This window comes from Devosia sp., assembly GCF_014860165.1.
Classification (GTDB): domain Bacteria; phylum Pseudomonadota; class Alphaproteobacteria; order Rhizobiales; family Devosiaceae; genus Devosia.
Genome location: NZ_JACZKG010000052.1, coordinates 1 through 52,876, shown reverse-complemented (window position 1 = coordinate 52,876; position 52,876 = coordinate 1). Strand labels below are relative to the sequence as shown.

General features: G+C 64.5%; 67 protein-coding genes (1 of these 67 cut by a window edge). 35 read left to right on the top strand and 32 right to left on the bottom strand.

Annotated features, from left to right (window positions below):
- Window positions 1–424: the 3' portion of a hypothetical protein gene (locus tag IH615_RS13025; protein ID WP_291362303.1), read on the top strand. The gene continues 65 nt to the left of window position 1, outside the view; the window shows 424 of its 489 coding nt (coding positions 66–489); its start codon lies off the left edge, out of view; the stop codon is at window positions 422–424.
- Between the two features lie 76 nt (window positions 425–500).
- Here IH615_RS13025 and hslU read toward each other — a convergent pair whose 3' ends face one another.
- From hslU to hslV, 3 genes are read right to left on the bottom strand one after another with little or no spacing between them, the layout of a single operon-like run.
- Window positions 501–1,811, bottom strand: coding sequence for an ATP-dependent protease ATPase subunit HslU (gene hslU, locus IH615_RS13020; protein ID WP_291362302.1), 1,311 nt, complete (start codon window positions 1,809–1,811; stop codon window positions 501–503).
- Window positions 1,804–2,331: a GNAT family protein gene (locus tag IH615_RS13015; protein ID WP_291362301.1), complete on the bottom strand. Its 528-nt coding sequence runs from the start codon at window positions 2,329–2,331 to the stop codon at window positions 1,804–1,806. The genes hslU and IH615_RS13015 overlap by 8 nt, the downstream gene beginning before the upstream one ends.
- A complete protein-coding gene (gene hslV, locus IH615_RS13010) occupies window positions 2,328–2,888 on the bottom strand; it encodes an ATP-dependent protease subunit HslV (RefSeq protein ID WP_291362300.1) in 561 nt (186 codons plus the stop codon). Before hslV ends, IH615_RS13015 begins: the two co-directional genes overlap by 4 nt.
- Window positions 2,889–3,323: 435 nt before the next feature.
- Here hslV and hisB point away from each other — a divergent pair, with 435 nt between their 5' ends.
- The 9 genes from hisB to coaA all read left to right on the top strand — a co-directional run bounded on the left by hisB (window position 3,324) and on the right by coaA (window position 8,952).
- On the top strand, window positions 3,324–3,911 hold the full coding sequence (gene hisB, locus IH615_RS13005; protein ID WP_291362299.1) for an imidazoleglycerol-phosphate dehydratase HisB: 588 nt from the start codon (window positions 3,324–3,326) through the stop codon (window positions 3,909–3,911).
- A 136-nt stretch (window positions 3,912–4,047) separates the two neighbouring features.
- Window positions 4,048–4,395, top strand: a complete 348-nt coding sequence (locus IH615_RS13000) for a DUF2628 domain-containing protein (RefSeq protein WP_291362298.1) — start codon at window positions 4,048–4,050, stop codon at window positions 4,393–4,395.
- Window positions 4,392–5,039: an imidazole glycerol phosphate synthase subunit HisH gene (gene hisH, locus IH615_RS12995; RefSeq protein ID WP_291362297.1), complete on the top strand. Its 648-nt coding sequence runs from the start codon at window positions 4,392–4,394 to the stop codon at window positions 5,037–5,039. Before IH615_RS13000 ends, hisH begins: the two co-directional genes overlap by 4 nt.
- Window positions 5,036–5,767: a 1-(5-phosphoribosyl)-5-[(5-phosphoribosylamino)methylideneamino]imidazole-4-carboxamide isomerase gene (hisA, locus tag IH615_RS12990; protein ID WP_291362296.1), complete on the top strand. Its 732-nt coding sequence runs from the start codon at window positions 5,036–5,038 to the stop codon at window positions 5,765–5,767. Before hisH ends, hisA begins: the two co-directional genes overlap by 4 nt.
- A gap of 426 nt (window positions 5,768–6,193) precedes the next feature.
- Window positions 6,194–6,493: a hypothetical protein gene (locus IH615_RS12985; protein ID WP_291362295.1), complete on the top strand. Its 300-nt coding sequence runs from the start codon at window positions 6,194–6,196 to the stop codon at window positions 6,491–6,493.
- 17 nt (window positions 6,494–6,510) lie between these two features.
- Complete coding sequence (locus IH615_RS12980; RefSeq protein WP_291362294.1) at window positions 6,511–6,717, top strand: hypothetical protein; 207 nt, start codon at window positions 6,511–6,513, stop codon at window positions 6,715–6,717.
- Window positions 6,714–7,511: an imidazole glycerol phosphate synthase subunit HisF gene (gene hisF / locus IH615_RS12975; protein ID WP_291362293.1), complete on the top strand. Its 798-nt coding sequence runs from the start codon at window positions 6,714–6,716 to the stop codon at window positions 7,509–7,511. Before IH615_RS12980 ends, hisF begins: the two co-directional genes overlap by 4 nt.
- Window positions 7,512–7,684: 173 nt before the next feature.
- Entirely contained in the window at window positions 7,685–8,002 is a 318-nt protein-coding gene (locus tag IH615_RS12970; protein ID WP_291362292.1) for a phosphoribosyl-ATP diphosphatase, read from the top strand.
- Complete coding sequence (coaA, locus tag IH615_RS12965; RefSeq protein ID WP_291362291.1) at window positions 8,002–8,952, top strand: type I pantothenate kinase; 951 nt, start codon at window positions 8,002–8,004, stop codon at window positions 8,950–8,952. Before IH615_RS12970 ends, coaA begins: the two co-directional genes overlap by 1 nt.
- Before the next feature lie 38 nt (window positions 8,953–8,990).
- Here coaA and IH615_RS12960 read toward each other — a convergent pair whose 3' ends face one another.
- Window positions 8,991–9,341, bottom strand: a complete 351-nt coding sequence (locus IH615_RS12960) for a VOC family protein (RefSeq protein WP_291362290.1) — start codon at window positions 9,339–9,341, stop codon at window positions 8,991–8,993.
- 119 nt (window positions 9,342–9,460) lie between these two features.
- Between IH615_RS12960 and dapB the strand changes: the two genes are divergently transcribed.
- Both dapB and IH615_RS12950 read left to right on the top strand, forming a co-directional pair.
- The gene (gene dapB / locus IH615_RS12955) at window positions 9,461–10,291 is read left to right on the top strand and encodes a 4-hydroxy-tetrahydrodipicolinate reductase (protein ID WP_291362289.1); all 831 of its coding nucleotides are present in this window, start codon (window positions 9,461–9,463) and stop codon (window positions 10,289–10,291) included.
- Window positions 10,292–10,341: 50 nt separating this feature from the next.
- Complete coding sequence (locus IH615_RS12950) at window positions 10,342–10,956, top strand: 2,3-bisphosphoglycerate-dependent phosphoglycerate mutase (RefSeq protein WP_291362288.1); 615 nt, start codon at window positions 10,342–10,344, stop codon at window positions 10,954–10,956.
- Between the two features lie 173 nt (window positions 10,957–11,129).
- Here the strand turns inward: IH615_RS12950 and IH615_RS12945 are convergent, their stop codons facing one another.
- On the bottom strand, window positions 11,130–11,999 hold the full coding sequence (locus IH615_RS12945) for a bifunctional helix-turn-helix domain-containing protein/methylated-DNA--[protein]-cysteine S-methyltransferase (RefSeq protein ID WP_291362287.1): 870 nt from the start codon (window positions 11,997–11,999) through the stop codon (window positions 11,130–11,132).
- A 71-nt stretch (window positions 12,000–12,070) separates the two neighbouring features.
- Complete coding sequence (locus IH615_RS12940) at window positions 12,071–12,556, bottom strand: DUF2244 domain-containing protein (RefSeq protein ID WP_291362286.1); 486 nt, start codon at window positions 12,554–12,556, stop codon at window positions 12,071–12,073.
- Between the two features lie 48 nt (window positions 12,557–12,604).
- Here IH615_RS12940 and nth point away from each other — a divergent pair, with 48 nt between their 5' ends.
- Window positions 12,605–13,279, top strand: a complete 675-nt coding sequence (gene nth / locus IH615_RS12935) for an endonuclease III (protein WP_291362285.1) — start codon at window positions 12,605–12,607, stop codon at window positions 13,277–13,279.
- Here nth and IH615_RS12930 read toward each other — a convergent pair.
- Window positions 13,276–13,731 carry a DUF2214 family protein gene (locus IH615_RS12930; protein ID WP_291362284.1) on the bottom strand — a complete coding sequence of 152 codons (456 nt, stop codon included), beginning with the start codon at window positions 13,729–13,731 and terminating at the stop codon, window positions 13,276–13,278. The genes nth and IH615_RS12930 overlap by 4 nt on opposite strands.
- A 60-nt stretch (window positions 13,732–13,791) precedes the next feature.
- Here IH615_RS12930 and IH615_RS12925 point away from each other — a divergent pair, with 60 nt between their 5' ends.
- Window positions 13,792–14,355 (top strand): TetR/AcrR family transcriptional regulator, encoded by a 564-nt coding sequence (locus IH615_RS12925; RefSeq protein WP_291362283.1) that lies wholly within the window; start codon window positions 13,792–13,794, stop codon window positions 14,353–14,355.
- A 94-nt stretch (window positions 14,356–14,449) separates the two neighbouring features.
- Window positions 14,450–15,454: an adenosine kinase gene (locus tag IH615_RS12920; RefSeq protein WP_291362282.1), complete on the top strand. Its 1,005-nt coding sequence runs from the start codon at window positions 14,450–14,452 to the stop codon at window positions 15,452–15,454.
- A gap of 3 nt (window positions 15,455–15,457) precedes the next feature.
- Here the strand turns inward: IH615_RS12920 and IH615_RS12915 are convergent, their stop codons facing one another.
- The 4 genes from IH615_RS12915 to IH615_RS12900 are packed head-to-tail and all read right to left on the bottom strand — an operon-like array spanning window position 15,458 to window position 18,142.
- A complete protein-coding gene (locus IH615_RS12915) occupies window positions 15,458–16,225 on the bottom strand; it encodes a TIM barrel protein (protein ID WP_291362281.1) in 768 nt (255 codons plus the stop codon).
- Complete coding sequence (gene pyrF, locus IH615_RS12910; protein WP_291362280.1) at window positions 16,222–16,920, bottom strand: orotidine-5'-phosphate decarboxylase; 699 nt, start codon at window positions 16,918–16,920, stop codon at window positions 16,222–16,224. The genes IH615_RS12915 and pyrF overlap by 4 nt, the downstream gene beginning before the upstream one ends.
- Window positions 16,921–16,953: 33 nt before the next feature.
- Window positions 16,954–17,589 (bottom strand): histidine phosphatase family protein, encoded by a 636-nt coding sequence (locus tag IH615_RS12905; protein ID WP_291362279.1) that lies wholly within the window; start codon window positions 17,587–17,589, stop codon window positions 16,954–16,956.
- 7 nt (window positions 17,590–17,596) lie between these two features.
- Entirely contained in the window at window positions 17,597–18,142 is a 546-nt protein-coding gene (locus IH615_RS12900; protein WP_291362278.1) for an NADPH-dependent FMN reductase, read from the bottom strand.
- 133 nt (window positions 18,143–18,275) lie between these two features.
- On the opposite strand from IH615_RS12900, the gene IH615_RS12895 reads away from it, so the two are divergent.
- The gene (locus tag IH615_RS12895) at window positions 18,276–18,680 is read left to right on the top strand and encodes a VOC family protein (RefSeq protein WP_291362277.1); all 405 of its coding nucleotides are present in this window, start codon (window positions 18,276–18,278) and stop codon (window positions 18,678–18,680) included.
- 32 nt (window positions 18,681–18,712) lie between these two features.
- Here the strand turns inward: IH615_RS12895 and IH615_RS12890 are convergent, their stop codons facing one another.
- The 8 genes from IH615_RS12890 to IH615_RS12855 form a co-directional block, all read right to left on the bottom strand.
- Complete coding sequence (locus IH615_RS12890; RefSeq protein ID WP_291362276.1) at window positions 18,713–19,588, bottom strand: glycosyltransferase family 8 protein; 876 nt, start codon at window positions 19,586–19,588, stop codon at window positions 18,713–18,715.
- Window positions 19,588–20,721 (bottom strand): molecular chaperone DnaJ, encoded by a 1,134-nt coding sequence (gene dnaJ, locus IH615_RS12885; protein WP_291362275.1) that lies wholly within the window; start codon window positions 20,719–20,721, stop codon window positions 19,588–19,590. The genes IH615_RS12890 and dnaJ overlap by 1 nt, the downstream gene beginning before the upstream one ends.
- A gap of 184 nt (window positions 20,722–20,905) precedes the next feature.
- Window positions 20,906–21,967, bottom strand: coding sequence for an alpha/beta hydrolase (locus IH615_RS12880; RefSeq protein WP_291362274.1), 1,062 nt, complete (start codon window positions 21,965–21,967; stop codon window positions 20,906–20,908).
- A gap of 173 nt (window positions 21,968–22,140) precedes the next feature.
- The gene (locus IH615_RS12875; protein WP_291362273.1) at window positions 22,141–22,596 is read right to left on the bottom strand and encodes a hypothetical protein; all 456 of its coding nucleotides are present in this window, start codon (window positions 22,594–22,596) and stop codon (window positions 22,141–22,143) included.
- Between the two features lie 189 nt (window positions 22,597–22,785).
- Entirely contained in the window at window positions 22,786–24,696 is a 1,911-nt protein-coding gene (dnaK, locus tag IH615_RS12870) for a molecular chaperone DnaK (protein WP_291362272.1), read from the bottom strand.
- A gap of 173 nt (window positions 24,697–24,869) precedes the next feature.
- Window positions 24,870–25,169, bottom strand: a complete 300-nt coding sequence (locus IH615_RS12865) for a hypothetical protein (RefSeq protein WP_291362271.1) — start codon at window positions 25,167–25,169, stop codon at window positions 24,870–24,872.
- Between the two features lie 14 nt (window positions 25,170–25,183).
- Window positions 25,184–25,516, bottom strand: a complete 333-nt coding sequence (locus IH615_RS12860) for a hypothetical protein (protein ID WP_291362270.1) — start codon at window positions 25,514–25,516, stop codon at window positions 25,184–25,186.
- 88 nt (window positions 25,517–25,604) lie between these two features.
- The gene (locus IH615_RS12855) at window positions 25,605–25,937 is read right to left on the bottom strand and encodes a hypothetical protein (RefSeq protein ID WP_291362269.1); all 333 of its coding nucleotides are present in this window, start codon (window positions 25,935–25,937) and stop codon (window positions 25,605–25,607) included.
- A 136-nt stretch (window positions 25,938–26,073) separates the two neighbouring features.
- Here IH615_RS12855 and pabB point away from each other — a divergent pair, with 136 nt between their 5' ends.
- From pabB to IH615_RS12840, 3 genes are read left to right on the top strand one after another with little or no spacing between them, the layout of a single operon-like run.
- Window positions 26,074–27,864, top strand: coding sequence for an aminodeoxychorismate synthase component I (gene pabB / locus IH615_RS12850; RefSeq protein ID WP_291362268.1), 1,791 nt, complete (start codon window positions 26,074–26,076; stop codon window positions 27,862–27,864).
- A complete protein-coding gene (gene pncA / locus IH615_RS12845) occupies window positions 27,861–28,496 on the top strand; it encodes a bifunctional nicotinamidase/pyrazinamidase (protein ID WP_291362267.1) in 636 nt (211 codons plus the stop codon). Before pabB ends, pncA begins: the two co-directional genes overlap by 4 nt.
- A complete protein-coding gene (locus IH615_RS12840) occupies window positions 28,493–29,077 on the top strand; it encodes a hypothetical protein (RefSeq protein ID WP_291362266.1) in 585 nt (194 codons plus the stop codon). Before pncA ends, IH615_RS12840 begins: the two co-directional genes overlap by 4 nt.
- Window positions 29,078–29,149: 72 nt before the next feature.
- On the opposite strand, the gene grpE is transcribed toward IH615_RS12840, so the two are convergent.
- The 3 genes from grpE to hrcA all read right to left on the bottom strand — a co-directional run bounded on the left by grpE (window position 29,150) and on the right by hrcA (window position 31,329).
- Window positions 29,150–29,731 (bottom strand): nucleotide exchange factor GrpE, encoded by a 582-nt coding sequence (grpE, locus tag IH615_RS12835; protein ID WP_291362265.1) that lies wholly within the window; start codon window positions 29,729–29,731, stop codon window positions 29,150–29,152.
- Between the two features lie 93 nt (window positions 29,732–29,824).
- Entirely contained in the window at window positions 29,825–30,259 is a 435-nt protein-coding gene (locus IH615_RS12830) for a hypothetical protein (RefSeq protein ID WP_291362264.1), read from the bottom strand.
- Window positions 30,256–31,329, bottom strand: a complete 1,074-nt coding sequence (gene hrcA, locus IH615_RS12825) for a heat-inducible transcriptional repressor HrcA (RefSeq protein ID WP_291362263.1) — start codon at window positions 31,327–31,329, stop codon at window positions 30,256–30,258. Before hrcA ends, IH615_RS12830 begins: the two co-directional genes overlap by 4 nt.
- Window positions 31,330–31,467: 138 nt before the next feature.
- Here hrcA and rph point away from each other — a divergent pair, with 138 nt between their 5' ends.
- From rph to hemW, 4 genes are read left to right on the top strand one after another with little or no spacing between them, the layout of a single operon-like run.
- Window positions 31,468–32,184: a ribonuclease PH gene (gene rph / locus IH615_RS12820; RefSeq protein WP_291362262.1), complete on the top strand. Its 717-nt coding sequence runs from the start codon at window positions 31,468–31,470 to the stop codon at window positions 32,182–32,184.
- On the top strand, window positions 32,181–32,327 hold the full coding sequence (locus IH615_RS12815; protein WP_291362261.1) for a hypothetical protein: 147 nt from the start codon (window positions 32,181–32,183) through the stop codon (window positions 32,325–32,327). Before rph ends, IH615_RS12815 begins: the two co-directional genes overlap by 4 nt.
- Entirely contained in the window at window positions 32,324–32,968 is a 645-nt protein-coding gene (locus IH615_RS12810) for a non-canonical purine NTP pyrophosphatase (RefSeq protein WP_291362260.1), read from the top strand. Before IH615_RS12815 ends, IH615_RS12810 begins: the two co-directional genes overlap by 4 nt.
- A 10-nt stretch (window positions 32,969–32,978) precedes the next feature.
- Window positions 32,979–34,115 carry a radical SAM family heme chaperone HemW gene (gene hemW / locus IH615_RS12805; RefSeq protein WP_291362336.1) on the top strand — a complete coding sequence of 379 codons (1,137 nt, stop codon included), beginning with the start codon at window positions 32,979–32,981 and terminating at the stop codon, window positions 34,113–34,115.
- A 4-nt stretch (window positions 34,116–34,119) separates the two neighbouring features.
- On the opposite strand, the gene IH615_RS12800 is transcribed toward hemW, so the two are convergent.
- Window positions 34,120–35,349, bottom strand: coding sequence for a penicillin-binding protein activator (locus IH615_RS12800; protein WP_291362259.1), 1,230 nt, complete (start codon window positions 35,347–35,349; stop codon window positions 34,120–34,122).
- 83 nt (window positions 35,350–35,432) lie between these two features.
- On the opposite strand from IH615_RS12800, the gene rsmI reads away from it, so the two are divergent.
- Window positions 35,433–36,320 (top strand): 16S rRNA (cytidine(1402)-2'-O)-methyltransferase, encoded by an 888-nt coding sequence (rsmI, locus tag IH615_RS12795; protein ID WP_291362258.1) that lies wholly within the window; start codon window positions 35,433–35,435, stop codon window positions 36,318–36,320.
- Window positions 36,289–36,672, top strand: a complete 384-nt coding sequence (locus IH615_RS12790; RefSeq protein ID WP_291362257.1) for a YraN family protein — start codon at window positions 36,289–36,291, stop codon at window positions 36,670–36,672. Before rsmI ends, IH615_RS12790 begins: the two co-directional genes overlap by 32 nt.
- Here IH615_RS12790 and IH615_RS12785 read toward each other — a convergent pair.
- On the bottom strand, window positions 36,669–37,778 hold the full coding sequence (locus IH615_RS12785; protein WP_291362256.1) for an endonuclease/exonuclease/phosphatase family protein: 1,110 nt from the start codon (window positions 37,776–37,778) through the stop codon (window positions 36,669–36,671). The genes IH615_RS12790 and IH615_RS12785 overlap by 4 nt on opposite strands.
- A 236-nt stretch (window positions 37,779–38,014) precedes the next feature.
- On the opposite strand from IH615_RS12785, the gene gshB reads away from it, so the two are divergent.
- Entirely contained in the window at window positions 38,015–38,965 is a 951-nt protein-coding gene (gshB, locus tag IH615_RS12780; RefSeq protein WP_291362255.1) for a glutathione synthase, read from the top strand.
- Window positions 38,965–39,348: a hypothetical protein gene (locus IH615_RS12775; protein ID WP_291362254.1), complete on the top strand. Its 384-nt coding sequence runs from the start codon at window positions 38,965–38,967 to the stop codon at window positions 39,346–39,348. Before gshB ends, IH615_RS12775 begins: the two co-directional genes overlap by 1 nt.
- A 17-nt stretch (window positions 39,349–39,365) precedes the next feature.
- On the opposite strand, the gene IH615_RS12770 is transcribed toward IH615_RS12775, so the two are convergent.
- Entirely contained in the window at window positions 39,366–40,076 is a 711-nt protein-coding gene (locus tag IH615_RS12770) for an HAD family hydrolase (RefSeq protein WP_291362253.1), read from the bottom strand.
- A 111-nt stretch (window positions 40,077–40,187) separates the two neighbouring features.
- Here IH615_RS12770 and IH615_RS12765 point away from each other — a divergent pair, with 111 nt between their 5' ends.
- A complete protein-coding gene (locus tag IH615_RS12765; protein ID WP_291362252.1) occupies window positions 40,188–40,826 on the top strand; it encodes a MarC family protein in 639 nt (212 codons plus the stop codon).
- A gap of 288 nt (window positions 40,827–41,114) precedes the next feature.
- On the opposite strand, the gene IH615_RS12760 is transcribed toward IH615_RS12765, so the two are convergent.
- Window positions 41,115–41,237 carry a hypothetical protein gene (locus tag IH615_RS12760; protein WP_275693105.1) on the bottom strand — a complete coding sequence of 41 codons (123 nt, stop codon included), beginning with the start codon at window positions 41,235–41,237 and terminating at the stop codon, window positions 41,115–41,117.
- Between the two features lie 86 nt (window positions 41,238–41,323).
- Window positions 41,324–42,163, bottom strand: coding sequence for a GH25 family lysozyme (locus IH615_RS12755; RefSeq protein WP_291362251.1), 840 nt, complete (start codon window positions 42,161–42,163; stop codon window positions 41,324–41,326).
- Window positions 42,164–42,342: 179 nt separating this feature from the next.
- On the opposite strand from IH615_RS12755, the gene IH615_RS12750 reads away from it, so the two are divergent.
- From IH615_RS12750 to IH615_RS12740, 3 genes are read left to right on the top strand one after another with little or no spacing between them, the layout of a single operon-like run.
- Window positions 42,343–43,866, top strand: coding sequence for a YifB family Mg chelatase-like AAA ATPase (locus tag IH615_RS12750; RefSeq protein ID WP_291362250.1), 1,524 nt, complete (start codon window positions 42,343–42,345; stop codon window positions 43,864–43,866).
- Window positions 43,866–44,318 (top strand): NUDIX domain-containing protein, encoded by a 453-nt coding sequence (locus IH615_RS12745; protein WP_291362249.1) that lies wholly within the window; start codon window positions 43,866–43,868, stop codon window positions 44,316–44,318. The genes IH615_RS12750 and IH615_RS12745 overlap by 1 nt, the downstream gene beginning before the upstream one ends.
- A gap of 12 nt (window positions 44,319–44,330) precedes the next feature.
- Window positions 44,331–44,549: a DUF6500 family protein gene (locus IH615_RS12740; RefSeq protein ID WP_291362248.1), complete on the top strand. Its 219-nt coding sequence runs from the start codon at window positions 44,331–44,333 to the stop codon at window positions 44,547–44,549.
- Between the two features lie 61 nt (window positions 44,550–44,610).
- On the opposite strand, the gene cfa is transcribed toward IH615_RS12740, so the two are convergent.
- Window positions 44,611–45,729 carry a cyclopropane fatty acyl phospholipid synthase gene (gene cfa, locus IH615_RS12735; RefSeq protein WP_291362247.1) on the bottom strand — a complete coding sequence of 373 codons (1,119 nt, stop codon included), beginning with the start codon at window positions 45,727–45,729 and terminating at the stop codon, window positions 44,611–44,613.
- 136 nt (window positions 45,730–45,865) lie between these two features.
- On the opposite strand from cfa, the gene IH615_RS12730 reads away from it, so the two are divergent.
- On the top strand, window positions 45,866–46,504 hold the full coding sequence (locus IH615_RS12730) for a DUF1294 domain-containing protein (RefSeq protein ID WP_291362246.1): 639 nt from the start codon (window positions 45,866–45,868) through the stop codon (window positions 46,502–46,504).
- Between the two features lie 144 nt (window positions 46,505–46,648).
- Here the strand turns inward: IH615_RS12730 and aceA are convergent, their stop codons facing one another.
- Window positions 46,649–47,932: an isocitrate lyase gene (aceA, locus tag IH615_RS12725; RefSeq protein WP_291362245.1), complete on the bottom strand. Its 1,284-nt coding sequence runs from the start codon at window positions 47,930–47,932 to the stop codon at window positions 46,649–46,651.
- 261 nt (window positions 47,933–48,193) lie between these two features.
- A complete protein-coding gene (locus IH615_RS12720; RefSeq protein WP_291362244.1) occupies window positions 48,194–48,421 on the bottom strand; it encodes a hypothetical protein in 228 nt (75 codons plus the stop codon).
- 153 nt (window positions 48,422–48,574) lie between these two features.
- Here IH615_RS12720 and IH615_RS12715 point away from each other — a divergent pair, with 153 nt between their 5' ends.
- From IH615_RS12715 to IH615_RS12705, 3 genes are all read left to right on the top strand, one after another.
- Window positions 48,575–49,984, top strand: coding sequence for an XRE family transcriptional regulator (locus IH615_RS12715; RefSeq protein ID WP_291362243.1), 1,410 nt, complete (start codon window positions 48,575–48,577; stop codon window positions 49,982–49,984).
- A gap of 76 nt (window positions 49,985–50,060) precedes the next feature.
- Window positions 50,061–50,420 carry a VOC family protein gene (locus IH615_RS12710; RefSeq protein ID WP_291362242.1) on the top strand — a complete coding sequence of 120 codons (360 nt, stop codon included), beginning with the start codon at window positions 50,061–50,063 and terminating at the stop codon, window positions 50,418–50,420.
- On the top strand, window positions 50,420–50,689 hold the full coding sequence (locus IH615_RS12705; protein WP_291362335.1) for a metalloregulator ArsR/SmtB family transcription factor: 270 nt from the start codon (window positions 50,420–50,422) through the stop codon (window positions 50,687–50,689). The genes IH615_RS12710 and IH615_RS12705 overlap by 1 nt, the downstream gene beginning before the upstream one ends.
- A gap of 2 nt (window positions 50,690–50,691) precedes the next feature.
- Here IH615_RS12705 and IH615_RS12700 read toward each other — a convergent pair whose 3' ends face one another.
- Window positions 50,692–51,411, bottom strand: a complete 720-nt coding sequence (locus IH615_RS12700; protein WP_291362241.1) for a YafY family protein — start codon at window positions 51,409–51,411, stop codon at window positions 50,692–50,694.
- A gap of 213 nt (window positions 51,412–51,624) precedes the next feature.
- Complete coding sequence (locus IH615_RS12695) at window positions 51,625–52,743, bottom strand: epoxide hydrolase family protein (protein WP_291362240.1); 1,119 nt, start codon at window positions 52,741–52,743, stop codon at window positions 51,625–51,627.
- Between the last annotated feature and the right edge of the window lie 133 nt (window positions 52,744–52,876).

The window sequence follows — 52,876 nt, the reverse complement described above, 5'->3', positions numbered from 1 at the left end:
GACGCCGAGCGCCATCCGGGCCCTGCTGGAGGGGCAGGACGCGACCGCGGTGGTGCGATCGCTCGATGAAAGCGTCTGGAACGGATTTCTGGCCCATGTCGAGGCCGGTGATCGCGGCTGGATCGACCTCGTGCCGCTGCTGGCTCCCGGTACGGATGCCGGCACGTCGGAAAGCCTCACCATCAGCCTCTCTCGCGCGCTCAAATCCAATCCGGCCGGCGTGCTGAATGTGCTGGCTGCCGATCACTATAGTGCCGCCGATATCTGCGGGGATAACGACATAGAGGTGTCGCTCTTCGAGGCGGTAGCGTTCATCGACGAGGCGCTGGTCAAGGTCGCCGCGGTGATGGACCCGGCGCTGAGCGAAGCGCGTAACGAATGCCTCTATGCGCTGACCGATGCGCGGATTTCGGCGCTGATCTGAGGCTCTCACCCCGGCCTTCCGCTGAACGCGTCAGGCCGTCCCTCTCCCTCAGGGGGAGAGGGGAAGACACCAGACCCTACAGCACGAACTTGCTCAGGTCCTGATCGGCCGCCAGCACGCCCACCTTCTCGGCAACGAAGGCCGCGTCGATGGTGATGGTCTGGCCCTGCTTGTCGGGCGCTTCGAAGCTGATGTCTTCCACCAGCCGCTCCATCACCGTCTGCAGGCGCCTTGCGCCAATATTCTCGACCGAATTGTTGACCTTGACCGCCGCGTCGGCAATGGCCTCGATCGCGTCCTTGGTGAAGTCCAGCGTCACCCCCTCGGTGCCCATCAGCGCCACATATTGCTTGATCAGGCTGTTGTCGGTGTCGCTGAGGATGCGGATGAAATCCTCGCGCGTCAGGGCCTTGAGCTCCACCCGGATCGGCAGGCGGCCCTGCAGTTCCGGCAGCAGGTCGCTGGGCTTGCTCACATGGAATGCGCCCGAGGCGATGAACAGGATATGGTCGGTGCTGACAGGGCCATATTTGGTCGACACCGTGGTGCCTTCGATCAGCGGCAGGAGATCGCGCTGCACGCCCTCGCGCGATGGACCGCCCGATACGCCGCCCTCGCGATGGGCCACCTTGTCGATCTCATCGATGAAGACGATGCCGTGGTTTTCCACCAGCTCGATGGCTTCGCTCTTGAGCTGGTCCTGGTCGAGCAGCTTGTCGGCCTCTTCGGCGATCAGCGGCTCATAGGCGTCCTTGACCTTGATCTTGCGCTTGACCCCGCGCCCGCCCATGGCGGACTTGAACATGTCGCTGAGATTGATCATGCCGATGCCGCCATTGGGCATGCCGGGGATCTCGAAGCCCCCGGTATTGGGCGCCGGCTGCATTTCGATTTCGATCTCGCTGTCGTCAAGCTCGTTGGCCCGCAGCTTTTTCCGGAAACTATCGCGGGTCGAGGGCGCGGCCGAATTGCCCACCAGGGCGTCGAGCACACGGTTCTCGGCATTGGCATGGGCCTGCGCCTGCACGTCGGCACGGCGCTTGTCGCGCAACACGGCAATGCCGGCTTCCACCAGGTCCCGGATGATCTGCTCGACGTCGCGGCCGACATAGCCCACCTCAGTGAACTTGGTGGCTTCCACCTTGATGAACGGGGCCTGGGCCAGGCGCGCCAGGCGGCGCGAAATCTCGGTCTTGCCGACGCCGGTTGGCCCGATCATCAGAATATTCTTGGGCGTGATCTCGCGGCGCAGCTCGGGCGAAAGCTGCTGCCGGCGCCAGCGGTTGCGCAGGGCCACGGCCACGGCGCGCTTGGCGTCATGCTGGCCGACAATATTGCGATCGAGCTCGCTCACGATCTCGCGTGGGGAAAAGTTGGTTTCAGACATTCTCGTTCGTCTTTCCTGGTGCCTCGTCGAGGAAGCGCACCATCATGTGTTCGTCGATATAGCGACCGTTCACTTGGAGGCAGCGGGGATCGGTGCCGTAGGTCTTGAACCCCGCCTTTTCATAGAGCCGGATAGCGGGCGCATTGTGGGCACCCACCATCAGGTGGAGCTGGATGACATGGGCCCGGGCATGCTCGGCAACCGCTTCCAACATGGCTAGCGCTGCACCAGTGCCGCGCATGGCCTGGGTTACATAGACCTGCATCACCCAGCCCCGATGGCGCTCCCGCTCGCCATCATCGATGGCGAAGGCGGCGATGCCGGCCAATTCTCCGGCATCGGTGATGACGCCGAAATAGGTCAGGCTGGTCAGCTGGGTGACCAGCGTCGCATCCGACCGTGCCGAGAACGCCTCGGGCGACGTGCCATAGGATTCGGGGTGATTGACCAGCGCTTCGAGCCTGATGGCGCGATAGGCGGTAACATCGGCACCCGTCAGCTGGCGGATCGAATAGCTCACGCGTCCAGCTCGATGGTTTCGAGCGTCACATTGCCATTGGTGTAGACGCAGACCTGCTCGGCAATCTTCATGGCGCGCCGCGCGATGTCCTCGGCGTCGAGTTCGGTCGCATCGGCCAGCGCCAACGCGGCGCTGAGCGCGTAATTGCCGCCCGAGCCGATGGCGGTGACGCCATGGTCGGGGGTCAGCACGTCGCCGGTGCCGGTCAGCACCAGCGTCTCGCGCTTGTCTGCCACGATCATCATGGCTTCGAGCTTGCGCAGATAGCGATCGGTGCGCCAGTCCTTGGCCAGCTCGACCGCGGCGCGCATCAGTTGATCAGGATATTGCTCGAGCCGGGCTTCGAGGCGTTCGAACAGCGTGAAGGCATCGGCGGTGGACCCGGCAAAGCCGCCGATCACCTTGCCACCGGCCAGGCGTCGCACCTTCTTGGCGCCGTGCTTCATCACGGTCTGGCCCATGGAAACCTGGCCATCGCCAGCCACCACGACCTTGTTGCCCTTGCGCACGGAAACGATCGTCGTCCCGTGCCAGCCGGGAAATGCACTGTCACTCATTTGGGGAGGTACTCCAGAACTGTTGGCTGATATTTAGGAGCGTCGCCAAGGAATGCAATGCGTGCCGAAGCGCCGGTCGGCCTGCGGGCCTCCGGATGTGCTGCCGTGATGGCGAGGCTTTGCCCCGAGCGGGCAGACCGCAAAATGAAAGAGGCAAAGCCTCGCCGTCACGCCGGGATTTGAGACGGGTCCGGGCCAGGTACGCTGTATCGCAAGCGCAGCTGCCGAGTTCCCCCCGCCGGGCCGGACGACTCCGACCCCACCGGCATTCCCGCACACGACCGTTCGTCGCGACCGCGCAGTGTTGTGCGGGAACGGGGCCAGTATGAACCGGGATGGCAGGGCGTGGATAAGTTTGCGATCAGGGGACCGCAACCCAATCTTCACGTCATCATGCCTATCTGCTAGAGAGCCGCCGTATTCCCGGAGACCGCCATGCGCAGCGCCAGCATTTCCCGCAAGACCAACGAGACCGAGATTTCCGTCTCGGTGAACCTCGACGGCACGGGCGCGCATGCCATGGCGACCGGCATCGGCTTTCTCGATCACATGCTCGACCAGCTCAGCCGCCACTCGCTCATCGACATGGATATTGCCTGCAAGGGCGACCTGCATATCGATTTCCACCACACGGCGGAAGATGTGGGCATCGCGCTGGGCCAGGCCATTGCCAAGGCGCTGGGCGATAAGCGCGGCATCCGCCGCTACGCCTCGGCCGACCTGCCCATGGACGGCACGCTGACCCGCGCTGCGCTGGACGTTTCGGGCCGTCCGTTCCTGGTGTTCCGGGCCGAATTCTCGCGCGACAAGGTCGGCGAGATGGATACCGAGCTGTTCCGCGAATTCTTCCAGGCCTTCACCATGAATGCCGGGATTACCCTCCATATCGAGAACTTCTACACCGACAACAACCATCACCTGGCCGAGTCCATGTTCAAGGCGGTGGCACGGGCCCTGCGCGAGGCGGTGGAGATCGACCCGCGCGTGGGCGACCGGGTGCCGAGCACCAAGGGCACGCTCTAGGCTTTTGTTTTCCGGCCTTTTGCACTAATTCACCCACAACCACGGTGTCACCCCGGCGAAGGCCGGGGTCCATCCTGACATATCGAGATGGATTCCGGCCTCCGCCGGAATGACATCGCGCACTTTGGAGCGTCCGGTGACCCTCTACGCCATTTTCGATCCCAAGCCCGGCAAGACCGACCTGCCCGCTGCGATTCCGGAGACATTCTCCTGGTTTGCCGCCCTGCTGCCGCCGTTGTTCCTGTTGGCGCATGGGCTCTGGCTGGAGCTGGTCGCCTGGGTCTTGGCCGTGCTGGCGCTCGTCGTGCTGTCCGGTTTCATCGGGGACGATGCGGCCGTGCTGCTCTATGCCCTGGGCGCCGCCTGGCTGGGCTTTGCTGCACCCGGCCTCCGCCGCCACGCCCTCGCCTGGCGCGGCTGGACCCACCGCGGCGAGCGCGTCGCTGTCAGCACCGACATGGCGCAACTGGAGGCGATCCGATGAGTCTCGTCACCATCATCGACTATGGCGCTGGCAACCTGCATTCGGCCCAGAAGGCCTTCGAGCGCATGGCGACGCCGCTCGGGATCACGGTGGAAGTCACCGCCGACCCCGAACGCGTCCGCATGGCCGACCGCATCATGCTGCCCGGCGTCGGCGCCTTTGCCGACTGCAAGGCGGGCCTCGACGCCGTGCCCGGCATGGTCGAGGTGCTGGAGGAACGCGTCATCCGTTCTGGCGTGCCCTTCCTGGGCGTCTGCGTCGGCATGCAGCTGATGGCGTCTGAGGGCCGCGAGAAGGTGGTGACACCGGGCCTGGGCTGGATCCCCGGCGCGGTCGAAAGGATCAGGCCATCCGATCCTGCGCTCAAGATCCCGCATATGGGCTGGAACACCATTTCGGTGACAAGGCCGCATCCGCTCTTTGCCGGCATCCCCGATGGCCCGGACGGACAGCATGCCTATTTCGTGCACTCCTATCACCTGGTGACAGAGAGCCCGGATACGCTGCTGGCAACGACCGACTATGGCGGGCAGGTCACCGCCTGTGTCGGCCGCGATAATCTGTTCGGCACCCAGTTCCACCCGGAAAAGAGCCAGGCGCTGGGATTGCAGCTGATCGAGAACTTCCTGAGGTGGACGCCGTGATTCTCTTCCCCGCCATCGACCTCAAGGACGGCCAATGCGTGCGCCTCAAGCTGGGCGACATGGACCAGGCGACCGTGTTCAACGACGATCCGGCGGCGCAGGCGAAGAGCTTCGAGGATCAGGGCTTTGAGTATCTCCATGTCGTCGACCTCAACGGCGCCTTTGCCGGCGAGAGCGTCAATGGCGCGGCGGTGGAGGCCATCCTCAAGACGGTGAAGTTCCCGGTGCAGCTGGGCGGTGGCATCCGCACGCTTGCCCATATCGAGAGCTGGCTGGACAAGGGCCTTGCGCGCGTCATCTTGGGCACCGTGGCGGTGCGCGATCCTGATCTGGTGAAGGAAGCCGCCCGCAAGTGGCCCGGCCAGGTGGCCGTCGGCACCGACGCAAAGGGCGGCATGGTGGCGGTTGAGGGCTGGGCCGAGACGTCGGAACTATCAATCATCGAACTGGCCAAGCGCTTCGAAGGCGCTGGGGTGGCGGCCATCATCTATACCGATATCGACCGCGACGGCATACTCGCTGGCATCAACTGGCCCTCGACGCTGGAGCTGGCGCGCTCGACTTCCATCCCGGTCATCGCCTCGGGCGGTCTCGCCTCGATGGCCGATATCGAGCGCATGGTGCAACCGGACTACCAGATCCTCGAAGGGGCCATTTCCGGCCGCGCCCTCTATGACGGCCGCATTGATTCACGTGAAGCACTGGCCATGCTGAGGGCCGCTGCGTGATGGAGCGGGCCGACGGATTTCCGATGCGAAGGTATCGCATTGCGCTTGTGGCGATTGCGATATTCGCCTTCTTCCCGATAGTGCCGACGGCCCTAGCCGTTACTTTGGCTAGCGTGAATGGCTGCAAGTTGCATGAGGGGTTCACCAACCCTTGTGTTATTGCAGGGTCGGATTGGGGAAGTGCGCTTTACCAAATGGGCATGACGTTCTGGTATCTGGTCGGTACTGTTCCCTTGGCCCTGGCGCTGTTTGTCTGCTGCATGATCGTGCTGGGAGTGCATCGGGGTAGCTGGCCAAATCGGACGAACCAGCCATGAAGACCCCGCGTCAAGTAATGATCGAGAAGGTCACCTGGTGGTGGTATCTCGTCCCCATCATCCCCATCTTGGCTGTTGAAGCACTGGCCATGCTGAAGGCCGCTGCGTGATGACCCACGACGAACCAAGTTCTGTGCGCCTCAAATTTGTTGTCGGGATCGCTCTGGTTTTCGCGGCATTGGCGGTTCTCGGCGCGATTGTTCCAGAATTCCTCAGATTATACGTCTGCCCGGAATGGAACCTAAAATCGAATCCCGTCTGCGTCGTCATGGGTGCCGATGTGGGCTCGCTAATGAGTTTGGGTACCCTCTCGTACATTCTCCTATTTGGGGTGGCGATGATTATCGGCCTTATCGCCTCGGTCGTGCTGCCAATACTGATAGTCCATGAGATGGTGCGCAAGAAGTGAGGGCGCCGCGCCACATCATGATCGAGAAGGTCACCTGGTGGTGGTATCTCGTCCCCATCATTCCCATCTTGGCGGTGGGGTATGCGGCCCTCATCAATGTTCTGCCATCATGGGCACTGCTCGTCGCCGTCTTTGCCTTTTTCATGTGGCTGTTCTCGCTGCTCTTCACCGTCTTCCGCACGGTGATGCAGCGGTTCAAGGCCAATAAGGAACCCCGTCAATGACGCTCAAGACCCGCCTCATTCCCTGCCTCGACGTGATGGGTGGTCGCGTGGTGAAGGGCGTGCAATTCGTCGACCTGCGCGATGCGGGCGACCCCGTCGAAGCCGCCATGGCCTATGATGCGGCGGGGGCCGATGAGCTGACCTTTCTCGACATCACCGCCAGCCACGAGGGCCGCGACACCATTTTCGACGTGGTGGCGCGCACGGCCGATCACTGCTTCATGCCGGTGACCGTTGGTGGCGGGGTGCGCAGCATCGAGGATATCCGCAAGCTCCTCCTGGCCGGCGCCGACAAGGTGGCGATCAATTCGGCGGCTGTGAACGACCCCGATTTCATTTCCCGTGCCGCCGACAAGTTCGGCAACCAGTGCATCGTCGTTTCCGTCGATGCCAAGCAGCGGCTCAGCGAGCGCGTCGGTGGCGACAATCGCTCCGAGTGGGAGATCTTCACCCATGGCGGCCGCAAGCCGACGGGCCTCGACGCGGTGGAATTCGCGGTTCGCATGGTCGAACGCGGCGCCGGCGAATTGCTGGTGACCTCGATGGACCGCGATGGCACCAAGTCCGGCTTCGACCTCAAGCTGACCCGCGCCATTGCCGATGCCGTGGAAGTGCCGGTCATCGCCTCCGGCGGCGTCGGCAAGCTGCAGGACCTGGTCGATGGCGTGATCGAGGGCCATGCCAGCGCCGTGCTGGCGGCCTCGATCTTCCACTTCGGCACCTTCACCATTCCCCAGGCCAAGCAATATCTGCGCGACCATGGTGTCGCCGTGCGCATGGACCGGGCGGCTTAGGTCGTAGTGACGCGACGACGAAAGTTTGCTCTAAGCCTTCAAAACCCACCGCGTCACCCCGGCGAAGGCCGGGGTCCATGTCCGTAACGATGGCGCCCACCGCGTTGATGGTTCGATACATGGATTCCGGCCTTCGCCGGAATGACTCCCGGTATCTACGGGAGACTGTGCCTATGACCCTCGACGACCTCGAAGCCCGCATCGCCCTGCGCGCGGCCGCCTCGCCCGATGAAAGCTACACGGCAAAACTCATCGCCCGCGGCATGGAAAAATGCGCGCAGAAATTGGGCGAGGAAGCCACGGAAGCCGTGATCGCGGCAGTGACGGGCAATCGCGCCGAGCTGGTCAAGGAGAGCGCTGATCTGCTCTATCACCTGCTGGTGGTGCTGCGCGCCGCCGATCTGCCGCTGGTCGAGGTGATGGCTGAGCTCGATAGCCGCACCGCCCAGTCGGGCCTTGCCGAAAAGGCTTCGCGCGGGGCAGAAGCCTGATGGCGCGGCGTTCATCAGTCCTGGCGCCCTATCACCATTTCACCAAGGCCCAGTGGAGCGCCCTGCGCGCCGACGAGCCGATGACGCTCAATGCCGCCGATATCAAGCGGCTGCGCACGCTCAGCGATCCGATCTCGCTGCATGAGGCCGAGGAGGTCTATCTGCCGCTGACGCGCCTCCTGAGCTTTTATGTCGAGGCCGTGCAGGGCCTGCACAATGTCTCGACCCGCTTCCTCGAGACGCCCGACCAGAAGGTGCCCTTCATCATCGGCGTTGCCGGTTCGGTCGCGGTGGGCAAGTCGACCACCGCCCGTATCCTCCAGGCGCTGCTGCAGCGCTGGCCGTCGAGCCCCAAGGTCGATCTCGTGACCACGGATGGCTTTCTCTATCCGAACGCGATCCTGGCCGAACGTGGCATCATGGAGCGCAAGGGTTTTCCGGAAAGCTACGACCGGCCGCGCTTCGTCAAGTTCCTCTCCGATATCAAGTCGGGCAAGGCTAATGTGCAGGCCCCGGTCTATTCGCACCTGGTCTATGACGTCGTGCCGGGGAGCGAAGTCACCATCGACCGCCCGGATATCCTTGTTGTCGAGGGGCTCAATATCCTCCAGCCGGGGGAATTGCCCAGGGATGGCAAGCCCATCGTCTTCGCCTCGGATTTCATCGATTTCTCGGTCTATATCGACGCCGACAATGACGATCTGGAAGCCTGGTTCATGGAGCGCTTCTTCCGCCTGCGCGAGACCGCCTTCAAGGACCCGACCTCGTTCTTCAGGCGCTTCGCCGAGATGAGCCGGGACGAGGCCGGCGAATTCGGGCGCATGGTCTGGCGCACGATCAACCTGCCCAACCTGCTGGAAAACGTCCTGCCGACCCGCGGCCGCGCCGACCTGGTACTCAAGAAGGGCAAGAACCACCTGATCGAGACGGTGCAGTTGCGGCGGGTGTGAGCCTCTTCACCTTTCCCCCAAAGGGAGAGGTAAGAAGTTCAATACGTCCCGGGTTGCGGCTGGCTGAGGACGATCTGGTTCCCGTCCTTATCGCGGAACTTCGCCGTCTTGAAGAAGCCACCCATGGCCTTGGACACGGGCGTGAGCCCCAGCAGGGCCAGCCGACCCAGCTCCTCGCCGAGATCGTCCACCACCAGCGTCAGCACCGAGGCCCCGGCCCGGTCGGCATCGGTATGCACCTGCACCCAGGCACCACCCGGCAGCTTCCATTCGGCCTGGTCGTTCATCGGCCGCGCATCGGCAGGTCGACCAAACAGCCGCTCGTAGAAGTCGAGAGCCTCGGCAATGTCCTCCACCGCGATTCCGGCCAGCGCGTTGGTGATGGTCAAATCAGCATCCTTGGGTTCTGCTCCAAGCTCAACTCTAGCATGGTGACCACAATGGGGCACCGCTGTTGGCGTTTTGCCATGGCGCTGCTATAGGCGAAGCCGAAGAGGTGGAGAGCGGTATGGCGGAGATCAAGGTCGTGGTGGCGGGTGCCGGCGGGCGCATGGGTGCGGCCAATATCCGCGCCGTGGCCGCGCTTGGAGGCCTCGACCTGCATGGCGCGGTGGCGCGGCTGCACGGTGCCGTCGACCGCCCCGGCACCCCCGCCATTGGTCAGGATGCGGGTCTCTATGCCGGCATCGGCGCCTTGGGCATCATCATCACCGACGATATCGACGCGGCGCTTGATGGTGCCGATGCCATCATCGATTTTACCGCCCCGCAGGCCAGTGTCGACCTTGCCGGCAAGGCTGCCGAGCGGGGCCTCATCCATGTCATCGGCACCACTGGCTGCTCGGAGGCCGATGACGCAGCCATTGCCCAGGCCGCGCAGAATGGCGCGCGCATCGTCAAGTCGGGCAATTTCTCGCTCGGCGTCAATGTGCTGGCCAGCCTCGTGCGCAAGGCTGCGGCCATGCTGCCCGAATACGATATCGAAATCCTGGAAATGCACCACAGCCGCAAGGTCGATGCCCCCTCGGGCACGGCGCTGCTGCTCGGCGAGGCCGCTGCCAGGGGCCGCGACATTGCCCTGAGGGATCATTCCGTGCGGGTGCGCGACGGCCATACCGGCCCGCGCGAGCCGGGCACGATCGGCTTTGCCACCCTGCGTGGCGGTACCGTGGTCGGCGACCACTCGGTGATCCTGGCCGGACCCGCCGAGCGCATCGAGCTCAATCACCGGGCCGAGGACCGCTCCATGTTTGCCGGCGGCGCCGCGCGCGCCGCGCTCTGGGCCGCCGGCAAGCCGGCCGGCCTCTACACCATGGCCGACGTCCTCGGCCTCGACTGACCCAGCGCCGCCAGCAAGGCGCAACCAGACCAACCAGCAAGGATGCTTTGATGACCGGTACCCTGATCCTCGTGCGCCACGGCCAGAGCGAGTGGAACCTCCAGAACCTGTTCACGGGCTGGCGCAACCCGAACCTGACCGAGCAGGGGATCGAGGAAGCCCGCGCCACCGGCAAGGCCCTCAAGGCCAAGGGCATTGTCCCCGATCTCTACTACACCTCTGCCCTGCGCCGCGCCCAGCACACGCTCGACCTGATGCTCGAGGAAATGGGCATCGACAATGTTACCATCATCAGGAACGTTGCTCTCAACGAGCGCGACTATGGCGACCTCAGCGGCCTCAACAAGGATGATGCCCGCGCAAAATGGGGCGAGGAACAAGTGCTTATCTGGCGCCGCAGCTATGACGTGCCGCCCCCGGGCGGCGAAAGCCTCAAGGATACCGCGGCGCGCACCCTGCCCTATTACGAGGCCGAAATCGTGCCGCAGCTCAAGGCTGGCAAGACCGTGCTGGTCGCCGCCCATGGCAATTCGCTGCGCGCCATGGTGATGGCCATCGAGAACCTGACGCCCGAACAGATCCTGAAGCGCGAAATCGCTACCGGCCAGCCGACGGTTTACCGGATCGGACCGGATGGGAAGCTGGTGGAGCGGTTGGAGCTTTAGGCTGCGGCCTGGGAGACCACGTGCGTCCCCCCACACTCACGTCACCCTCGGGTTTGACCCGAGGGCACTGTACTTACAGGACGTTCAGCTAACTGAAGAGCCCTCGGGTCAAGCCCGAGGGTGACGCCCGGTGGGTGTAGGAGCGTGTGCGACTAGCCGCGATTCACGTGAAACTAATGCGCCGCCGAGATCACCCCGGCTTCCCAGCCCAGGATGGCGCGCTTGCGCGGCACGCCCCAGTGATAGCCGGTAAGCGCGCCTGACGTGCCCACCACCCGGTGGCAGGGGACGACGAAGGAAATCGGGTTCTTGCCCACGGCGGCGCCCACGGCGCGCGCCGCGGTGGGCCGGCCAATATGGTTGGCAACGCTCTGATAGGTCGTGGCCTTGCCGCAGGGAATCTTGAGCAGCGTCTCCCAGACCTTCACCTCGAAATCGGTACCGATCAGTACGACCCTCACCGGATGCTCGGGTGACCAGCGCGCCGGATCGAAGGCCTGGGCAATCAGCGGCGCGACGCGCGCGTCGTCCCTGACAAAGCGTGCATTGGGCCAGCGGTTGGCGAGATCCTGGAAGGCCTCGCTGATCGAGGTTTCGCCATCGGCAAAGCCGAGGCCCGACATGCCGTAATCGGTCGCCGTCGCCACGGCCATGCCGAAGGGCGATGGCGCCGCCCCCCACACCATGTCCATGCCGGCGCCGCCGGCCCGGAAAATGCCGGGCGGCATGGCCTCATAGGTGACGAACAGGTCATGCAGGCGCGAGGTGGAGCTGAGGCCGACCTCATAGGTGGTGTCGAGCACGCTTTCCTTTGATCGCAGCAGGCTCTTGGCATGGTCGAGCGCCACGGCTTGGGAGAAGCTCTTGGGCGTGAGGCCGCACCAGCGACGAAAGAGGTCCGTCAGCTGCCGTTCGGAAAGGCCGAGCGTGCGCGCGAAGCGGCTGAGGTCTGCCACGTCGGGGCCATTTTCGCTGAGGTAGCGGATGGCGGCACGGATCGTGTCATAGTCCGTCGCGGGGGTCATGTGCGTGATCTGGTTCATCGTGGCACCCATTGGTTGTTGGGTGTCTGTCTAGGAGGGTCGGGCGCGCGAAGCGACCCGCTTTTGACGGTTCAGGCCGCCTGCCGGGCGCGGCGCAGGGCGGTACCAAAGGCCTTCGCCAGGCTCGATCGGTCCTCGGGCTTGAGAAAGGCCCCGAGCTCGAATTCGTCCTTGCCCGAGCGCAGGCGCATGCGAACCGCCTTTTCGTTTTCGTCGCGATCAAGCACCAGCCGCACCGTCTTGGGATCGAACCGGCGCAGCAGGCGCGCGCCCTGGTGGTCGATGGTGGCGATCTCAAGTTGGTCGGCCCACAGCGTCACCTGCTGGGCGATACGGCGCCGCCGCGACTGGCGCACCGACAGGACCGCCAGCGCGATCCCGCCAATGCCGAAGGCAACTGTCGCCGGAAGCAGCACACCGGGAACCAGCACGGCCAGCGGCGTGGCCGCCATGCCGGCCACGGCAAACGCCAGCCAGCCGCCAATCAGGCGCGGCGAGCGATCCGGCTTCAGCGCGGCAGCAAAGAGCGGCGTGGTGGTTGTGGCTTGCATTGGCATGGCGAACTCTTGAACACTGACTATAGGCGCAGAATCAGGGGCGAGAGAATGGCCGTGCCAAAAAAAGTGAAGGCGCTGTCCAAGGCCGATGTCGAGGCGATCTTCGCGCGCTTTCATGACATCGAGCCCGAACCCAAGGGCGAACTCGACTATGTCAATGCCTTCACCCTGCTCGTCGCCGTGGTGCTGTCCGCCCAGGCCACCGATGCCGGGGTGAACAAGGCCACCAAACGCCTGTTCGAGCTGGCGCCTTCGCCACAGGCCATGGTGGCGCTGGGCGTCGAGCAGATCACCGAGCTGGTCAAGACCATCGGCCTTTATCGCGGCAAGGCCAAGAATGTCTTTGCCCTCAGCCAGCTGCTGATCGAGCGGCATGGCGGCGAGGTGCCTGACGACCGCGAGGCGCTGGAAGCCCTGCCCGGCGTCGGTCGCAAGACCGCCAATGTGGTGCTCAACATCTTCTTCAAGCAGCCCACCATTGCCGTCGACACCCACCTGTTCCGAGTCAGCAATCGCACCGGCCTGGCGCCGGCGGCTACGCCGCTGGCGGTGGAACAGCAGCTGCTCAAGGTGATACCGCCGCAATACCTGCTGCATGCCCATCACTGGCTGATCCTGCACGGCCGCTATGTCTGCAAGGCCAGAAAGCCCGAATGCTGGCGCTGCGCCATCCGCGAATGGTGCCGCTTCGAGCCCAAGACACCGGCGCCCAAGGGGAGCTAGGCGATACCATAGCCCCGCGCCATGGCGGCGGCGAAGATGGGGATCAGCACCAGCACGCCTGCCTGCAGGTGGATGTAGCGCCGGCTCGAGGCGATTTCGGCTTCCGGCACCCGATAGGCGACATCGCTTTGGCTCGCCCTCAGCCAGCGCCGGATGGCCAGGGTCGGCGGGATGGTGAGGAGGCCCATGACGAGGAACGCGGCCATCTTGGCCCAGAACACGTAGTTTGCCACGTAATATTCCCAGCCGCTGGCGCCGAAAATCACCCGGAAGACGCCCACCAGGATGACCAGCGCCGCCACGGCACCATAGGCGGCGTCGATGCGCGCCAGCTGCCCGATGCGCGAGCCCGAGAGCCCCGGACGCAGCACGGCGAATTCTGCGGCGAGAATCCCTACCAACAGGAATACCACCAGGTGATGGCCAATGGCCAGGAGCAGGTCGATATCCATTTGCAGGTCCTCTACGTCATATGTTATCGCTGCTTACATATATTCACGCAGAAGTAAGCAATGTCAACATCTGGTCAGAATGCGCCCTATCACCATGGCGATCTGCGCAACGCGCTGCTGGAGGCGGCGCTGGTGATCCTGGAGCGCGACGGCGAAGCCGGGCTCGGCCTGCGCGACCTCGCACGGGCCGTCGGGGTGTCCCCCGCCGCGCCCTACCGGCATTTCGACAGCCGGGCGGCACTGCTCGAAGCCCTGGCCGTGACCGGTTTCCAGCGCTTCACGCGGGCCATGGACGAGGTTGCTGCCGCCAATCCCCCCGATCTGCTGTCGGCCATGGGCAAGACCTATGTGCTCTTCGCGCTCCACAATGCGGCGCTGTTTCGCCTGATGTTCTCGCCGCAGCTGCGCCGCGACAATCGCCCCGGCCTGCGCATGGCCGCCGACGCGGCCTTTGCCACCCTCCGCCGGGTCAGCGGCGGCGATACCAGGGCCGGCCGCGTGGCGGCGCTGGCTGCCTGGGCGCGGGTACATGGCCTGGCCGTGCTGCTGCTCGATGGCCAGATCGCCATCGAGGCCGGCGAGGACATCGAGGCGCTGATCACCCAGATCATCGACAGGCACTAGGCGTTGGACAGGGGTGCAACGCGCGCTTGAGGTTGCCGAGCTTTCTTTCATCCTCTAAACCGGCTGACGGCTTTTCCCTGTGCCGGACCTCCTCATGACCCAGACCCGCTTCGACGTTCTCACCATTGGCAATGCGATCGTCGACATCATCGCGCCGGTCGAGGCCGGGTTCATCGAGCGGGAGGGGATGCAGGAAGGCATCATGCACCTGATCGACACCGATCGGGCCGAAGACCTCTATGGCAAGATGCCGCTGGGCCGGCAGCAGATATCGGGCGGCAGCGCCGCCAATACGGCGGCCGGTGTGGCCTCGCTGGGCGGCCGCGCTGCCTTTGTCGGCAAGGTGGCCGATGACCTGCTGGGCGATGTATTCGAGGCCGATCTCGACGCCATCGGCGTGCACTACAATACCAGCCGCCTCAAGAACGGCGCCCTCACCGCCCGCTCGATGATCTTTTTGAGCGAAGATGGCGAGCGCACGATGAACACCTATCTGGGCGCCTGCCATGAACTGACCGAGCGCGATATCAGCCCCGACGAGATCGGCTCGGCGGCCATCACCTATATGGAAGGCTTCCTCTGGGACCCGGTCGAAGCCAAGAAGGCCTTCGTGCTGGCCGCCCATTACGCGCACAAGAACGAGCGCGCCGCGGCTTTTACGCTGTCAGACCCGTTCTGCGTCGATCGCTACCGCGCCGAATTCCTCGATCTGATTCGCTCCCAGACCGTCGACTATGTCTTTGCCAATGTGCATGAGCTGAAATCGCTCTATCAGACCGACGACCTGGGCGAGGCAGTGCGCCAGATCGCCAAGGATGCCGAACTGGCCGCCATCACCATGGGCGCCGATGGCGCCATGGCGGTCTATAATGGCGAAGTGACCTCGGTGCCGGCCTTCAATGTCGACAAGGTGGTCGACGCTACCGGCGCCGGCGACCTCTTCGCCTCGGGCTTCCTGCTCGGCATGGCCCGCGGCCAGACGCTGGAATCGGCGCTCAAGACCGGGTGCCTGGCGGCCTCCGAGGTGATCAGCCATATCGGCGCAAGGCCGCAGCTCGACCTCGAGGACCTGACCCGTGTGCATGGGCTGGCGGGCTGACCGCTAGGCCAGGCTCGCCCAGGTCTGCGCCAGCGCATCGGCCGTGCTGCCGGTCGGCCGATATTCGAGGCCAACAAAGCCATCATAGCCAAGGCCATCCAGCCAGCGCAGTTGGGACGCCAGGTCGAGCGCGCCGCTGCCCGGCTGGTTGCGACCGGGATGGTCGGCCAGGTGCACATGGAAGATGCGCTCAAGATGGCCGCCGGCCACGGTCTGGGGGTCTTCGCCCATCACCATGGAATGGTAGAGGTCATAGGTCAGTCCGATCTCGGGCCGGTTGACCGCATCGACGATGGCGAAGGCTTCTGCCGAGCTCGTGAGATAATAGCCCGGGTGATCCACCCGGTCGTTGAGCGGCTCGAGCCCCAGCCGCACACCGGAACCAGCAAGGATATCGGCCGAGCGCGCCATGGCCAGGGTCAACCCGTCATGCTGGCGGGCCCGCTCGATACCCGCAAGCAGCGGGCCGGACTGGCAGATCAGCACCGGGGCGCCCAGGCGCCGGGCCACGTCGCGGCTCTGTTCGAGGCCGCGCAGGAAGCGCTCGTGGTCGGTCTCGCGCGTCAGCTCGGCAAAGGGTTCGGCCACGATGCCGGCCAGGGTGACGCCGGTCTCGTCCAGCGCCCGCTCGATGGCGTCGAGATCCTTGTTGGACCATAGCCAGAATTCCACCGCGTCGAGGCCTGCACGCGCGGCGAGCCGGATCCGCTCGGCCGGATCGGCACTTTCAGGCACGAACAGCATTTCGATGCAGGCGGAAAAGCGGGTCATGCGAGCCGCGTACCCGTGTTCATGTCGGCGAGGATGGCGCGCGCCGCGGCGGCGGGGTCGGCAGCCTCGATGATCGGACGGGCCACCACCAGATGCGTTGCGCCCTCGGCCAGCGCTTCGCCCGGCCCCATGACGCGCTTCTGGTCGCCCACCGAGGCGCCCGGCAGGCGGATGCCCGGTGTGACGATGGCCATGCGCGGTCCGATAATGGTGCGCACCATTTCCGCCTCATGCGGCGACGCGACCACGCCACCAATGCCGGCGTCCCGGGCCTGTTGCGCGCGCAGGGCGACGAGGCCCGCTGTATCGCGGGCAAAGCCGGCCTCGGCCACGTCGGCATCATCCATCGAGGTCAGCACCGAAACACCCAGCACGCAGAGCTCGGAACCCGCCGCGCCGCGGACCGCGGCGCGCATGCATTGCGGATAGGCATGCACGGTCAGCATGGTGGCCCCGGTTTCGGCGATGGCGGCAACGCCCTTTTCGACCGTATTGTCGATATCGAGCAGCTTGAGGTCGAAGAACACCTTCTTGCCCGCCTTGAGCAGTTCCTTGCCCAGGGCGAAGCCATCGGCGCCATAGAAGCACTGGTAGCCGATCTTGAAGAAATCCACCTGCCCGTCGAGTAGCGCCACGATCTCCTCGGCGCGCGCGCGTGACGAAACGTCGAGGCCCACGATCAACTGGCCAGCCATGGGTCTTCCTCCGATGTCGATGATGCCTCGGGACTAGACCATATCGCCTGCATTCGCAACCGGTGCCGCGAACCAGCCCGGCGCGAAATTCTCCATCGCGGTCCACTCGCAACCCAGTTGCATGGCCGCAAGATCGAAGCTGAAGCAATTGCCGCCACCCCGGTCGGCATGGCGGCTCTGGTCCTCACTGCGGGCGATCGGACGCCGGCCGACATGGCATTTGAGCAGCGTGCCCACCGCGCCATGGCCGCAAAAGACGGCCGGCACACCTTCGGGCACGCTGGCCAGGGCCGTGGCCACCGTATCGACAATTCGCTGCTGCGCGTCGATGGCGCGTTCCCAGCCCTCGACGCTGGTCTGCGGTTCGGCAAAGAAACGGTCGGCCGTCGCTTCGAACAAGGCAGGCGGCAGGAAGCCGGTGGCGCTGCGGTCATTCTCGCCCATCAAATGGTCGCTGAGTACCAGCGCCTCCACCGGCGCGGCAAGGATGTCGGCCAGCTCCATGGCCTTGGTTTCCCGGCTCGAAAAGATCATGGCGCCCGGGGGAACCACGCCGCGCGCTGCAAAGGCCAGCGCCCGCTCCCGCCCCAGCGGCGACAGGCCCCAGAGCGGCACAGGAACATTGGCGTCCATGCTCACCTGTGGATGGGTCACGTATAGCGCGCGCATCGGCAGTTCACCCGCGGCGGATCGTGGTCAGGTCGTGCACCAGCTGGTCGACCTTGCGGATAATGGCCGGTTCGACAAAGTCGCCATTGGCGTCAAAGGCGGTTTCGTCCGGGCCGATGCCGAGCAGGCCTGGCGCCACCAGCCCGCCCACCTTGCTCAGCGAATCGCGCAGGTGGCTCAGCGCCCAGATGGTGCCGTACTTGCCCGAGCTGACGCCACCAATGCCGAAGACCGGGTGGCGGAACGGGCTCGGCTTCTGCCGGCTGAGCCAGGCCAGCGTGTTGACCAGCAGCGGCGGCAGGCCGCCATTATATTCGGGCGTGGCAATGAAGACGGCGTCGTGGCTCCGCCAGAGTTCCGCCAGCCTTCCTGCCGCCTCGGGCACGTGGTCCGGTTCGAGGTCTTCATTGAAGATGGGCATGTCGAAGTCACCCAGCTCGATGGCGGTGACGGCGACCCCTGCTGCTTCCAGCTTGCGACCGACATGCTGCTGCAGCATCCGGTTGCGAGAGCCCTTGCGGATGGAGCCGGACAGCGTAAGCGCGGTGGTCATGGGTGAGGGTCCTGAATTTGCTGCGCAATTCTGCGCTGGCTCCCGGCCGCGCGCAAGCCTCGGCGCGACTGCTCTTGACTCGCCTCGTCATGGATCATATTGTTAAGTCATAACTTAAGTAATGGAGAGCCCGATGCCCACATCCATCTTCGTCAACCTCCCCGTTGGGGACCTCGACGCCGCCAAGTCCTTCTTCGGCAAGCTCGGCTTCGGCTTCAATGCGCAGTTTACCGACGACACCGCGGCCTGCATGGTGATCGACGACACCATCTATTTCATGCTGCTGACCAAGCCGAAATTCGCCGAATTCACCACCCTGCCCATCGCCGATGCCAGGACAGGCACCCAGGCGCTCTATGGACTTTCACGCGACAGCCGTGCCGCGGTGGACCAGATCGCCGAGGCCGCTCTGGCGGCCGGCGGCACTGAGCCCCGGCCCTTCCAGGATCACGGCTTCATGTATTCCCGCGCCATAACCGATCTCGATGGCCACATCTGGGAGTTCATCTGGATGGACCCGGGATTCGTGCAGGGGTGAACCGCCCGGGTTGCGGTGGTGGGCCGCTGCATTCAGGCGAGGCGCAGCCCGCGCCTGATCAGGCGGACCACCCGTTCCCGCCGATACTGGTAGAAGTAGGCATTGGTCATCAGGTGCCGATAGGTTCGCTTGAAGGCCACGCGAGACCAGATGAACCACGGCTTGGGATTGGCCGAATAGTGCACGATGGCGGGGTTGAAGGCCTCATGGGCCGGCACGGCATTCTGCAGGTTCCAGCGCGCATCCAGTTCGAGAATCCGGCCCTTGAAGCAGAAATTGATCATGTCCTGGTCGTAGTAGAACATGGCCAGCTCGGCCGCGTTCAGGCCACGCTCCAGCGTGGCGACGAAATCGACCTGCCGGTATTGGGTCATGTCGATGAGCATGACGCCCGAGTTGAAATAGGGATCGGCCATCGAGAAGGCGTTGCGGCCCTTGAGGTCGGTTCCGGCGATGCAGTGCATCCGGTCGGGCTGCAGCACCGCCGCGATGGCGTGGCCCTGCATGTCCATGAAGAACAGCGGATCGAGCGCCGTTCGCACGAACACGTCGCAATCAAGGTAGAGGATGCGCTCGATCGAGGGATCGATCAGGTCGGCCAGAAACAGCCGGGCATAGATGACCTTGCTGAATCGCCGCAGGCGAAGGCGCGGAAAGCCGGCGATGCGCTCGCCCAGCACATTGCCCGCGTCCAGATCGATGAAATTGAGGCGCGCGCCATAGCCGTGCTCGATGCTTTCCAGGGCGGCGCGATGCGCTGGCGTCAGCTGCTGGTGCAGCAGGTGGAAGCGCAGCCGTTCGGGATGATGCGTCGTCAGGCAGATCGAGCGCATCGTGGCGTAGCACGGCGCCCAGAACCCGTCATCGAAGGTCAGTGCGATCTCGACCGTGCCCGCCTCGTCGCGCACTAGGCCTCGAACATCTTCTTGAGCTTGGTGAAGAAGCCGCCCGAGGTCGGGCTGGTCTCTTCCGTCTCGAGCCGGGCAAATTCCTCCAGCAGCTCGCGCTGCCGGCGGCTCAGCGCCTGCGGCGTTTCGATATCGAGCTGCACATAGAGGTCGCCGACATCCTTGCTGCGCAGCACCGGCATGCCCTTGCCCTTGAGCCGCACCCGCTGGCCCGGCTGGGTGCCGGCCGCGACCTTGACCTTGGCCCGCGCATTGTCGAGCGTCGGCACTTCGAACTCGCCGCCCAGGGCAGCCGTCGTCATGGCGATCGGCACGCGCGCATAAAGGTCGGCGCCATCGCGCTGGAACAGGTCATGCGGGCGGATGGAGATGAAAATATAGAGATCGCCCGGCGGGCCACCGCGCAGGCCGGCCTCGCCCTCATTGGCGAGCCGGATACGGGTGCCGTCTTCGATACCCCTGGGAATATCGACCGAAAGCTTGCGGTTTTCCTGCCGCCGGCCCTGGCCACCGCAATCGGTGCAGGGCTGGTCCATCATCTGGCCGCGGCCCTGGCAGACCGGGCAGGTGCGCTCGATGGTGAAGAAGCCCTGCGCCGCGCGCACCTTGCCATGGCCATTGCACTGCCGGCAGGTATGGGTGCCGGTGCCCGGCTTGGCGCCCGAGCCATCGCAGGTGGTGCAGCCCACCAGGGTCGGCACGTCGATCTCGACCGTGCGGCCCTCAAAGCTCTCTTCGAGGCTGATTTCGAGATTATAGCGCAGGTCGCTGCCGCGCAGCTTGGCGGCCCCGCCGCCACCGCCGCGCCGGCCGCCCATGAAGTCGCCGAATATGTCGTCGAAGATATCGGACATCGAGGACGTGAATTCGGGGCCGAAGCCGTTGGCGCCGCCGCGCCCGCCGCCATTCTCGAAGGCGGCATGGCCGAACCGGTCATAGGCGGCGCGCTTCTGGCCGTCCTTCAGGGTGTCATAGGCCTCGTTGATTTCCTTGAACTTGCCCTCGGCCTCGCTGCTGCCCGGATTGCGGTCGGGGTGGAACTGCATGGCAAGCTTGCGATAGGCACTCTTGAGCGCCGCGTCATCGGCGCCCTTTTGTACGCCGAGTACCTCGTAGAAATCCCGTTTGGCCAAAAACCCATTCTCCATGCGGCCGGTCGCGTCGCGCGCGCCCCACCAGAAACCTAGCCCCTAGATGGCAATCGACCCCACGCCCCGCAAGGGGGTCTGGGGCCGTGATGGCGCATCAAGGGCAAAACCACCGGCCGCTCATGTAGCAAGAGCGGGCACGGGCTTCAATGATGGTGATTCGAGGCGGCTAGCTGCGGCGGCCGGGCGCGAAGGCCTTGCTCAGCGCATCGGCCGTGTCGGACTGGGCGAACACCGCCTTGGTGACCACGAGACCCAGGCCGAAAAAGCCCTGCGTCACGCCCTCATAGGTCCAGCAATTCACCGTGACCCCCGCTTGCTCGAGCGCTTCGGCCAGCGCCTCGCCCTCCGAGCGCAGCGGATCGATCCCTGCCAGCACGATCGTCGCCGGCGCCACGCCGGCCAGATCCTCGCGCGCCACCAGGTTGATGCGGTCATCGGCGGACTCGGCCTCGTCGGCAAAGGTCTGCCGGAACCGCCAACGCATCGCCGGCAGTCCGATCGGCTGCGCCCGCAGCGTTTCGCCATAGGAGGCGGTGGCGAGATCGTTGCCGGCAATGGGGTGGATCAGCACCTGATGCACGGGCCGGGTCGCGCCGTCGTCGCGGGCCCGCAGGGCGATATAGGCGGCCAGGTTAGCGCCGGCATCTTCACCGGCCACCGCCAGCCGCCTGACATCGCCGGCCAGGTCGCGCACCTGCTCGGTCAGCCAGCGCCAGGCAGCCCAGGCGTCGTCATGTGCGGCGGGGAATTTGTGCTCGGGCGCCAGCCGATAGGCGACGGAGACCACGATCGCACCGGTACGCCGCGCCAGGGCGCGGGCCGAGGCATCGTGGCTGTCGAGATCGCCGGTGACAAAGCCACCGCCATGGAAATACAGCACCACCGGGTTGAGCCGGCTGAGGAGCCCAATCGGCCGATAGATGCGCCCGGGCAATTCGCCCTCGGCGCCGGAGATGGCAAGGTCTTCGACCTCCACGCCATCTTCGGGCCGCTCGCGGCCCTGCTGGCCGAGCACGGCGCTGATGGCTTCCGCCGGGCGGGGCTGGCGCCTTGCCATGTCGGGTGTCAGCAGTTCGAGCGGTCGCGCCCCCAGATCCGCCAGCCGGTCGAGCACATGCTTCATGTCGGCATCGAGCCGCGTCATCGGATCGCCGGAAATCAGCTCGGCCAGCCGGCCGATGGAATCACCGGACTGACCCTCGGTGGGATTTGTGCTGGAATCGGTCATGGTGGCCTCGCGGATTCGTGAGCCTCACTTGGACCGCGAAAACCGGGAGGGAGTTGGGCGCCATTGCGCCCATTTTGCGGCACCTGTCACGGTGCCGGGGATGGATTCACGTGAAACGCATCGCCATCGCTCACCCCCGGGTCTCGCCCGAGGGTCTCGGCGGAGTAAGACAGCTACGCCGGCTCGCCCAGGCTCACGCCATGGCCGATCAGCTTCTTGCGCGCGGCATTGACCACATCGACGCTGAACTGGTCCTCATGGCTGAGCACGATGGCCTCGCCGGTCAGGTCGCTGCGCTCATGCTCCACCAGCTTGGCAAAGCCGTCGCTGACTTCGGGGGCCATCATCATGTCGGAGAGGACGCGCACGGCGCCAAACTTCTTGTGGCGCGCCCGGACATTGATGAGCTTGGTGGCGCGGCCATTGTCGGCGGTGCGGAATTCTTCCGCCGCGACCAGGTTGGTGAAGAAAGCGCGGTCGATAGCGTCGCTATGGGCGGCGCCGGCCAGCTCGGCGATGCGCAGCTGGCAGCCAAAAGCGAGGTCCACATAGCCGAGGCGAACGGCATTGGCCATCAGCTTGCGCAGCTTGTCGGGGTCGGTGAATGTCTTGGGGTCTGGAATGTTCATTCCTGACCCTACGGCATCGGGCGGCAAATAGCCAATGATAACGGAATTCGCGATTGGCAGTGAAGTCAAGCCGATGACGCGCCCGTGGCATATTGGGCTCCGATCGCCTTCCTTGCTCCGGCAGAGAAACATCGAGGCAACAAAAAGGGCCCGGCTTGCGCCGGACCCCTTCAATGCATCGCCCAGGATTTAGGCCGACTTCTTGTCGTCGTCGTCCTTGACCTCTTCGAAGTCGGCATCGACCACGTCGTCGTCCTCATCGGCCGTACCGCTGGCCTTGGCTTCGGCTTCCGCCTGGCTGGCCTTGTACATGGCCTCGCCCAGCTTCATCGAGGCCTGGGCCAGTGCGTCGGTCTTTTCCTTGATCACTTCGCCATCCTCGCCCTCGATCACGCCCTTGAGGTCGGTGATCGCGGCTTCGATGGCGGCCTTGTCCTCGGCCGAAACCTTGTCGCCATATTCCTTGAGCGACTTCTCGGTCGAGTGGATCAGGCTCTCGCCCTGGTTCTTGGCTTCGACCGCTTCGCGCTTCTTCTTGTCGGCCTCGGCATTCTGCTCGGCTTCCTTGACCATCTTTTCGATGTCGGCGTCCGAAAGACCACCCGAGGCCTGGATGCGGATCTGCTGCTCCTTGCCGGTGCCCTTGTCCTTGGCCGAAACCTGCACGATGCCGTTGGCGTCGATGTCGAAGGTCACTTCGATCTGCGGCACGCCGCGCGGTGCGGGCGGAATGCCGGCCAGGTCGAAATTGCCCAGCAGCTTGTTATTGGCGGCCATTTCGCGCTCGCCCTGGAACACGCGGATGGTCACCGCGCTCTGGTTGTCCTCGGCGGTCGAGAAGGTCTGGCTCTTCTTGGTCGGGATGGTCGTATTGCGATCGATCAGCCGGGTGAAGACGCCACCCAGGGTCTCGATGCCCAGGCTAAGCGGGGTCACGTCGAGCAGCAGCACGTCCTTGACGTCGCCCTGCAGCACGCCGGCCTGGATGGCAGCGCCCAGCGCCACCACTTCGTCCGGGTTGACGCCCTTGTGCGGCTCCTTGCCGAACAGTTGCTTGACCACTTCCTGCACCTTGGGCATGCGGCTCATGCCGCCCACCAGCACGACTTCGTCGATCTGCGCGGCGGTGAGGCCGGCATCCTTGAGGGCCTGCTTGCAGGGATCGACCGTCTTCTGGATCAGGTCATCGACCAGCGTTTCGAACTTGGAGCGGCTGAGCTTGAGCGTCAGGTGCTTGGGGCCCGAAGCGTCGGCGGTGATGAAGGGCAGGTTGATTTCGGTCTGCGTCGAAGCCGACAGCTCGATCTTGGCCTTTTCGGCAGCCTCCTTGAGGCGCTGCAGGGCCAGCTTGTCGTTGCGCAGGTCGATGCCCTGCTCCTTCTTGAACTCGTCGGCAAAGTAATCGACGAGGCGCATGTCGAAGTCTTCGCCACCCAGGAACGTGTCGCCATTGGTCGACTTCACCTCGAAGACGCCGTCGCCGATTTCGAGGACGGACACGTCGAAGGTGCCGCCACCCAGGTCATAGACCGCGATCGTGCCGGCGGCCTTCTTGTCGAGGCCATAGGCGAGCGCTGCCGCAGTCGGCTCGTTGATGATGCGCAGCACTTCGAGGCCGGCAATCTTGCCCGCGTCCTTGGTGGCCTGGCGCTGGCTGTCGTTGAAATAGGCGGGGACCGTGATGACGGCCTGCGTGACGGTCTCGCCGAGATAGGATTCGGCGGTTTCCTTCATCTTCTGCAGGACCATGGCCGAGATCTGGCTGGGCGAATACTTGTCGCCCGAGGCTTCGACCCAGGCATCGCCATTGTCGGCCTTGACGATCTTGAAGGGCACAAGGTTCTTGTCCTTGGCCACGACGGCGTCATCGAACCGGCGCCCGATCAGGCGCTTGACGGCAAACAGGGTATTTTCGGGGTTGGTGACCGCCTGGCGCTTGGCCGGCTGGCCGATCAGACGTTCGCCATCCTTGGAAAAGGCGACCATCGAGGGGGTGGTGCGCGCCCCTTCCGCGTTTTCGATGACCTTGGGATTGGCGCCGTCCATAACCGCGACGCAGCTATTGGTGGTGCCCAGGTCGATACCGATGACTTTTGCCATTTACTCTAGCCTCTCTTTCAGCAAACCCATTGTGTGGCCCCTCTCGCGAAGCAGCCCCTTGGCCTCACGCGAAGGCCGGGTTCCTACACTGGAATGCGCCCGCATCCGGGCTTGAGGGCTATATAGGGGGGTGCGCCGGACGCTTCAAGCGCGTCCGGCATAGATTTGCGCCGTCAGTGTCCGATGGCGATGCCGCCTTTTTCGCAGGCATCATAGCTGTCGAACACGACCGAATCGGAATCGTTGAAGATAACGTTGAGGCGCGTCTTGCAGACTCCTGCTGGCAGCGACAGCGTGAACTGGCGCTCGCCATTGGAGCGGACGGTCATGAAGTCGTTGACCTTCCCTCCCTGCACGTGGATCGCGACCAGGTCGAACTGGGTGCTGTTGGTGACTTCAAACGCATAGTCGGCCGCGACGGCCGGCGTGGCGAGGCCTGCCAGCACCGCTGCGCTGATCAAGGTGAGACGCATGTCAGATGCTCCAATCAGTCGGTCAGCGTATAGCTGTTCAGTTCGCAGATATTGACCTCGGCTACTTCGAGAAGGGCGCCTTCGCCGGTTTCGAAGCGGAAGTCATAAAGGCACTGGTCCGAGCCGTCGCCGATGGTCACCGTGCCCTCATAGCCCGCTTCCAGCGTGCCATCCGGGCCCAGCAGATCCTCGCCCCAGCTGTCTTCATTGCTGGGGGTGGTGTAGAAATAATGCAGCGACTGCGAGCTGTTGTTGATCAGCGTGAATTCGACGGTCTGCGCGGCAGCCGGCAGGGCGCCGGCGAACAGCGCCAGGGCGACAACGGCGCCCTTGAGCTTGAAGGTCATGAAAAATCTCCCAAACCGGCGGCACCTGCCGCCAGCCGGGCGATTGCTTAACACACCGGCCTTAAACAGCCATGACTATGTTGCGCTCTCAGTCGTAGATCGTATAGCTGCCCAGCTCGCAGATATTGACCTCACCGACCTCGGTCTGGCTGCCGTCGGCCATGATGAACTTGAAGTCGTAATAGCACTCGGTCGAGCCATCGGCGATGGTCACGGTGCCATTGTAGCCGGCGCGCAGCGTATGGCCGCCAGCCAGGAGGTCGCCGCCCCAGCTGCTCGAGGCGCTCGGGCTGGCATAGAAATAATGCAGCGAGCGGCTGCTCTCGTTGTAGAGCGTGAAATAGATGTCTTCGGCGATCGCCGGCAAGGCGCTGCCCAGCAGCACCAGGGCAGCGGCGGCGCCCTTGATGATCGTATTCATGATGTGTCCCCAGATGATCGGCCTGCGTCCTGCGGTCGAGGCGCGAAATCTGACTCCGGCGATGCCGCCCTCCAACCCCTGTTCACGGGGGCGGAGCCCCGGTGACGGCGCTGGCGAAACGCTCTAGAAACGCGCCATGTTTGCTCCCGGCACAGTGCTGCTCCACGATACGCTCGACCCCGCGGGCGAGAATCTGCTGTTTTCGGCGCCGCGCGAGGTGCTGGTTGCCCATGACGCCGCCAGTGTGCAGGCGGCCCTGGCGCAGCTTGAAGCTGCCGGGAAAAGTGGCCTGCATGCCGCAGGCTTTCTGGCTTACGAGCTGGGTTTTGTCTTCGAGGAACGCCTGCTCGACCGCCTGCCGCCACCCGGAACGACGCCCCTGCTCTGGCTGGGCCTCTATGACGCACCCGAACGGCTGACTGCGGCCGAGGTCGACCGCCGGCTTGCCGCCATGGCCGGGACCCATGCCGGCAGCGCCATCGATATCGCGCCCCGCCTTGATGAGGCCGCCTACGCGCTCGCCTTCGAGCAGGTCAAGGCGCTGATCGCGGCTGGCGATACCTACCAGGTCAACCTCACCTTCAAGGCCGGCTTCCGGCTCGAGGGCGATCCGGTGGCGCTTTATCGCGAGCTGGTGCGCAAGCAACCCGTCGCCTATGGCGCGCTGATCAATACCGGCACGCAGTGGATCCTGTCGCGCTCGCCCGAACTGTTCGTTTCAAGCCGGGACGGCAAGCTCACGGCAAGGCCGATGAAGGGCACCCTCAAGCGTGGCCGTACTTTGGCCGAAGATGCGGCCGGCCGCGCCGCCCTCTTCGCCGACGAGAAGAACCGCGCCGAAAACCTGATGATCGTCGACCTGCTGCGCAATGACCTCGGCCGCATCGCCGAGATCGGCTCGGTCAAGGTCACCGACCTCTTCACGGTGGAAACCTATTCGACGCTGCACACGATGACCTCGGGCATCGAGGCTCGGCGTCGCGCCGATGTGAGCACGACCGAGCTGCTCGCCAACCTCTTCCCCTGCGGCTCCATTACCGGCGCCCCCAAGCTGCGCGCCATGGAAATCATCCACGCGGTCGAGGCCGGCCCGCGCGGCGTCTATACCGGCTCGATCGGCCACTTCGCCCCCAATGGCGACCTCACCCTCAACGTCGCCATCCGCACCGCCGTGATCGATGCCGATGGCCGTGGCGAGATCGGCATTGGCGGCGGCATCGTCGCCGACAGCGTCGCCGGGGATGAATATCGCGAGGCCCTGCTCAAGATGGCATTCTTCACCGATCCGGCCCGGCCGGTCACCCTGATCGAAACCCTGCTGTGGGAGAGAGGCCCCGGCTACGCCCTGCTCGGGCGGCATCTCGACCGCATGGCGGATTCGGCCGCCTATTTCACCCTGCCCTTCGACCGGGAGGCGGTGCTGACCCTGCTCGAAGGCCAGTCCTTCCCGGCCGACCGGATGCGCGTCCGCTTGACGCTGGATGCATCCGGACCTGATCTCACCGCGGTCCAACTGCCGCCCAATCCACCCGTCTTCCGCTTCGCCATCGCGCCGGAAAAACTCGATTCGCAAAGCCTGTGGCTGGCGCACAAGACGACCCACCGCGCCTTCTATGACGAGCCGCGCGTGTCCGCCCATGCCGAGCACGGCGTCGACGAGGTGGTGTTCCGCAACGAGCGCGGCGAGCTCACCGAAGGCTCGATCACCAATCTCTTCGTCGAGCGCGGTGGTATGCTGCTTACCCCGCCCCTCGCCTCCGGCCTGCTGCCGGGCACCTTGCGCGCGGAGCTGCTCGCTTCGGGCAGGGCCATCGAGCAGGTGCTCACCCTTGCCGACCTGGAGGCCGCCGAGGCAATCTGGCTCGGCAATTCGGTGCGCGGGCTGCTGCGGGCCGAATGGGTCAAATATCAAGGAGACGGCCGATGACGATCGAGATCACCCCGGAAGACGTGCTGGTCGTCGTCGACGTGCAATATGATTTTCTGCCGGGCGGAAGCCTGGCCGTATCCGGTGGCGACGAGATCGTGCCGCTGATCAACACGCTGGCCAGAAAATTCACCAATGTGGTCTTCACCCAGGACTGGCACCCGGCCGATCACATTTCCTTCGCCAGCCAGCACTATGGCAAGGCCCCGTTCGAGACCGTGGACCTGCCCTATGGCAGCCAGGTCCTGTGGCCCGACCATTGCGTCTGGAACACGCATGGCGCTGCGCTGTCAGCCGACCTCGACGTGCCCCATGGCCAGCTCATCATCCGCAAGGGCTATAACCGGCTGATCGACTCCTATTCAGGCTTCCAGGAAGCCGATCGCGAAACGCTGACGGGCCTTGCCGGCTATCTCAACGAGCGCGATGTCGGCCGGCTCTACCTTGTCGGCCTCGCCACCGACTATTGCGTCGGCTGGACCGCCGTCGACGGCGCCGCCGCGGGCTTCGACGTCACCGTGATCGAGGACGCGACACGCGCCATCGACAATGGGGGGAGCCTCGCCAAGGCCTGGGTGGATATGGCCGAGGCCGGCGTGGAGCGGGTGATGAGCAAGGATATTCTGGGATGAGCCTGGCAGACACTATCGTGTCAACTGCCGATTTCTCCCTGCGCACGGAAAGTAATGGACCGTTGGCGGTCCGACCGAGAACCTCCTTTACCCTGACACCTGGCGAGTTGAGCTGGCAGATTGGCGACGGGACACGGGAACTACGCAGGCTTGACGAAATACGATCGCTGACGCTGGGCCAATTCGGTCTTCCGCGAGGTGGTACCGCTTGGCGGTGTCGGATCGAGTTCGACTCCGGAGCCCCGTTGTCGGTGATTTGCCTTTCGGGGGACATCGGGACCGAGGAGACCTATCAGCAGTTCGTGCGACTGGTGCACGCACACCTCCTTGCCATCCCCAGATCAGCGGAGATCGTCTTCACCGCTGCTCGTGCGAGGAAGTCCACCAAATTTTTCACCTTCGGCATCCTGCCTCTCGTCGGTCTCGGTTGCCTCGCATCGGCCTTCCTTAGCGGCCAGTTTGTGCTCTTTTTGCTAGCGCCTGCGATATGGGTTGTAGCCTTGGTTCAAGCAAATGAGTTGCGCGTGAATGACGGGCAACGTTACGACCCGACAGAACTTCCACAAGTGCTGCTGCCATAGCGGCGGACACCATGTGCTCAAAACAAAAATCCCCGCTTGCGCGGGGATTCACGTGAAACGCTCCTGATGAGATCAGGCGCTCTTGTCGATGGCCTCGTCGGCCGGAGCATGGCTGGGGCCACCCTTCGCGACGCCGACCATGGCGGGGCGCAAAACCCGGTCGCCGATGGCAAAGCCCGCCTGCACCACCTGAACGACGGTACCTTCAGGGCGGCTGGGGTCCGGCACTTCGAACATGGCCTGGTGGCGATGCGGATCGAATTTCTGGCCCTCGGCCTCGATCGGCTTGACGCCATGCTTGGCCAAAAGCCGCTGCATTTCGCGCTCGGTCATCTCGATGCCTTCGATCAGGCTCTTGGTGGTGGCGTCGCCGTTCTCGCGCGCCTCCGCCGGCAGCACCATCAGGGCGCGGCTCAGCGCATCGGTGGCCGAGAGCATGTCGCGGGCAAAGCCGGCAATGGCATAGCTGCGCGTGTCATTGACGTCGCGCTCGGTGCGCTTGCGCAGGTTTTCCATCTCCGCAATGGTCCGCAGCAGGCGGTCCTTGAGCTCGGCATTCTCGACGCGCAAAGCTTCCACCGGATCGACTTCCGGCTGCGCCGGGACTTCGACTTCAGGCATCTCGCCCGAGGCGGCGTTTTCGTCGCTCATCATTGTTCTGTTCCGCAAAGAGTGTGAGGATTTGCCCCGCATATCGGCCAATGCGGCCGCATTTTCAAGCCCGACGCTACATAGGCATATGCCGTGCTACATGTCACATTGCGGTAAGACGGATACTTCGGCGGCGCAAACCAGCGTCTCAGCGTCAATATTGATCTCTATGTACCGGTTCGAACGCGTGCGACAGATATCAACCAACCCAGCGTCCTGCACCATGCGCCAACGGTAGGTTGGGCGAGCCGGCTCCCCATCGAAGGGCATCGGCCAGATCGGCTTGTCGTTCATGCCCAACCCTTTCAGGACCGCAACATTGACCCGGGGACAAACTTCCTCCGTCACATCCTCCCGGTCCCAACCCGGGTTTCCGTAGTAGTCCGATACCGCCGCGTCGCGAATGACTTGTTGGAAATCTGCCTCAAGGCCAAACCGCGGACGCCAGCCAATGAAGGCGGGGCCGAGGAGTAGTCCAATGCCCACGATCACGGCGCCTGTAACAGCCAGCGCAACTTTACCGAAGCTCATCGCTGCCGCGCCATCATCGCGCTGATCACGTTAGCCGTATAATCCACCACAGGCACGATGCGGGCATAGTTGAGCCGGGTCGGCCCGATCACGCCCAGCACGCCCACCACCTTGTCATTGGCATCCTTGTAGGGCGAGAGGATGACCGACGAGCCACTGAGCGAAAACAGCTTGTTCTCCGAGCCGATGAAGATGCGTACGCCCTGCGCCTTCTCGGCGTCGCCCAGCAGCTCCAGCAGCCCGTCCTTGCTTTCGAGCTCGTCGAACAATTGCCGCATGCGCAGCAATTCGTCCGAGGCCATGGCGTCGTTGATCAGGTTGGCGCGACCCCGCACGATCACCGTGGGCTGGCTGGATGGCGAGGCCTGGGCCAGCGTGGCGATGCCGGCATCGACCAGCTTCTGCGTCAGCTCGTCGAGCTCCTGGCGCTGTTCGGCCCGCAGTTCCGACAGCGCCTTGCGCGCCTCGGCAATGGTGCGGCCGACCACGTGATGGGCAAGGTAATTGCCCGCCTGGGTCAGGGCACTCGCGGTGAGGCCCGGGGGCACGTCCATGATGCGGTTTTCGACCTGCCCGTCCTGGCCCACCAGGATCGCCATGGCCCTCGCCGCATCGAGCCGCACGAATTCGATATGGCGCAGCACGATATCGGCCTTGGTGGCGATGACGACGCCGGCCCCCTGGCTGAGGCCGCTCAACAGTTGGCTGGCCTCGGTCAGCACATCCTCGACCTGGCCGCGATGCTGGCCCTCGATCGACTTGGCGATCTGGCTGCGCTCAGCCTCGTTGACGGCGCCGACTTCGAGCATGGCATCGACGAAAAAGCGCAGTCCCTCCTGCGTCGGCGCTCTTCCGGCGGAAGTATGCGGCGCCGCGATCAGCCCGAGATCTTCAAGATCGGCCATCACATTGCGCACCGAGGCCGGTGACAGCCCCGATTGCAGCATGCGGGATAGGTCGCGCGATCCGACGGGCGAACCCGTATCCAGGTAGCGCTCGACGATCTTCTTAAAAATGTCCTGGCTGCGGGCGTTGAGCACGCTGAGGAAGTCTTCGGGCGGTCTGATCATGGTGTTCGATAAAATCGTCCGCTTTAACCCTGCCCCCTCATTTAAGCGCATTGCAGGCTCCCGCCAAGCGCCCGCGGCTTGTGAGCGGGCCCGGCTAGGGTTAAGAGGCGGTTAACAGTAATTTCTGACGGATTCCCGATGCGACCTTCCGGACGTGAGCCCAACCAGATGCGCGCCGTGACGATCGAGCGCAATGTCGCCCAGAAGGCGGAGGGCTCCTGCCTCGTCTCATTCGGCAATACCAAGGTGCTCGTCACCGCCTCGGTCGAAACCAGCCTTCCCGGCTGGCTGCGCGGCAAGGGCCAGGGCTGGGTCACCGCCGAATATGGCATGCTGCCCCGGGCCACCGGCTCGCGCACCCGCCGCGAGGCGACAGCCGGCAAGCAATCGGGCCGCACCCAGGAAATCCAGCGCCTGATCGGCCGTTCGCTCCGCGCGGTGGTCGATATGCAGTTGCTGGGTGAAAACCAGGTCACCATCGACTGCGACGTGCTCGAGGCCGATGGCGGAACCCGCACGGCGTCTATAACAGGCGCCTATATCGCCCTGGCCGATGCCATTGCCTGGATGGATGAGCGCAAGCTGACCAAGGGCAAGGCCCTGCGCGAATCGGTCGCCGCGGTGTCCTGCGGCGTCTATCGCGGCGTCCCGGTGCTCGATCTCGATTATCTCGAGGATGTCGAGGCCCATACCGACGCCAATTTCGTCATGACCGGCTCGGGCAAATTCGTCGAAATCCAGGGCACGGCCGAACAGGTGCCTTTCAGCCGCGATGAACTCAATGCGCTGATGGGATTGGCCGAGCAGGGTATTGGCGAGCTGACCCTGCTGCAGCAAGCGGCGCTTTCAGCATGATCGGCTGGCTCCTCAAGAAAGTCGCGGCAAGGCCGGCCCCCAAGCCGGTCGAAACGCCGCGCCAGACCTCGCCCGAAAACTGCGCCCTGTGGCGCGATGTGGCGCGGGCGCTCGACGCCAAGCCCAAGGGCGTCACCAAATGACCACCATTCCCCGCCTCCGCGAAGGTGACCGCCTGGTGCTGGCCACGCATAATGCGGGCAAGCTCAGGGAATTCCAGGAGTTGTTCGAGCCCTATGGTCTCGAACTGGTTTCGGCGGGCGAGCTGGATCTGCCCGAGCCCGAGGAAACTGGCACCACCTTTGCCGAGAATGCCCGCCTCAAGGCCCATGCCGCTGCGCAGGCCTCGGGCATGCTGGCGCTGTCAGATGATTCGGGGCTGTGCGTGGACGCGCTCAACGGCGATCCGGGCGTCTATACCGCCGACTGGGCGGGCGTGCCGCGCGATTTCGGGCATGCCATGAAGCGGGTGGAAGACGCGCTGCAGGCGGCCAATGCGACTTCGCCCGGCCAGCGCAAGGCCTCGTTCAACGCCACGCTCTGCCTTGCCCACCCTGATGGTCGCGATGTCATCTATCACGGCCAGTGCTTTGGCACCCTGGTCTGGCCGCCGCGCGGCGACCAGGGCCATGGCTATGATCCGGTCTTCATGCCCGATGGCTATGACATCACCTTCGGCCAGATGTCGCCGCAGATGAAGCACTCCTGGTCCCCCGGCCAGCAGGGCCTGAGCCACCGCGCCCGCTCCTTCGCCAAGTTCGTGGAGAACCAGATTGAGCGGTAAGCCGAACGACATGTTTGGCGTTTACGTGCATTGGCCGTTCTGCGCGTCCAAGTGCCCCTATTGCGATTTCAATTCCCACGTCCATCGCGGGCCCTTCGACGAGATCGACTATGTCGCCGCCTATGAGCGCGAGATTGCCCATGCGGCCGAACTGGCGCCGGGCCGGGTCGTGCAGTCGGTCTTTTTCGGCGGCGGCACGCCCTCGCTGATGAACCCACAATCGACCGGCCGGATTCTCGATGCCATCGCCAAACACTGGACGATGGATGCCAATGCCGAGATCACGCTCGAGGCCAATCCGACCAGCGTCGAGGTCGACCGCTTCAAGGGTTATCGCGCCGCCGGCGTCAATCGCGTTTCTCTCGGCGTGCAGTCGCTGCGCGAAGGCCCGCTGGCCGAGCTGGGTCGCCGCCATACGGTGGACGAGGCCATTGCTGCGGTGCGTATCGCCCAGTCGGTGTTCGAGCGAAGCAGCTTCGACCTGATCTATGGCCGCCCCAAACAGACCCTCGAAGACTGGGAAGACGAGCTCAAGGAAGGTCTCTGGCTCGCCCGCGGCCATATCAGCCTCTACATGCTCACCATCGAGCAGGGCACGCGCTATTTCGACCTGCACAAGGCCGGCAAGCTGCAGATGCCGGGCGAAGACCTCGCGGCCGATTTCTATGAGCTGACCCAGGAGCTGACGGCTGCCGCCGGCCTGCCGGCCTACGAGATTTCCAATCATGCGCGTCCCGGCCAGGAAAGCCGCCACAACATGCTCTATTGGCGCTATGGCGAATATGCCGGCATCGGTCCGGGCGCCCATGGCCGGTTGATGATCAACAACCAGCGCCACGCCACCGCCGCCGAGAAAATGCCCTTCGACTGGCAGAAGCTCGTCAAGACCAAGGGCCACGGCATGGTGGTGGATGATGTCCTCACCTGGGAAGAGCAGGGCGACGAGTTCCTCGTCATGGGCCTGCGCCTCAAGGAGGGCATTTCGCCGGCCCGCTTCACCGCCATTTCCGGCCGCCAGATTTCGCGCAGCCAGATCGACGCGCTCAAGGGCTACGGCTTCCTCGAAACCCTGCCCAACGGCAACCTGCGCGTGACGGACAAGGGCTTTCCGGTACTGGATGCCGTTGTGGCAGACCTGGCGGCTTAGTATCCTAGAGCCCTGCCGGCTCCACCACCTGCGTTCCGCCTGGCGCCACCTTCTTGAGCACCAGCGCATATTCCGCCTTGCCGTTCCCCAAAAACCGGAACACGCCATCCCGTCCGTTGAAGCCCTGGGCTGATGTCATCAGCACGGGATTGTAGGGCGGATTGGCCATCGACAGCGTGTTGACGTTGGCCAGGATCGTTGCCGTATAGGCGATAGTCGCGAGCGCATGCGGCGGGCCGCCGAACTGGCGTTGATAGTCCGCCGATATCGCCGCCACGCCCGCCGGATCGACCGCCGGATAGATGGCGCCGCTGAGCTGGGGCGCGCCAGCAATGGCCGGGTCGCCCTCCCAGTCGGCCGAGCCGACGATCTGCAACATGTCGGGTGTTACGCCCGCCTGTGCCAGCGAGGCGCCAAAGCTGGGCGCCGTGGCGCGGTCGGGCAGGTAGAGCGTGTCGATCATGCCCCTTTTGATCGGGTCCATCGCCTGGTTGACGATCTGCTGGGCCTCCCCGGCCGAGGAGAAGGTATAGACCGCCGTTGGTGCGAAGCCGGCAATGACCGCCTGCTGGCGGAACGCGGTTTCCTGCGCCTGGCCATAGGGCGTGGCGGGAAAGGCGCCGGCAATGCCGCGCCGCCCCTGCGCCTTGATCCAGTTGAGCGAGCGCTTCATTTCCATGTCGGGCAGCACGCTCAGCAGGTAAACGCCCGGGCTGGCAGCGGCAGGATTGTTGGAAAAGCCGATGACGGGCACGCCGCTCGAGCGACCGACGGCGCCCACTGCAGTCACCTCTTCGGTCTTGAGCGGGCCGAGGATCAGCTTGGCGCCTGCCGTCACCGCCGCGCTGGCGGCGGCGGTGGCGCCACCCACCGTGCCGCCGGTATCGCGCAGGCTGATGGTGATGTTCTCGGCAATATTGGGATTGGCCTCGATGAAGGCGATGGCGAGCCGGCTGGCATTGGCGAGCGACTGGCCGACGCCGGAGACAGCCGGATCGCCCGTCAGTGGCAGCAGCAGCGCCACCTGCACCGGGCCGCGCCCGAAGCTCTGGACCGGGCCGCTGGGCATCATTGGCGCCGGCTGGCTGGGAATGGATTGGGCCGACGGACCGCCGCCGCCGAAATCGAGGGTGCGCGAGCCGATCTGGATGGGCGAGCAGGCGCTGAGGGCAAGCACCGCCATGGCCATGAGGGCCCCGGCTATGCCATGACATGTCAGTCGATGCGTGGTCACGCCCGGCCCCGAAATGCTAGCAGACTGTTAACATTTAGAACCGCATTTCTTAACCAAGTCTCAACCGGCCGGAACCGCTCCGCATGAACGACACCAATTCGGGCTATTTCATCGCCGGAACCGCCTTCCCCGCCCCGCCGCTGGCGCCCGGCCTCTATGTCGTCGCCACCCCCATCGGCAACCTGCGCGACATCACCATAAGGGCGCTGGAGACGCTGGCCGCCGCCTCGGTGATCCTCTGCGAAGACACCCGCATGTCGGCGCGGCTGCTGGATCACTATGGCATCAGAGGCCGCCGTATCGCGCTGCATGAGCATAATGAGCGGGCCAAGGCGGAGGAGATCGTCAGTCGGATCGCGGGTGGCGCAGCGATTGCGCTGATTTCCGATGCCGGCACGCCCTTGCTGTCCGATCCCGGCTTTCCGCTGATCCGGGCCATGGCTGAGGCCGGCCAGCCGGTCTTTCCCATTCCCGGCGCCTCGGCTCTCCTATCGGCGCTCGTGGTGGCGGGCCTGCCCACCGATGCCTTTGCGTTCCACGGTTTCCTGCCGCCCAAGGCCGGCGCGCGGCTCAATGCACTCAAGGCACTGAGCGATTCACGTGAAACGCTGGTCTTCTACGAAAGTCCGCGTCGGCTCGACGATACTCTGGCGGCGATGGCGGAACTGTGGGGCGAGCGGCAGGCCGCAGTAGCATTGGAACTGACCAAGCGCTTCGAGCGCGTGCATCGCGGCACGCTGCCTGAACTGGCCGTGCAATTTGCCGATACCGAGACCCGGGGCGAGGCCGTTATCGTCGTGGCCGGCGCCGCCGAAGCCGCAGCACCCGATGCAGCCGACTGGCAGGCGGCGCTGCTGGCCGCCATGGCCGACCAGCCCCTGCGGGCCGCAGTAGACGAGGTGGCTGATAAATTCGGGCTCAAGCGCAAGGAGGTCTATGATGCCGCCCTCGCCCTCAAAGCCGAAAAGTAAGGCGCGGATCAAGGCCTATCGGGGCGGTCATCGCGGCGAGACATTGGCTGCCCTGTTCCTGCGCTGCAAGCTCTACCGCATCGTGCAGCGCCGCTACAAAACCCCGGTCGGCGAGATCGACCTGATCGCCGAGCGCTTCGGCACCACGGTCTTTGTCGAGGTCAAGGCGCGCAGCAAGGCGGCAAGCGAAGCCGAGACCCTGGAAGGCGTCAACCAGTCCCGCATCATCAGGGCTGCACAATACTGGCTGGCGCGCCACCCGGCCAAGGCGGCGACACCGCTGCGCTTCGACATCATCTTCCTGACCCCCGGCCGCTGGCCGCGTCACCTCGTCAACGCCTTCGGCCTCTAGTCGGCGATCTCCACCCAGATCAGGTGGTGGTCGCTGGCGGCGTGGATGGATTTTTCGAGTTCTGGAAACATCGGCCAGCGCCCCGAAGCGGTCCAGACGCCCATGCGGAAGAGGCCGGCTGACTTGACCCGCGCAAACAGCGCCGGGGACAGCAGGAGGTAATCGATCTTGTTGGCATTGTTGCCGGTGCCGAAGGTGCCGATGCCCTGGAACGTGCCGGGCGAGAAATCGGAATGCTCGCTCACATCCTTGAGGTCGGTCTGCTGCAGCAGGCGCTTGAGAGCGACCGAATCGGGCGTATCGTTGAGATCGCCCAGTACCACGATCTTGTCCTGGCCCTCGCCGCGCAGCCGCTCATAGATCTCGGCCGTCCGCTGCGCCTGGGCGGCGCGCTTGTTCACCGAACTCTGGTCATTGCCGCCAAACTTGGACTTGAAATGATTGGGCAGGATCCAGATGCGCTCACCTGTCGGCGTGATCACCTCATATTCCGGACAATCGCGGGAAAAGACGCGCTGCCCATTGGGCATCATGTCGGCGATGTGGCTGCGCATCAGCCCGACCGAATAGCCATTGGTGACCATCAGGCCCACATCGATGCCGCGATCGTCATTGCCGTCGATCAGCATGATCTCGTCATAGGGATCGCCGCCCAGCTTGAGCAGCACCTGCTCGGAAAACTGCTTGAGCGCGACGCGATCTTCCGCCTCGATCACCGCCAGGATATCGGCGGCGACTGCCTTGATGACCCGGCCGGTATTCATCACCGCCGTGGCATTGTTGTGCTCGGTCTTGAGCTCGACCCAGCCCACCCAGTCGGCCCGCCCCTCGGCCACGATGACCAGCGGGCCATTCTTGGGCTTCTTCCACAGCGCGCCGCGGATCTTGCGAAAGATGGCGAAGGGCGGATTGGGAGAGGTCAGCTGTAGCTGCCTGATCAGATCAAGCATGCGCGCCTTGTCGGCGGCGGAGTATTCGTCCTTGTTAACAAGCATATTGATCTCGGCCACCGCATCGGTGATGGCCGAACCCTTGGCCTGATCATCAAGATTGAAGGCCTTGGGTCGGTCGAACAGATTCTCCACATTGAATGCCGCGATCTTCATGATGGCCTCCGCAGTCCACAGCGCAGCCATCATGCGCTCCAATTGTGACAGGCGCCAATCCGTAGCGTTCCGGTCTGAAAGCCCTTGCGTCACGGTCCGGGTCGCGCCATGTCATGGTGCCTTCGCCCACTCGGGTGGGGGCCCCGGGGTCGGTCCCGCCGACCCTGCCACGACCTCGTCCTTCGACAGGCTCAGGATGAGGCCTACTGAGATTTCAGGACCGTTCGAGACGCATCATGGCAAAAAAACTCAAAGTCGCGGTCCAGATGGACCATGTCGCATCCATCAATCCGCGCGGCGATTCCACCTTCGCCATGATGCTCGAGGCACAGGCCCGCGGCCATGAGCTGCTGCACTATACGCCCGATACCCTGGCCTTGCGTGGCCACACGGTGTCGGCTCTGGCCCAACCCATCCAGGTCTTCGACAAGCCCAAGGGCAAGCATTTCTCACTGGGCGAGGCCGTTCGCGTCGATCTCTCGACCCAGGACGTGATCCATATGCGCCAGGATCCGCCCTTCGACATGAACTACATCACCCTGACGCATCTGCTCGAAAAGCTGGAGCCCAAGGTGCTGGTGGTCAATCCCGCCGCCGCCGTGCGCAATGCGCCCGAAAAGATCCTCGTCACCGACTTCCCCGAACTGATGCCGCCCACTCTGGTGACGCGCGACCGGGCGATGATCTATGACTTCCGCAAGGAGCACGGCAACATCATCGTCAAGCCGCTCTATGGCAATGGCGGCGCCGGCGTGTTCTTCATTCAGGAGGGCGACCATAACCTGGCGAGCCTGCTCGAACTGTTCGAGCAGAACTACCGCGAACCCTTCATGATCCAGAAATACCTGCCAGACGTGCGCAAGGGCGACAAGCGCATCATCATCATCGATGGCGAACCGGTGGCCGGCCTCAACCGCATTCCCGCCGATGGCGAAGCGCGCAGCAACATGCATGTCGGCGGCCGCCCGGAACTCAGCGAACTGACCGCGCGCGAAAGAGAAATTTGCGCCACCATCGCCCCGGCCCTGAAAGAGCGCGGCATGATCTTTGTCGGCATTGACGTGATCGGCGATTACCTCACCGAGATCAACGTCACCTCCCCCACCGGCATCCGCGAAATCAAGCGCTTCGGCGGCCCGGACATTGCCGTGATGATCTGGGACGCCATCGAGAAGCGCCGCGCCTGATGTGGGCGCTGGTCGCGGCTCTCCTCGCTGGAATCGGTTGGTTCCTGTTCCGTCGCTGGCGCAGGAAGAGCTGGCCGGTCGATCCGCGGCTGTCGGCGGCCTATTGGCGCAATTCGCTGTTCGTTGTCGGCGCCTACCTGCTGTCGATCCTCTTGGGTGCCGGCGTCACCCGCATCATGGTCGGCTTCAACCGTTCCGGCTGGGCTGATCTCGTGATGGTGGCGTTCTTCCTCGCCTGGGTGGCCTATGGCGCTGTCTGGCTGCTGCGCTTCCTGCCCACCGACCGCCCGCGGGCGCCCTGGCTGACCCGCTCGCGCGGCTGGATCGACGGCGCCGCCCTGCTGCTGCTGGCTGGCCTCGCGACGGGTGCGCGGATGCTCTGACGCGCGACGGCCTGGCTTCAGCCAAACAATCCCGGCAAGTCGGCGATGCTGTCCACAATGATGTCGGCGCGTGGGGCCAGTTCCGCGCGGGTGCTGTTGCCCGAGAGCACGCCGATGGCGAGGCCGGCGCCGGCGGCATGGGCCATTTCGAGATCGTGGGTGTTGTCGCCGACCATGGCAATGGCGCTGGCAGCAAGGCCGGTGCGCTCGGCGAACAGGTGCAACTGGTCGGGCCAGGGCTTGGGCCGGGCGACGGAGTCGTAGCCGATTATCGTGGCGAAGTAATCGGTCAGCCCGAGCGCCGTGGCCGTGGCGCGGGCCCCCGCTTCCGAATCATTGGTGGCGATGCCGAGCTGGAAGCCGCGCGCGACAAGGGTTTCGAGCGTGTAATCGAGACCTGCAATGCCGGCGGCGCGTCGGCTGCCTTCGTCGACGGCCACGTCGTTATAGCCGGCAATGCGGGCTGTGCGGTCGGCAGCCGGGAGGTTGGGATGCCAGAGATCGACCAGGTCGGCGACGGTACCAGCAGCGACCACCGAACCGCCGACGAAGCGCTGCTGCTGCCAGTCATAGCCGCCCTGCTCGGCCAGGTTGCGTGCCGCGGCCTCGTCATCGTTCGCAATAGTGCGGGCCAGCGTCATGATGATGCCGAACCAGGTGCGGTTGAAGTCGATCAGGGTGCCATCCTTGTCGAACAGGATGCCGCGGATGGCGGACGGATCGGGCATGCGACAGGCTCCTGACTGGGCGGCTGGAGCCTAGGGGTCGTATCGCGCGCTGGCAATTGGCCTCGGCGCGCAAATGCCGTAAAGCTGGACCAAACCGGAGCCTGGCGTCACATGCCCACCACCACATTCCTCGTCGCCTTCGCGACCCTGTTCGCCACGGTGGGCGTGGCCGACATCGCCTTCATCTTTGCCGCGCTGACCAAACACAATACCGCCCAGCAGCGTTTCGCCTTCGCCACCCGTGGCGTCATCATTGCCGGACTGATCCTGCTGCTCTTTGCCGTGCTGGGAAATCCGATCCTTGAAGTCTTCGGCATCACCATTCCGGCCCTGCGTACCGCCGGCGGCCTGCTGCTGTTCCTGATCGCCATCGACATGGTGTTCGCCCGCCATTCCGGCGGCACCGACATTACCGATCAGGAAGAGGTGGAAGCCCGCTCGCGCGACGATATCGCCGTGTTTCCGCTGGCCATGCCGCTCCTGGCCGGTCCCGGCGCCATCAGCGCGGTGATCCTGCTGACCACGGGCACGCATAACCCGGCCGAGTTCTGGGCCGTGCTGGTCGCCATCGTGGTGATCCTGTTCCTGGCCTGGCTGACGCTCCTGGTGGCCATCCCCATCCAGCGCCTGCTGGGGGTCACCGGCCTTGCCGTGGTGTCGCGCGTGGTCGGCATCCTGCTGGCGGCGCTGGCCGTGCAATTCGTCTTCGACGGCGTCAAGGCCAGCGGCATCCTGGCTGGCGCCGCCTGACCCTCGCGTCGTAATTTCGTAAAATTGCTATGTTAATCAAGTCTTAACGCTGTCATTGACCCCGGCGGCCGGGAGGCGCATCTGCTTGTGCCAGATATCCCATCGAGGATCCGGACCATGCGTATCGCTGCTGCCCTTGCCCTGATGATCCTGGCCATGCTGGCTGCCGGCTCGGCCCAGGCCACCGTCGCCCGCTCCGAAATGCTGCTGCCGCTCGAGGCCAGCGCCAGCTAAAACAAAAGCGGCCAGCTCGCGCCGGCCGCCCTCGTCCATTCCACAAGTCGAGGCTTACTTCTTGGCCGTGTTGCCGGCGCTGCCCGCACCCAGGCCCGTGACCGGCTTGGCGGCGGCCACCTTGTCCTTTTTCGGCTTCTTGGCTTCCTTGTTGCTGCGCATCTGACCCTTGGCCATCTCACGTTCTCCTCGCGTCGGGCACTCGGCCCCGATGAATACCGCCAAAGGCTAGACCTGCCTCAAATGGCTGGCAAGGGCTTGATTTACTTCGCCGACTGGCAGCGGCCGCTCGGTCCCAGCGAGGCGATGGCACGCGGATCGCAGCCGGTCAGCAGGAACTGGATCCATTCGTTCTGCCCACCATAAAAGGCATTGCGGTCAACCTCGCCGCGCACGCCGCGCACGACGCCGGTCTGCGTCCACTGCCAGAAGGTCCAGGTGCGGTTGCCATAGCGCTCATGCGGCTCGGCGGCGGTCGAGCGCAGCCAGAAGGCATTGGGGAAATACTCGCCCTCAAGCACGTCGCGATGGAAATTCATGTCGGTATAGATGATGGGTAGCTTGCCGGTATGGCGCTCCATCGCCTCGAGCATGACGCGTACCTTTTCGAGCGCATCCGCGCGGTTGGGCTTGTTGCGGCAGCTTGAATGGTTGTTCCATTCAAGGTCGAGCACCGGCGGCAGCGCGTCGGGATCGTTGGGCACGTTCTGGATGAACCAGGCTGCCTGTTCCGAAGCCAGCGAGCACCAGGTCATGAAGTGATAGGCGCCGCGCGGCATGCCGGCCTCGCGCGCCCGTACCCAGTTGGTCCGGAAATTGGGGTCAATATAGTCCTTGCCCTCGGTCGCCTTCATGAAGACGAAATGCGTGCCCGAGGCAAAGGCCTGGCGGAAATCGATATTTTCCTGGTAGCGCGCCACGTCGATCCCCTGGATCGGCATGGCGCGGGCCCGGTCGACGCCCGAATGCGGCCGGTTATCGCCCTGGATCGGGCCATAGAGGCCGCCACCGGACGAACAGGCCACCAACAGGGCGGCCAGCAGCGTCGCGGCAGTCCCCTTGGCAAATCCGGATGGGGAGAACGAAGGCCAGGCGATGGTCATCGGGCAGAACTCTACGCATTACAAAACTGTGCCTTCGATTCAACATGGGCCGGTTAACGCCGGATTAGGTTTACCTTTGTGGCAAGCCGCGTGGTTAACAGGTCATACTTCGTTCGCTTTACGTTCTTGTGATGGCCTGATGGCTTTGCTAGGCTGGTTCAGGGCTTGGGGCATGGGCGATGGTCACCCGCGTAGCGACAGTGGCGTTTCAGGGCATCGAGGCGGTGCCCGTGGATGTGCAGGTGCAGATCGCGCCGGGCATGGCGCAGTTCATCCTGGTCGGCCTGCCCGACAAGGCGGTCAAGGAATCGGGTGAGCGGGTCCGCGCCGCATTGGTCGCCTCGGGCCTCGGCCTGCCGCCCAAGCGCATCACCGTCAACCTGGCGCCGGCCGACCTGCCCAAGGAGGGCAGCCACTACGACCTGCCCATTGCGCTGGGCATCATGGCCGCCATCGGCGCCATCCCGCAGGATGCGCTCGACGGCTATCTGGCTTTGGGCGAACTGGGGCTCGACGGGCGCCTCGCCCATGTCGGCGGCATCCTGCCGGCTGCCATCGCCGCCCAGGGCCGCGATCTCGGGCTGATCTGCGCCGAACCATCCGGGGCCGAAGCCGCCTGGGCCGGCGAGGGCCTCGACATCATTGCGGCCGAGAGCCTCCTGGCTTTGGCCAATCACCTGACCGGCCCCCAGCTGGCGCCCCGGCCGGTGCCGCGCAAATACCTGCCCCAGGGCGGCCTGCCCGATCTCAGCGACGTCCGCGGCCAGCAGGTGGCGCGACGGGCGCTCGAAGTCGCGGCGGCCGGCGGCCACAATATGCTGATGGTCGGCCCGCCCGGATCGGGCAAGTCGATGCTCGCCGCCCGCCTCCCCTCCATCCTGCCGCCGCTCGATCCGCGCGAACTGCTCGATATCTCGATGATCCAGTCCATTGCCGGCGAACTGGCCGGCGGGGCTATTTCTGATCGCCGGCCGTTCCGCGCGCCGCATCACTCCGCCTCCATGGCGGCGCTGGTGGGCGGCGGCCTGCGGGTGCGGCCGGGCGAGGTGAGCCTGGCCCACAATGGCGTGCTGTTTCTCGACGAATTGCCCGAATTCGCCCCCAATGTGCTCGACAGCCTGCGCCAGCCGCTGGAATCAGGCGAGACCGTCATCGCCCGGGCCAATGCGCGGGTGAGCTATCCCAGCCGGGTGCAGCTCATCGCGGCGATGAATCCGTGCAAATGCGGCATGGCGGGCACGCCCGGCCATACCTGTCGCCGCGGCAAGGCCTGCGCCGACGATTACCAAAGCCGGGTCTCGGGGCCGTTCCTCGACCGCATCGACATCCGCATCGACGTGCCGGCGGTGACGGCGGCCGACATGATCGCGCCGGCCGATGCCGCCGAAAGTTCGGCCGCCGTGGCCGAGCGCGTGGCGCGCGCCCGGGCGCGACAGCGCCAGCGCTTTGCCGAGCATGGCGCGCCCGATGTCTTCACCAATGCCGCGGCGGGCTCGACCCTGATCGAAGCCGTGGTCAATCCCGACAAGGAGAGCCAGACCCTGCTGCTGCAGGCGGCCGAACGCTTCAATCTCTCGGCCCGCGCCTATCACCGCGTGCTCAAGGTGGCCCGGACGCTGGCGGACCTGGCCGGCGTCGACCGGGTGGGCCGCCCCCATATCGCCGAAGCGCTGAGCTATCGGCTTAATTTCGGGACAGCCTGATGATCCACCGCATTTCCTGCGGCGCCCTGGTGGTGCGCGACGGCCACATCCTGCTGGTCCGCCACCGGCAGCCCGGCCAGCATGATTTCTGGATCGCGCCCGGCGGTGGCGTCGAGGGCAATGAGGAACTGGCCCGTGCCGCCGAGCGGGAGACCTTCGAGGAATCCGGCATCCACGTCGTGGCGACGCGCCTGGCCTATATCGACGAGGGCTGGAACGAGGCGCAGCGCATTCTCAAATTCTGGTTCCTCGCCGACTATGTCTCGGGCGAGCTCAATGTCGGCGACAACCCCGGCGAAGGCGAATACATCGTCGAGGCCGGCTGGTTTGCCCTCGATGCGCTGCCGGAGGGCCACGTTTTTCCCGAGCCCTTGCGCACCCGCTTCCCGCGCGATCTCGCCGCCGGCTTCCCCGGTGCCGTGAAACTGCCCCTGCGCAAGCTCCTATTTTAGCAAGGCCGCCGCATGACCCCCTCGCTTCGAGACAAGATCATCGCCGTGTGCGACCGCAAGATTGCCCAGAAGGGCCCCGAGGTCGGCCTCTCCTTCTATGCCTTCTTCGCCAACCGGAATGATGACCCCGAATTGCTGATGGAAGCTGCGGAATGGTGGATTCGCACCAACAGGCTCGATCATTTCGAGAAGGCGGCCAAGATTCGCGCGCTGGTCACCGCGCTGGATTAGCGAGCGGTCCCGCCGCCGCCTGTGCATAAGCCTGTGGATAAGTGTTTCACGTGAATCCGCCTCAGCGGAGGCTGGCATAGCCGCCGGGCACGCCACGGGGCGACAGCACGATCTGCCACAGGCTGAGATGGCGGGCGCGGAACACGGCGGCAAAGCTGCTGAGATAGTAGCGCCACATGCGCCTGAACCGCTCGTCATATTTTTCGCCCGCCAGCGCCGGCCAGGCCGCGTCGAACCGGTCCCGCCAGGCCATCAGGGTCCGGTCGTAGTCGGCGCCGAAATTGTGCCAGTCCTCCATCACGAAGAGCCCCTCAATGGCTTTGCCGATCTGCGCAATCGAGGGCAGCATGCCATTGGGGAAGATGTATTTTTCGCTCCACGGATCGCCATGTGTGGTCGAGGTGTGGCCGCCAATGGTATGCAGCAGCATCAGCCCGTCGGGCTTGAGCAGGCTTGCCGCCTTCTCGAAATAGGCGCGATAGTTCTTGTAGCCGACATGTTCGAACATGCCGATCGAGATGATCCGGTCGAACTGCCCCTCCAGCGCCTGGTAGTCGAGCAGCCGCGTTTCGACGGGGAGGCCTGCTGTGCGTTCATTGGCCAGTGCAGCCTGCTCCTTGCTGACCGTGACGCCGACGCCGGACACGCCATAGCGCTCGGCGGCAAAGTGCAGGAAACCGCCCCAGCCCGACCCGATATCGAGGACATGCATGCCCGGCTTCAGGTCCAGCTTGCGGCAGACCAGGTCGAGCTTGGCCTCCTGCGCTGCCTCAAGGCTGTCGGCGCCCTGCCAGTAGCCGCAGGAATAGACCATGCGGCGATCGAGCATGGCGGCATAGAGATCGTTGCCGATATCGTAGTGCTTCTCGCCCACCTCGGTCACGCGCAGGCGCTGCAGGTTGAGCAGCCGGCCGCGGGCCAGACTCCACATGACGGCAAGGTCCTTGGGAAAGGCATCCTGAATGCTGGCATCGACCAGGCGGAACAGGAACTGGTCGAGCGCCTCGGCGTCCCACCAGCCTTCCATGTAGCTTTCGCCCAGCCCGAGCGTACCATCGCGCAGCAGGCGGGCCCATAGCCGGTCATTATGGACCTGCGGATCCCACGGATTGGGGCCGTTGAGTACGACCCCGGTCCGTTGCAACTGGCCGAGAACAAAACGCTTCGCGGATTCAGACATGGCAGCAGCAATGATCTGTTCAGCAGGCCGTCAGGTTAACACCATCGTCGATTGACGATCAACCATTTGTTGGCCCCGTCATATCTGCTTAACCACTGCCTCATATTGGTCATGGTGAGGTGTCAGCGGATGAACGATGCGTCGATCGGGTGAACTGATCCAGTGGAACAACAAGGGCGGTTATGGCTTCGTGCGGGATGACACGGGGCGGGATTACTATGTCCACATTTCCAGCATAGCCGGCGCACGGCCGCGGCTGGGGGATAGTCTCGAATTCGCCACCACAACCGGCCGCAAGGGGCGGCTTTCGGCCGTGGATGTAACCATCGCCAGCACCAACCCCACGCCACGCCCTGCAACGCTGCGCGAGGTCAAGCGCCCCGCAACCGGGGTGTCGCGCTACAAGCTCGGCCTGCGCACGGCGGCGGCCACCCTGATGACGCTGCTGATTCTGTGGGCCATCGGCACCGATCGGGCGCCGCAATGGATCGGCCTGCTCTATGCCGCCATGGGCGCAGGCTCGGCGCTGCTCTACCGTTTCGACAAGCTCTATGCCCTGACCGGCAAATACCGGGTCAGCGAGACCAATCTCCACGTTGTCGATCTGTGCTTCGGCATTATCGGCGGCCTGGCTGCGCAGGAGGTCTACCGGCACAAGACGGTCAAGCCCCGCTTCGTCGCCACCACCTGGGGCATCGCCCTGCTGCATACGCTGGGCCTGGCGGCTTTGGCCTTCGGCTGGCTGGGGGCGCTGTTCGGCTGGGTGTCCGGGTAGGCTTCCCCACCTCTCCCTTGGGGGAGAGGTCGACCCGTCTTCGGGTCGGGTGAGGGGGCCTTCCCCTTCGCCAGACTGGTAATAAGGCCCCCTCACCCGTCGGTTTGGCGCCACCTCTCCCCCAAAGGGAGAGGTGGCTACGCCTCAGTGGAACTGCGCCGTCTCGGTGCTCTCGCCCATGGCGGTGGTGGCGCTCTTGCCTTCGCTCACCGCCATCGAGACCGCGTCGAAATAGCTGGTGCCCACTTCGCGCTGGTGCCGGACCGCCGAAAAGCCGTGCGCCTCGGCGGCAAACTCGGCCTGCTGCAGCCGCGAATAGCCTGCCATGCCGTCTTCCTTATAGGCCCGGGCCAGTTCGAACGTGGTGAGGCTGAGATTGTGGAAGCCCGCCAGCGTGATGAACTGGTACTTGTAGCCCATGGCGGCAATTTCGCGCTGGAAGCTGGCCATGGCAGCCTCGTCCATATGCTTGGCCCAGTTGAAGCTGGGCGAGCAATTATAGGCCAGCATCTGCTCCGGATGCACCTTGCGCACCGCCTCGGCGAACTTCCTGGCCTCGGCCAGATCCGGCTTTGATGTCTCGCACCAGATGAGGTCGGCATAGGGCGCATAGGCGATGCCGCGGGCAATAGCCGCGTCGATGCCGCCCTTGAGCTTGTAAAAGCCCTCCGGCGTCCGCTCGTCAGTAACGAAGGGCGCGTCATAGGGATCGATATCCGAGGTGATCAGCCGCGCCGCTTCCGCATCGGTCCGCGCCATGATCAGCGTGGGCACGCCCATGACGTCGGCGGCCAACCGGGCGGCATTGAGCGTGCGGATGAACTGGCTGGTCGGCACCAGCACCTTGCCGCCCAGATGGCCGCATTTCTTCTCGGAGGCGAGCTGATCCTCGAAATGCACCGCCGCGGCGCCGGCCTCGATCATGGCCTTCATCAGCTCGAAGGCGTTGAGGGAACCGCCAAAGCCGGCTTCGGCATCGGCTATGATGGGCACGAAGAAATCGAGATCGGTCGTGGCAATGCCTTCGGCCTGTTCCATGGTCTGGATCTGGTCGGCGCGCTGCAGCGCCTTGTTGATGCGCTTGACCACGCTGGGGACGCTGTCGACCGGGTAAAGGCTCTGGTCGGGATACATGTTGCCCGAACTATTGGCATCGGCCGCCACCTGCCAGCCGCTCAGATAAATGGCCTTGAGCCCGGCCTTGACCTGCTGCACCGCCTGGTTGCCGGTGAACGTGCCCAGGGTTGGCACGAAATCCTCGGTGTGGAGGAGTTCCCACAGCCGCTTGGCGCCGTTCTCCGCCAGGGTATGGCGGATCGGCAGGGAACCCGAAAGGCGCGCCACATCGGTCTGGCTATAGGTGCGGGCGATATTGCGCCAGCGATCGGGCGCGTAATCGGGCGTCGGGAAATGTGGCTTGTCGAGCATTCTTGTCTCCTCCTCGGGACATGGCTTCGCCGGTCCGGTGGAACGGCGGATTCAGTGATTCACGTGAAGCAATGGGATGGCTTCGATGTCTCAGTCGACACCCTCCCCCTTGTGGGAGGGATCAGGGCGGGGGTTGTTTGGCCGCGATATTGGGGCTCTCGCACCCCCGCCCTGCTCGATGTACGGACTTAACGAAGGGCTAAGTCCTATCTCGCGTCCCTCCCCACAAGGGGGAGGGTGGGCCAGGTGGAGTTGACTAGATCACCCCATCACCTTCCGGCTGAAGGTGGCGGCGATCATGCCGTTGCCGGAGAAGAGCTCCGTGCTGCCCTCCCCGCCCACCAGCGAAAACTGGTGGCGGCCGATCTTGCCGGCAATGGCATAGCCCATCGTGTCCAGGCCCCGGGCCTTGAACTGCGCCATGGCTTCACTCGCCGTGGGGGCGATTATGGTCAGGTATTCTTCGCGTTCGCTGATGGCAGGGCTCATCCGAAAGTCTCCTCATCTCGTTGATGTAAAGATTTGACAAAACGGGGTTGGATGCAAGAAGAATGGGTCAAAGGGCCTGTAAAGCTGTAAAGCGCTGGTCAAGTTTCGGCGGCAAAGCTGTAAAGTCTGTCAAGAAACACCGGGGAGGATACGATGAACGACGCTGCGGAAATGCAGATCGGCGGACGCATCAAGCGCTTGCGGCGCGGCAAGAAGCTGGCCCAGGCCGATCTCGCCACGGCGCTGGGGATTTCCGCCAGCTATCTCAATCTCATCGAGCATAACCGCCGCAAGGTGACGGTGCCTTTGCTGTTTTCCATTGCCGGCTATTTTGGCGTCGAACCGGGCGAATTGGTCGACAGCGACGAGGGGCGCCTGCTCGGTGACCTGATGGAGGCCTTCGGCGACGACATCTTCGCCGATAGCGACGTGACCAATCTTGAAATCCGCGACCTGGCCCACGCCAATCCTGCCGCCGCCCGCGCGATCCTCAAGCTCTATGATCGCTACCGGCTTGTGGCCAAGTCCGGTCCGCAGCCGGTGGGGTCAGGCGAAGCCGAGCCGTTCCACCTCGCCACCGACGCCATTTCCGATTTCCTCCAGGAAAACGCCAACCATTTTCCCTCGCTGGAAGCCGCGGCCGAGCGCATTCGCGCCGATATCGACCATAGCGGCGACAATTTCGACTATGGGCTGCGTACCTACCTGTTCAACGTCTTCGGCGTCGAGATGCGCCTGGCCTCCCTGCCCCAGGGCATTGCCCGCCAGCTCGACCAGCGGCGCCAGCACCTGCTGGTGTCCGATATCCTGCCGGCCGAATCGGCTTTGTTCCTGGTGGCCCACCAGCTGGGGCAACTGGCCGCGGGCGGCGAGATCGACGCCATCATCGCCGATTCGGCCTTGCCCGACGGCGACGCGCCGGCCCTCGCCCGCAATGTGCTCTCGGCCTATTTCGCTGCGGCACTGGTCATGCCCTATGAGCCGTTCCTGCGCGCCTGCCGCGACTATCGCTACGATATCGAGCGCATCGGCCGGCGCTTCGGCGCCAGCTTCGAGCAGGTCTGCCACCGCATGACCACGCTGCAGCGCAAGGGCGCCTCGGGCATTCCGCTGCATCTGGTGCGCACCGACATTGCCGGCAATATCAGCAAGCGCTTTTCACTCTCGGGCATTCACATCCCGCGTCATTCGGGGGCCTGCCCGCGCTGGAACATCTATTCGGCCTTCCTGAGCCCCGAGCGGATCAACATCCAGCTCAGCCAGATGCCCGACGGGCAGCGTTACTTCTGCATCGCCCGCGCCATTGCCAAGGGCGATCACCGCTACAACGCGCCGCGCCGCTACCTGTCGATCGGGCTGGGCTGCTCGATCCACCATGCCAAGGAGCTTATCTATTCCGATGGCATGGATCTGACCGGGGAAAGCCAGGTGGTGCCGATCGGGGTGGGCTGCCGCATCTGTCCAAGGATGGAATGCGGGCAACGGGCGCATCCGCCGGCCGATCATCGCTTCCGGCTCGATGACAATGTGCGGCCGGAGAGCCTCTATGCGCGGATGGGATAAGGCGGCTTGACAGTTCGGGAAAAGGCGAAATATGTTGCATGACATTTCGACCATACCCGAAATATGGAGAGCAGCGATGGGCCATCCACAGCGTAAACCTCACCAGATCAATGGCTTCGGCCATTTCGACATTGCCGGTCCCGAGCTGGCGCCGCTGCGGCACTTCTATACCAGCCTCTTTGGCTGGGAGGTCGCGCCGCAAGGTCCCGGCTATGCCATGGTGGCGACGCCCGAAGGCAGTCCCAACGGGGCTATAGTCGAGACGCCCACGCCGTCGCTGACCTTCGGCGTGGTCGTGGTCGACCTGGATAGTGCGCTCGACCTGGCCGTGCGCGAAGGTGGCAGCGTCGTGCTGCCCAAGACCGACAATGGTTGGGTGAAGAAAGCCCAGATCGCCGATCCAGCCGGCAATGTGCTGACATTGATCCAGGCTTGATGGATATCGACCTCGACCAGGTGCTGCGCGCACTGTCGCATCCCGATCGCCGCTTGTTCCTGCGCGCCTGTCGCGACGCGCCACGCGCGGCGGGAGAGCTGGCCGACCTCTCCAACCTGGCTGTGGCCACCGTATCGGAACATCTCAAGGTGCTGCGCACGGCGGGCCTGCTGACCCTCGACAAGCAGGGCCGCAACTGGTTCTACCGGACCGATCCGGCCGTGCTGAAGGCAGCGCGGCGCGGAATCAGGGATATCCTCGGGGACTGAGTTCAGCGGTGGTCCGCCCCGCCCTGCCAGCGTCGATCCGTCTCCCAGCTGTCGCGCCACTCGCGCTCCAATACGGCCCGGCGCTTGCCATAGCGATCCTCGGTCACTTCAAGCTCGACAATGCGATCGGTGCGGAAATTGCGGAAGGCCGTGCGCAGGCAGCACCAGGCGGCGATCACCTGCTTGCCCTCGTAATAGGCCAGCTGAACCGGCCAGATGGTACGTTGGGAGGCGTTACCGCCTTCGTCCTCATAGGAAATCTGCAGCGCCTTTTCGGTGCGCATCGCCTGGCGCACCTGCCCCAGAATGGGCATGGGCCGCCGTGACTCGGCGCTCCACACCGCCACCGGCCAGAGCCCGGTATCGTTGATGCGGTCGCGCAGGTCTTCGGGCGACGCGGTGGCGATCTTGGCCAGGGCATTTTTCGCGGCTGCGCCCAGCCCGTCATCGGGCTGCGCGCCGACCCAGCGCGCGCCCAGCACCAGCGCCTCGAGCTCCTCGGGCGAGAACATCAGTGGCGGCAGGAAGAAGCCAGGCTTCAGCATGTAGCCGACCCCCGCTTCGCCATCGATCGGCGCCCCCAGCCCGATAAGGGTTTGCACGTCGCGATAGAGCGTCCGCACCGAAACGCCCTGTTCCTCGGCCATTGCGGCCGCCGTAACCGGCCGGCGATGGCGGCGCAGCGCATCCATGACCGCAAAGAGACGCTCGGTCTTGTCCATGCTTTGTTCTCCTCTGGGAGGACTTGATGCCAGATTCTGCTGGCGACGCCAAGGGTGCCATCCGTGGCTCTACCCGACGCCGCCGCAACCACCGCGCGGCACCTCGCCCTCGACGGGGGAGGTTGGGAGGTTGTGTTGAGAGTCCCGATATCCGGGCCAAACGCCCCCCACCCTTGATCCCTCCCCGCAAGGGGGAGGGTGTCGACTGCAAGCTCACGAAATCTGGCCATGGAAGGCACGAATGTCATGGGCCACCGTCTCGGGGATTTCGAGCGCCGGAAAATGGCCGCCATGGCTCAGTTCGGTCCAGCGCACGATATTCCACAGATTCCGCTCGCCCCAGGCGCGCGGCGCCGGATTATCCGCCTGCGGCAGGAGAATGGCATGCGGAACCGTGTGCCGGGCCGGCTTCTTGGGCAGCTCGCTATCGGCAAAGGCCTCCTTGTAGAGCCGCACGGAGCTGCCGATCGTCTGGGTGAACCAGTAGATCGAGATGATCGTCGCCAGGTCTTCAAGATCGAACGCATTGGTGACATCGCCGCCATTGTCGCTCCAGGTCCGGAACTTCTCGAGAATCCAGGCGGCGAGACCGGCCGGGGAATCGTTGAGGCCAACCGCGAGGGTGGCTGGCTTGGTGGCCTGGATCATCGCATAGGCGCCCTCGGCAAACTGCCAGTAGTTGAGGCGGTCGAAATAGGCCTGTTCCTCTTGCGTCGGGTCGCTGGGCTTGGGGAAGCCGAAATACACGTTGATGTAATGCGCGCCGATCAGCCGCTCGGGAAAATCGCGTACCAACGCCATCACCGCGCCGGCGCCCATATCCGAGCCTGAAACGAGAAATCTGTCATAGCCCAGCTTTGTCATCAGCTCGGCCCAGAGCGGCGCCACCCTTGTCAGGTTCATGCCGGGTCGGGTCGGCTGGCCCGAAAAGCCATAGCCGGGCAGCGAAGGGATGATCACGTCGAAAGCGACGCCATCGACCGGCTGCGTCAGGAGCGGAACGAGCGGCAGCAGTTCGACGAAATTGGACGGCCAGCCATTGGCGACAAGGAGCGGAACATTGGTGGTTCCCTGGCCTTTCGCCTGCACAAAATGCACGGTCTCGCCGTCGATGACCTCGGTGAACTGGGCAAAGCCATTGAGCCGCGCCTCGGCAGCGCGCCAGTCATAGCGGTTGCCCCAATAGTCCACGAAGCTCTGCAGGAAACCGGCTTCGATGCCGTCACTCCAGCCGGCGCCCTCGACGCTGCGTGGCAGGCGGGTCGCGGCGAGACGGGCCTTGAGATCGGCGATCTCGGCATCCGGGATGGCGATGGTGAAGGGAGTAGGCATGGCGGCTCTCCGTTATCGTTGGAGAGACAATGCGCCAGGGCAGCTGACAGTTCTTGGCAGCAAGGCTGCTGACAGCTTCAGACGGAAGCAGCTGCCCGCCGGTTGGGCAGTCGTCTGTGGGGAGGGATCAAGG

Coding starts and splice junctions, on each gene's coding strand:
- IH615_RS12715 (WP_291362243.1), top strand. CDS start 48,575: ATGAACGACGCTGCGGAAATGCAGATCGGCGGACGCATCAAGCGCTTG.
- IH615_RS12750 (WP_291362250.1), top strand. CDS start 42,343: ATGGTCACCCGCGTAGCGACAGTGGCGTTTCAGGGCATCGAGGCGGTG.
- hisH (WP_291362297.1), top strand. CDS start 4,392: ATGAGTCTCGTCACCATCATCGACTATGGCGCTGGCAACCTGCATTCG.
- grpE (WP_291362265.1), bottom strand. CDS start 29,731: ATGATGAGCGACGAAAACGCCGCCTCGGGCGAGATGCCTGAAGTCGAA.
- IH615_RS12915 (WP_291362281.1), bottom strand. CDS start 16,225: ATGACCCGCTTTTCCGCCTGCATCGAAATGCTGTTCGTGCCTGAAAGT.
- IH615_RS12740 (WP_291362248.1), top strand. CDS start 44,331: ATGACCCCCTCGCTTCGAGACAAGATCATCGCCGTGTGCGACCGCAAG.
- cfa (WP_291362247.1), bottom strand. CDS start 45,729: ATGTCTGAATCCGCGAAGCGTTTTGTTCTCGGCCAGTTGCAACGGACC.
- IH615_RS12765 (WP_291362252.1), top strand. CDS start 40,188: ATGCCCACCACCACATTCCTCGTCGCCTTCGCGACCCTGTTCGCCACG.
- IH615_RS12900 (WP_291362278.1), bottom strand. CDS start 18,142: ATGACCACCGCGCTTACGCTGTCCGGCTCCATCCGCAAGGGCTCTCGC.
- IH615_RS12860 (WP_291362270.1), bottom strand. CDS start 25,516: ATGACCTTCAAGCTCAAGGGCGCCGTTGTCGCCCTGGCGCTGTTCGCC.
- hslU (WP_291362302.1), bottom strand. CDS start 1,811: ATGTCTGAAACCAACTTTTCCCCACGCGAGATCGTGAGCGAGCTCGAT.
- IH615_RS12830 (WP_291362264.1), bottom strand. CDS start 30,259: ATGAGCTTCGGTAAAGTTGCGCTGGCTGTTACAGGCGCCGTGATCGTG.
- hisB (WP_291362299.1), top strand. CDS start 3,324: ATGCGCAGCGCCAGCATTTCCCGCAAGACCAACGAGACCGAGATTTCC.
- nth (WP_291362285.1), top strand. CDS start 12,605: ATGGCCGTGCCAAAAAAAGTGAAGGCGCTGTCCAAGGCCGATGTCGAG.
- IH615_RS12940 (WP_291362286.1), bottom strand. CDS start 12,556: ATGCCAATGCAAGCCACAACCACCACGCCGCTCTTTGCTGCCGCGCTG.
- IH615_RS12775 (WP_291362254.1), top strand. CDS start 38,965: ATGTGGGCGCTGGTCGCGGCTCTCCTCGCTGGAATCGGTTGGTTCCTG.
- hemW (WP_291362336.1), top strand. CDS start 32,979: ATGTTTGGCGTTTACGTGCATTGGCCGTTCTGCGCGTCCAAGTGCCCC.
- pyrF (WP_291362280.1), bottom strand. CDS start 16,920: ATGGCTGGCCAGTTGATCGTGGGCCTCGACGTTTCGTCACGCGCGCGC.
- IH615_RS12920 (WP_291362282.1), top strand. CDS start 14,450: ATGACCCAGACCCGCTTCGACGTTCTCACCATTGGCAATGCGATCGTC.
- IH615_RS12745 (WP_291362249.1), top strand. CDS start 43,866: ATGATCCACCGCATTTCCTGCGGCGCCCTGGTGGTGCGCGACGGCCAC.
- IH615_RS12810 (WP_291362260.1), top strand. CDS start 32,324: ATGACCACCATTCCCCGCCTCCGCGAAGGTGACCGCCTGGTGCTGGCC.
- dnaK (WP_291362272.1), bottom strand. CDS start 24,696: ATGGCAAAAGTCATCGGTATCGACCTGGGCACCACCAATAGCTGCGTC.
- IH615_RS12945 (WP_291362287.1), bottom strand. CDS start 11,999: ATGAACCAGATCACGCACATGACCCCCGCGACGGACTATGACACGATC.
- IH615_RS12705 (WP_291362335.1), top strand. CDS start 50,420: ATGGATATCGACCTCGACCAGGTGCTGCGCGCACTGTCGCATCCCGAT.
- IH615_RS12840 (WP_291362266.1), top strand. CDS start 28,493: ATGAGCCTGGCAGACACTATCGTGTCAACTGCCGATTTCTCCCTGCGC.
- dapB (WP_291362289.1), top strand. CDS start 9,461: ATGGCGGAGATCAAGGTCGTGGTGGCGGGTGCCGGCGGGCGCATGGGT.
- IH615_RS12875 (WP_291362273.1), bottom strand. CDS start 22,596: ATGAACATTCCAGACCCCAAGACATTCACCGACCCCGACAAGCTGCGC.
- IH615_RS12895 (WP_291362277.1), top strand. CDS start 18,276: ATGCCCACATCCATCTTCGTCAACCTCCCCGTTGGGGACCTCGACGCC.
- aceA (WP_291362245.1), bottom strand. CDS start 47,932: ATGCTCGACAAGCCACATTTCCCGACGCCCGATTACGCGCCCGATCGC.
- IH615_RS12700 (WP_291362241.1), bottom strand. CDS start 51,411: ATGGACAAGACCGAGCGTCTCTTTGCGGTCATGGATGCGCTGCGCCGC.
- IH615_RS12720 (WP_291362244.1), bottom strand. CDS start 48,421: ATGAGCCCTGCCATCAGCGAACGCGAAGAATACCTGACCATAATCGCC.
- IH615_RS12770 (WP_291362253.1), bottom strand. CDS start 40,076: ATGCCCGATCCGTCCGCCATCCGCGGCATCCTGTTCGACAAGGATGGC.
- gshB (WP_291362255.1), top strand. CDS start 38,015: ATGGCAAAAAAACTCAAAGTCGCGGTCCAGATGGACCATGTCGCATCC.
- IH615_RS12760 (WP_275693105.1), bottom strand. CDS start 41,237: ATGGCCAAGGGTCAGATGCGCAGCAACAAGGAAGCCAAGAAGCCGAAA.
- IH615_RS12930 (WP_291362284.1), bottom strand. CDS start 13,731: ATGGATATCGACCTGCTCCTGGCCATTGGCCATCACCTGGTGGTATTC.
- IH615_RS12880 (WP_291362274.1), bottom strand. CDS start 21,967: ATGACCGATTCCAGCACAAATCCCACCGAGGGTCAGTCCGGTGATTCC.
- IH615_RS12925 (WP_291362283.1), top strand. CDS start 13,792: ATGTCAACATCTGGTCAGAATGCGCCCTATCACCATGGCGATCTGCGC.
- IH615_RS12730 (WP_291362246.1), top strand. CDS start 45,866: ATGCGTCGATCGGGTGAACTGATCCAGTGGAACAACAAGGGCGGTTAT.
- IH615_RS12905 (WP_291362279.1), bottom strand. CDS start 17,589: ATGCGCGCGCTATACGTGACCCATCCACAGGTGAGCATGGACGCCAAT.
- coaA (WP_291362291.1), top strand. CDS start 8,002: ATGGCGCGGCGTTCATCAGTCCTGGCGCCCTATCACCATTTCACCAAG.
- IH615_RS12755 (WP_291362251.1), bottom strand. CDS start 42,163: ATGACCATCGCCTGGCCTTCGTTCTCCCCATCCGGATTTGCCAAGGGG.
- IH615_RS12865 (WP_291362271.1), bottom strand. CDS start 25,169: ATGCGTCTCACCTTGATCAGCGCAGCGGTGCTGGCAGGCCTCGCCACG.
- IH615_RS12970 (WP_291362292.1), top strand. CDS start 7,685: ATGACCCTCGACGACCTCGAAGCCCGCATCGCCCTGCGCGCGGCCGCC.
- IH615_RS12855 (WP_291362269.1), bottom strand. CDS start 25,937: ATGAATACGATCATCAAGGGCGCCGCCGCTGCCCTGGTGCTGCTGGGC.
- hrcA (WP_291362263.1), bottom strand. CDS start 31,329: ATGATCAGACCGCCCGAAGACTTCCTCAGCGTGCTCAACGCCCGCAGC.
- IH615_RS12980 (WP_291362294.1), top strand. CDS start 6,511: ATGATCGAGAAGGTCACCTGGTGGTGGTATCTCGTCCCCATCATTCCC.
- pabB (WP_291362268.1), top strand. CDS start 26,074: ATGTTTGCTCCCGGCACAGTGCTGCTCCACGATACGCTCGACCCCGCG.
- pncA (WP_291362267.1), top strand. CDS start 27,861: ATGACGATCGAGATCACCCCGGAAGACGTGCTGGTCGTCGTCGACGTG.
- rsmI (WP_291362258.1), top strand. CDS start 35,433: ATGAACGACACCAATTCGGGCTATTTCATCGCCGGAACCGCCTTCCCC.
- IH615_RS12695 (WP_291362240.1), bottom strand. CDS start 52,743: ATGCCTACTCCCTTCACCATCGCCATCCCGGATGCCGAGATCGCCGAT.
- IH615_RS12985 (WP_291362295.1), top strand. CDS start 6,194: ATGACCCACGACGAACCAAGTTCTGTGCGCCTCAAATTTGTTGTCGGG.
- IH615_RS12785 (WP_291362256.1), bottom strand. CDS start 37,778: ATGAAGATCGCGGCATTCAATGTGGAGAATCTGTTCGACCGACCCAAG.
- IH615_RS12710 (WP_291362242.1), top strand. CDS start 50,061: ATGGGCCATCCACAGCGTAAACCTCACCAGATCAATGGCTTCGGCCAT.
- rph (WP_291362262.1), top strand. CDS start 31,468: ATGCGACCTTCCGGACGTGAGCCCAACCAGATGCGCGCCGTGACGATC.
- hisF (WP_291362293.1), top strand. CDS start 6,714: ATGACGCTCAAGACCCGCCTCATTCCCTGCCTCGACGTGATGGGTGGT.
- IH615_RS12815 (WP_291362261.1), top strand. CDS start 32,181: ATGATCGGCTGGCTCCTCAAGAAAGTCGCGGCAAGGCCGGCCCCCAAG.
- IH615_RS12950 (WP_291362288.1), top strand. CDS start 10,342: ATGACCGGTACCCTGATCCTCGTGCGCCACGGCCAGAGCGAGTGGAAC.
- hslV (WP_291362300.1), bottom strand. CDS start 2,888: ATGAGTGACAGTGCATTTCCCGGCTGGCACGGGACGACGATCGTTTCC.
- IH615_RS12790 (WP_291362257.1), top strand. CDS start 36,289: ATGCCGCCCTCGCCCTCAAAGCCGAAAAGTAAGGCGCGGATCAAGGCC.